Raw genomic sequence first — 57,671 nt, 5'->3', positions numbered from 1 at the left:
GAAGCCGATTGCCCCCTTCGCGGGCGAAGGCGATGGCGATGGACTCCATGGTTTGTTTGCTCAGGGCATAGATGTCCTGTAACGAAGGGAGGGTTTGTTTTTTCAGAAGTCGGTCCACTTCGCGGGTGGAACCAAGGATGAGCCAGGGCCTGGGCGTGGCGCGAGCGGCCCGATCGAGCAGGTTGGCCGAACCCTGGATGTTGGCGTTCATGGCGGGAACCGGGGCGCGGCATGCGTCGCCTGCCCGACTGACTCCGGCCAGATGGATGATGCCGTCCAGGTTGCCAGGGAGGTCCGGACAGGTCTCTTCCCGGGCCAGGTCGGCCTGGACGAAACAGACCGGTTCGGGAAGGGATGGGTGTCGGATACGGTCGATGCCATGCACTTCATCACCTCGGGCGAGGAGCGCCCGGGCGAGAACGCGACCGATGAAACCGCCGATACCGGTGATCAGGATCCTGGCCATGGGACATTTTGACTCAAAAGGAGAGAATCGATCCAATGACCCAATCGACCTGGTCATCGGTCATTTCGGGAAAGACCGGCAGCGAAAGCACTTCGGAACTGATGCGTTCGGTGACCGGCAGGGAGGCTTTCAGATGGAGTCCTTCCCAGTGGTGCATGGGCGGTGACCAGTGGGCGAAGGTTTCGATTCCCCGTTCCGCCAGGTGACGCTTGAGGTCGTCCCGTTTGCTCAAGCGCAGGACGAAACCGCTGACGATGTCCTGATGGGAATCGCCGGGAAGACCGAAATGGGGTGGCAGTTTGATCTTGTCGTGGTTGGCAAGGCCCGTATGGTATTTTTGCGCGATCGACCGTCGCTGGGCGAGGGTCGTTTCCAGTTTCCGCAGGCGGTACAGCAGAATGGCGGCCTGAAGATTGTCGAGACGGCTGTTGAAGCCGAAATGGACGATTTCGGTCTTGTTGCGTTGTCCGTGATGGCGCAGACGTCGGGCGTGTTCCGCCATGGCGGCATCCCGGACCGTGAGAAGACCGCCATCGCCGCAGCAGGAAAGGACTTTCATGGGATGAAAGCTGAAGGCGGCGGCGATTCCGAAGGCCCCGGCATGTATTCCGTTCAAGGTGGCGCCAAAGGCCTGGGCCGCATCCTCGATGACCAGGAGTCCATGGCGCTGGGCGACATCGAGGATTCGTGGCATGTCGCAGCAGCGGCCATTCATGTGGACGGGAATGATTGCCCGCGTCCGACGGGTGATCGCCCGTTCGAGAAGGTCGGGATTCATGAGAAAATCTTCCCCGATGTCCACCAGGACCGGGGTGGCGCCACAATGAACGATACTGGCGACCGTCGCGACAAAGGTATGGGCGACGGTGATGACCTCGTCTCCTGCCCCGATCCCCGCAATCCTTAATCCCAGGGTGATGGCGTCGGTGCCGTTGCCGACGCCGACGGCATGGGGAACATCGAGGAAAGAAGCGCTTCGTTGTTCCAGTTCCTCGACCTCCTGCCTCAAGATGAAACGGGCATCTCCGGCCACTTCGTCCATGATGCCCAGCAGGTCTTCCCGTTCCCGGGCCCAGGTCGCCCGGAGATCGATGAAAGGAACCTTCCATTGGGGCAGTGGCGGGGATGGCTTGGGTGTGGCGGTCATGGAAAATCTTCCTGTCGTTCGCGGGTTAAGGAGAGCAGTCAAATCAAAACCCTTGGGGTTGTTTCCTGGTCGCATCTCTTGGCGTGAAAATAATAATTAATATCAATACATAATATTCTTTGACACCTTGGCGGTCACGTAGGGATCGGTGATTGATGTTTGTTTTCGATGATGCTTGCGTCCCGATGCAATAAACGATGCCGCATGCCGACGAATCCACTGACGGCAACCGAGGCGGATAATGCGTTTCGTTCCAGGGATTCAATGATCTTCCAAAGGATGTCATGTTTTATAAGATTATGAAATAAAAAAATATTTTCGTTATGGTAAGGTCCCTGGAGCGGGGCAAAATTCAGATTGATGCCCCAGTGTTGCGCCAGATCGATGGCCTGATCCATCTCCTCGAAGTTGGATTTCATGACCACATAGTTCCAGGTCACCAGATCCTTGCGTCCGAGGGTCCGTTGCAGGTGGGCGAGGGTTTCGAGGGCGGTCATGACCCGGGCATGGTTGGTGGTTCGGCGGATCTGGCGATACCGTTCCTCGCTGACCGCATCCATGGAGATCAGGAAGAAGGGAGGACGTTCCACATGGACGAGGCGTTCGAGAAGTTTGTCGCCAAGGAAAGAGCCATTGCTGATGACCGAGCGGCGGCAATGGGGATGGGTTGGGTCGTCGAAGCGTTCCAGGAAGCCGATGAATTCCTTGCGAATGAAGGATTCGCCTCCCTGCCAGCGAAAGAAAAGGGCGGTAGCCCGGTAGGGAAAGAGCGATTCCATGAGTTCCACCGGAAGGTGCATGTCGTCGTGGTGGGGTTGTTGACACATGAAGCAGTCGGAGTTGCAGCGGACGGTGGTCTGCAGGTCGATGAAGAGTGGTCGGCAGTCCAGGGATTCCTGTCGTTGCCGATAGGCGGTTTCGACCTCCTTGAAGTTTCGTGAACAGGGGGAATTGTCTTCGGGATCGATGAGCGGGGGATTGATCAACTCCGCCACCGGTGGCGTTTGCACCGGCCCCTGGAAGGATCCGCGCAGAAACGGGCATTCACGGTCGCACCCCGCTTCCTGATAGTTTCCCGATCCGATGAGCTGGCGCACCCTGCGGGCGGGGTCCGAATTCCACAGCGTCTCCAAGGGGGTCTGGCGTATGTTTCCCCAGCGCATTCGGTTCTGGGGACAACAGGAGACCCATCCTGCCGCATTGATCCAGACATCGCACCAGGGATGCAGGCAGGGGGAAGCGGGGGCATCGGTGACCAGGTGGTGCAATTCCCTGGGGGCTTCCAATGGCACTTGTAATGAACCATCCGACCGTTTCATGGACCTTCCCTTTCCGGATGATCGCGATGCACGGCCAGTTCTTCCGGGGCTCCCTTGAGAACCAGCAGATAGGGAGGAAACACCAGGGCATCCATGATTCCTTCCCGGACCGCCTCGACAACGTCTTCTTCAGAACTGAGAATGGCCTCTTCATGGCGGTTGAACGATGTGTTGAGGAGTGCCGGAATGTCGCTTTTGCGATGCCACGCCAGCAGAAGTTCGTGGAAGAAGGGGTTGTCCGTTTGTCGCACCACCTGGGGTCGGACGCTTTGATCCACATGGACGACCGCCGGGGCCTTCATGGCCATTTCCGGGGTCGCGAGGAAACTCAAGGTCATGTGCCGCGCCGAAAGGCAATCGGGGGTGTAGCCGACGAGACACTTCGGGGCGAGTTCCTCGGCGATCGAGGGGGCAAAGGGCATGAATTCACTGCGGCTCAATCGTTCATTGATTTCCGTGCATTTGTCGGGATGGCGCGGGGAACAGATCATGCTGCGATTGCCCAAGGCTCGGGGTCCGAACTCACCGCCTCCCTGAGCAAGTCCAACCACCTTTTCCGCATCGAGCAGGCTACAGAGATCCGCGATCAAATGGGCGGGGCGTACCGGATGAAACTGTTGCTGTCGGAGGAGGGTGAAAAGACGGTCCGGATCGATTCGGGGGCCCAGATAAAGACTGGGAAAGGTGGCATGGGGGGGACGATCATTTTTGAACATCCAATCGTAGACCGCCCCGGCGCAGATTCCCCCGTCGGTCATGTTGGGATAGATGAAAACTTCATGACATCCGGGGAGTTGGCGAATCTTCTGGTTGAGCTTGACGTTGGAAAAAACACCCCCCGCCATACATACGTGCCCGATCCCCGTTTCCGCGATATGACGCGACAACAACCCGAGGATGATCGATTCCAGGTGGACTTGCACCGCAGCGGAAAGATCTTCCCTGGAAAAACGGGACGCCTCTTCGATCAGGGTATCGGAAAAATTGGTGAAGAAGGGACGGTAGAACGGGCCGGGATGGCTTTTGATCCGCCCCTGGGAATCGAGATCGATCATGCGGCGCATCAGGGGGCGGGCCGGTTCGGGATTGCCGACCGCCGAAAGGCCCATGACCTTGCCTTCGTGACGGTTGGGGGTAAACCGGCACAGACCGGTGACCCGTCCATAGAGATAACCCAGGCTTTCCCAGCTGTAGGCGCGGTAGAGGAGTTGGGAGCGATTGGGGTTGCGTGTCATCCTGGCGAGGGTCAGCGACAGGAAATCTCCCCGCCCGTCGGCGGTGATGACCAGGGCGTCGTCGAAGGGAGACGGAAAAAACGCGGCGGCCCGATGGGTTTCATGATGGCTGCAATGGTGAATGGGGATGGCATGAGGGAATTTCTTTCGTGTCTGGGAAAAAAATTCCGCGCGCGCTTCGGTATCGACCCGGTCTTCGATGACCAGACGTTCGGTGATGATTTGCATGGCCAGGGGATCATCGCCATATCCCTCGACGGCGCGCGCCACAAGTCCGCTCAGGGTTTCTCCTGGAACGAAGCCCTGACTGAACCCATAGCAGATGCGATCGATCTTTTCCGGAGACAGCCCTGCCGTCCGCAGACACCAGTCGATGGCTTTATGAGGATAGCCACCATCAAGTTTTTTTCGTGACAGGCGTTCCTCGTTGACCGCAGCCACGGGAAGATCATCGACAAAAAGGGCAGCGCCGCTTTCCGCGCTTGAGGTAATTCCGAGAACGTTCATCGTGATACACCACTTCCCCAACGTTGCAGAATGGTTTCAAGGGATTGTAGACGACAAGATCCAAGATCCGGACTTTCGGAATTTCCATTTGTTGGTGTTGCGATTTCAGGATTCGGGCTTGCGGCGATGTTCATTGGTCCGTCGCCGGGGGGTGCGTAATAGGAAAAGGCATCGAACCGCCGGATCAGGCGGCACAGGGTCAGCAGACGGCAGGCCCGCTCCAAATCATCGTGCAGATCCAGGAGGAATGCGACCGCTTCTTCAAGTTTGCGGGCCACGCGACGGGCTTGGGGTGTGTCGAGGGGAAGCGTGAATTGATCGACGGGAAGGACGCAAGGGAGCGGGATGGCGCGGGTATTGGTGGAAACGTCCGGGCCATCCGGTGACCGGGTGAAAAGAACGCGAAAATTTTCGTCCCTGTCGGAAAAATCCCAGGCGAAGCGGTCCTCCTCGGTACGGATGGTTCCTCCAAGAAGGGGGGCGCTTCGCTCGAAGGCATCGGGATGAAATGCGCCCCAGACTGGAGTGAACAGGTCATCCAGCATGTTGCCGAGAAAGCCGTGATCGTTTTCCAGGGGAAACTGGATGGAATAGGCCTTTTCCATCAGAGCGGGTGTCAGCGAGGTGGCGACGCGGCGCAGATGGGCCATCAGCCAGCGGCTCCATGTCCCGGAACGGTAGAGGCGCAAAAACAGCGCTCCATTGGGTTCGAGACGGTTCATTGCCTCGTCGAGCATGGCCGCGGGGTTGGCCAGGTGATGATAGACGCCGAGGAGAAAAATCAGGTCGAACCGTCCTTCCACGCCCCAGTCGCCGCAAAGATCCGCCGGACGGGAATGCAGATTGCCGATTCCCAGACGTACCGTTTCCCGTGACAGCCAATCCACCTGGGCAGGGCTGAGATCGCGATGCACGACCTCTCCTGCCCCCAGTTCGATGAATCGGAGGGCCTGCCAACCGGTGCCGACATCGAGGATTCTCTTGCCGATGAGCCGTTCCGGTTGCCACCCCATCCAGGCCAGTTCCCGGTCGATCCTTCGACGGTAGCGTTCACGGGTCGCATCGTTTTCGGCATTGATTCGATTGTGAACGGTGGTGGCGTAGAAATCATTCATGGCAGCCATTGTTCGTGCCGGCAAGATATTCCAGGGTCGCCATCGTCATGTCCGGTATTTTTTTTCGCAGGTTTCATGTTCCCGACGGCGGACTGGGTGTTCACAATTGTCCAAGATCGGCCAGGATTCTGGCGGCGCGATGGTCCCAGGTATGATGGGCACGGATTTCCCGCGCCGCCTGCCAGGCCATTTGTCTTCGTTTTTCAGGGTGATGCATGATTTCCGCGAACTCTATGGAAAAATTTTCGGCGGTGGCCGAAACAAAATGGACTCCAGGGGAAAAAAGTGTATTGATCCCACCCGGCTGGTCGTCATCTTCCGATGCGAGATACATCAGGATTCCACCCGAGGACATGCAATCCATGGACCTAAAGTGAATGCCGACCCCCTCGTGAAGATTGACCCGTGAATCCTGATAGAGACGGCGGACATCGTCCGGGTTTTCCAGATGTCCCCGGAAGAAGGGTTGATATTCTGGCCATGCTTGCCACCCTCCGGTGCCGTGGAAGACGGGTTCGGCGCCTGTGGCGAGGGCAAGATTCAGGAGACGCTGGCGGTTGCGCATCCGAATGACCCGACAGCCGATGTCATAGCACAGTACCTTGTCGAGTTGCGGGCGAATTCCCAAACGTTGTGTCATCACCTTCAGGCCCAGGCGGACATAATCATCGTTGTCGAATCCACGTTGCCTGGTTTTTTGCAAAGCAGACTCGTACTCGGGCAGAAAATCATCAAAGCGGGTGATCCGATTGGTTTCGGTTGTCAGGGGACGTTGCAACTCTTCGTGGGTCCAGGGAAAGGAAATGTGTCCGACAAAGGAGCAGGAGTGGACGCCCTCATGCCATTCCTCGAAATGGTAGGTCCGTTGGCAACTTCCCGGAGGAAGCCAATCGACCATGGTCGCTCCGGTTCGTGGATGACGGGAAAACCAGTTGTGGCCGAAAAAATAGAGCAGGTCGCTTCCCCCCAATCGTTCCATCGGTCGTCCCAGGGTATCGACGATCCACGAGATGTGACGGACCGATGGTGGCAGCGCGGGAATTTCCCAGCGGCACCGATTCATTTCGAAGATGGCGTCGGGCTGGAACGAACGGCAAAAGGTGATGAGTTCCTCTTCCCCAGGCAAGGTGGTATCGCCGCGAACCGACAGCCCGAGGCGGGTGAAGGCGGTTGTCAGTTGTTGCAGCAGGGTTTTATAGAAAGGCGTGGGGGCGGGGAGAAAAATAGCCAGTTTTTTCATGGTTGATCGTCGTATCTTGCCGTTTTTGGGTCGAAGGAATGGTGGAAGTCCGGGGATGGCTCAGGGAGAGGCGCGAGTCAGCTCCTGGTTGATGACGTCGAGAATGTTTCGCGCCAGGGAGTTGTAGCCGAAGGTTTGGCAGGCCTTGTGGTATCCTTTCGTGGCGATCTCTTGGCGCAATGATTCGTGTTCGAGGAAATAGCGGGTTTTATCCAGGAGGTCGGCCTCATCTTCGAAGAACACGAAGTCTTCATTTTCCGTGAAGTGGTCGAGAATGCTTGCGGTATCGTATTTCTTGGGAATTCTCCGGGTGAGAAGAAAATTTCCGGAACCGAGAATTTCCAGGGCCCGCATGTGGAGCGAGGTCCCGGCGCTGTTGTTGATGCAGATGCGGGATCGGTTCATCAGCCGATTCAGTTCCTGACCATTGTTGGCGGGTCCCTTGAGTCTGGGACCGAGTTGCGAAAACCGCTCCCAGTTTTTTCCGTAGATATGAACGTCGATTCCGTGTTCTTGAAGGTGAATCATCGGGATGGCCTTGATCAGGGAGAGCACCTCCATGCAAATGGGGGATTCGATGCCGGACAGAAAGGAAGGGGGAACAAGATGGGGGGCAATTCCATTCGCCTGAAAAATGTTGCGCCCGAGTTCCTGGAGCAATTCCGGACGGACGACGTGGTGGCATAATTGCTGGTAGGAAAAAGAATCAAGGGCGGCGATAAGACTGAAATAAATATTTTTCAAGGTCGTTGCATCAAGTTCAAGGTCGCCGATTTTTGGTTCCTTTCCGATCAGGCCCGGGTCCCAGGAGGGATTGCGGAAGGGGAGAAGGGTTCGGATGGGATTGACCAGATGCGTTACGAAAAGAACATCGATATCCTTGCTGATCTCCGGTTCCGGATGAAAAACGTTCGTATTGATGCCGACCGGAAGAAAGTGGATTTTTTTCCCCCGGTAGATGGGACGGTCGAAGGTTCCATCCCGGAGCCACAGGTCGGAGAAACAAAACACAAAATCCCTGTCGGTCAATGTGATATCGGTGCGGTCGGTCACGATGTTTTCCAGGGCATCCTGGATCCAGGTGACCACGGGAACCCGATCCATGAAGCGGAAATCGTGTTCCCAGCGGAAATGATCCATCATGAAAATCATGTCGGGCTTGAATTCGGAGAATGCCTTGAATGTGGAAAGGGTGTTGATGCGATGGGTACCGTGGCTTTCGATGACAATTTTCGTCTCATGTCCGAGTTGTTTGAATCCGTCGAGCATGTCTCGGGTGGCATACTGGAGAAACGTCGTGAAACGGGAGGTCAGTCCCAGAATGCGCAGAGGGCGGTCCGGGTTATGTCGGTAGATCCTTGACCAATGGTTGTCTTGAAGTGACCGGTAATATGATTGGACCTGCTCGATATGTCGGCGAATATTTTCCTTGCGGAATTCAAGGCATTTCCTGATAAGATCGTTGATCATCCTGGCCAGATTTTCATCGTTTTTGGCGCAGATGAATGTGTTTGGCAGCATGACGTCCGGATGAATCAGATATTCGGCGAACTCTTTCAAGGCGTTTGTTCCCACGAAGAAGAAAAAACGCCCTTCCTGAAAGATGGAACACAGGTCGAACATGCACAGGATGACGAGAAGGCGTTCGATGACCGGCTCGACGACGTAGACGGGCCGTTCGATCTTCAAATCCCGTGAAATGCTGTCGGTCAACCGGGTGAAATCGTTCAGGACCAGAAATTCGTAACCCGATTCGACGCCGAAGATGAGAGGTACGGTTTGTTTGATGTCCATTTGGGAAACCCGTTCCTCGATGCCCTCCCTCATGTTTGGGTTCATCATTTCGAAGGATTGATAGTTTCCCAGATTCAATATCAGGCTGGTCATTTTTCCATCGACCATGACGACGCGAAGGTCCAGACGGGTCGTTTTCTTTTTGGCGCGCAGTTTCTTCGCCAGGTCCGGGTTGTTTTTATCCAGACAGTCGAGGTTTGTTCCCAGAGTGTGGAACAACTCTTTTTCAAGCAAACGGTAACGGGGGTCGTTTGGAGAAAGAATGTGTTCAGCGGGCATGGCGACTCCGGCAGGGAAAACAATAGGGTATCCGAATCTTGGGCGTGGATTGAATGACGCGATCGGAATCATTGATGGAAAGTTTATGCAAGTATCGTGCAAGTAATGGATAGACGGCATGCAAACATGAGTCCCCTGCAAAAAATCGGCGGCGAGGGTTTGCGAAAGCGGGGCAAAACGGCCATGGAGACTGTTGCCTGGGTCTGCGAAAATTTTTGGATGGATCGCGGAAAATAAAACTCCGCTACTTGAAATGATTCGCGGGATCGGAGAGAAAAATGTGACGGTTACCGGATCGGTTTCTGCTCTTGAGGAACCGTCAAACCAGACTGCCGAAGAAACGTTTCAATGATTTCCGCATCGGATCGGCCCGACTGCCGCATCCGATCCAAAGCCTTGTATTGGTTCCTTCCATCCCATGTTGGAATGAAGGTAATATAGAAGGTTTCCTTGGGCAAGCGACACGAATCATCTTTTTTTATCCCATGAAGGGCGTCGCCCTGCGGAAACTTTCTTGGGGATACAGAAGAGAATCGTTGCCTGTTTCGGACGCCACTGTTGGACGATGCCGGAAGGAAAAAGTTGGATTTCGTCTTCAAGATATTGGTAAAAAATGAATTTTTCCGGTCGATAAGAAGAATCTTTCCATTATTGATTCTTGGCATGAATATTGTAGATCTTGAATTTTAAATCTTATTAAGATGTCCATTCCCGCGAGACCAATCTGGTGAATACGATGAAGACCGACCCGCCTCCATCCGTTTCGACGTTGGAACAGTTGATCACCCAGAGAACCGGACGACGTCAGGTGCTCAAGGGAGTGGCTGCGGGAGGGGCGCTGGCGCTGGTGCCGTTTCGAACCATGGCGACACCTGCCGGGGATCTTTCAACCCTTGATTTTTCTCCTCTGGCACAAACGATCGAAGATGATCACCGGGTGGCGGATGGTTATTCGACCCAGGTCGTGATCCGCTGGGGTGATCCGGTCCTTCCGGGGGCGCCGCCGTTTGCCCCCCTGAACCAGAGCGCCCGTGCCCAGGGGATGCAGTTCGGCTACAACAATGATTTTATCGCCTTCCGGCCCCTTCCCCGAGGTTCCAACAACAGCGATCATGGCCTGTTGTGCGTCAATCATGAGTTCACCAACGCCGAACTCATGTTTCCCGGCCTGGTCCAGGAAGAACGCGCCTGCCGCATCAGTCAGGAACAGGCCGACATCGAAATGGCGGCCCATGGTCATTCGATCATTGAAATCAGGAGGGGCGCGGATGGTCGCTGGTCGGTTGTCGCCGATAGCCCCTTCAACCGCCGGATCACTGCCCGGGATACCCTTTTTCGTCTGGCCGGCCCCGCTGCCGGGAATTCGCGAATGAGGACCCGTCAGGATCCAACCGGTCTTCATGTCACCGGCAGCCTCAACAATTGCGCCGGAGGGGTCACCCCCTGGGGCACGCTGCTTCTCGCCGAGGAAAATTTTGACAAATATTTCGGCGGCGATCCCACGGGACTCGACGAGGAGGAAAACCTGCGTATCCATGGCATCAAGGGTCGCCCCGCCCATGGTTGGCATCGATATTATGATCGCTTCGATTGCACCAGGGAACCCAACGAAGCCAATCGATTCGGTTGGGTTGTGGAACTGGACCCTTACGACCCTGGCATGGTTCCGGTCAAACATACCGCCCTGGGCCGGTTCAAACACGAAGCGGCCACGGTCTGGACGCTGCCGGACGGGCGCGTCGTGGTGTACAGTGGCGATGATGAACGTTTCGAATGCCTCTACCGCTTTGTCAGTGCCCGCTCCATGGACCCCACGGATCCGCAAGGGAATCGTACTCTGCTTGACGATGGCCAGTTGAGCGTTGCCCGGTTCCTCGCCGACGGACGTCTCGAATGGCTTCCCCTGATCTGGGGCGAGGGGCCCTTGACTCCAGAAAACGGTTTTTCCGGTCCCGCCGACGTGCTGATCGAAACGCGCCGTGCCGCCAGGCTTCTGGGGGCCACCCCCATGGACCGCCCCGAGGATGTCGAACCGAGCCCGGTCACCGGCAAGGTCTACGTCGCCTTGAGCAACAACAGCAAACGAAAACCTAAGGGGCGCGACGCCGCCAACCCCAGGGGACCCAACACCTACGGCCACATCCTCGAACTGATCCCCCCCGGAGAACAGAACCGTTTGCGCCATGACGCCCCTGTCTTCAACTGGGAAATTTTCCTTCTGGCCGGGCCATTCACCGATGCCAAGGCGCGATACCATCCCGATACCCCGGTTCAAGGCAGTTGGCTCGGCGCTCCGGACAATCTTTGTTTTGACCGCAAGGGAAGAATGTGGATTTCCACCGATCAGGGCGAAATGCAACGGGTCAGTGGCGTTCCCGACGGCCTTTACGCCTGCGATCTGGAAGGACCGGGACGGGCCCTGACCCGTTTTTTCTTTGCCTGCCCCCGCGATGCCGAAATGAGCGGTCCCTGTTTCACCCCCGACGATACCACGCTTTTCGTCTCGGTCCAGCATCCAGGCGATTTTCCCCTCTCCACCTTCGATTGGCCCAGCACCCGCTGGCCCGATTTCGACGATGCCCTCCCTCCCAGGCCCGCGGTCGTCGCCATCACCCGCAAAGGAGGAGGCCCCATCGGCGGATAGAACGCGATTCGCGCCGGATTCACGCTTCGGATGACCCGCGGAACGTCGGTATTCGCTATTTCACACCAGGCAATCCGGAAATGATCCCTTGCCGCGGGATCCCATGAAGCCGATGATGTGGCACAGGCAAAGCAATGAACCGTCCGACGCGACAAGGAGTCCTGCCGTGAATTCGACAACAATAAATAATAACAATAATAAGAAAGATCAATCGATGGACTATTGGCGGTACGATCAGCTGATCCAGTCGCGACAACGAGAAACGCCATTGCATACAGCCATCGTTCATCCGACCGATCAGGAGCTGCTCAAGGATATCGTGAATGCGGCGCACATGAACCTGATCCAACCCATTCTCATCGGCCCGATCGCCCGGATCCAACGGGTCGCCCGGGAGGCGGACATCGACATCGGCCCCATCCGCATCATCGACGCCTTGCACAGCCATCACGCCGCGGAGATCGGGGTTGCCATGGCCCTTGCGGGCGATGTCAAGGCACTGATGAAAGGAAGTCTGCATACCGACGAAATCATGGGCGAGGTCGTCAAGAAAAACGGCGGACTGCGTACCGATCGCCGCATCAGTCATGTGTTCATCATGGATATTCCCGATTTTCCACGACCGTTGTTGATCACCGACGCGGCCATCAACATTGCCCCGAACCTGGCTACCAAGGTCGATATTTGCCAAAACGCGATCGATCTGGCGCATGCCCTGGGTATTCCCAACCCCAAGGTGGCCGTTCTGTCGGCGGTGGAGACGGTCAATCCCGACATGCAATCGACCCTGGACGCCGCCGCCCTGTCCAAGATGACCGAACGGGGTCAGATCGTTGGCGGCATCGTCGATGGTCCTCTGGCCTACGACAACGCCGTCAGTCTCGAAGCGGCGCAAACCAAGGGCATATCGAGTCCGGTCGCGGGCTTTGCCGACATTCTCCTCGCCCCCGATCTTGAGGCGGGAAACATGCTGGCCAAACAACTGACGTGGCAGGCCAGGGCGGATGGGGCTGGGATTGTTCTGGGCGCCAAGGTGCCCATCATTCTGACCAGCCGTTCCGATCACACCCGGACCCGTCTGGCCTCCATGGCCGTCGCGGCCCGTCTGGTCGATTCCCGGACGGAGGGAGCATCCAGGAAAGCCGTCTTCTGAAAACAAGCAAAAAGATCGGACAGGCTTGCCCATCTCTTCGGAAAACATCGATCCTCATCGCTCATGTCCATCGAAAACCTCGACGCATTGCTCAAACCCGAATCGGTGGCGGTCATCGGCGCCTCCACGAGGCCGGGATCCATCGGCGCCCTGGTGTGCAGAAATCTGCTCCAGGGTGGGTTTTCCGGTCCGATCATGCCGGTCAACCCAAAATATCGCGCCGTTGCCGGTGTATTGGCCTATCCCGACGTTGCCCATCTGCCGATCATCCCGGACCTGGCGGTCCTCTGCACCCCCGCAAACGTCATCCCCGAACTGATCGCGGCACTGATTCAAAGGGGAACCCGCGCCGCGATCATCATGAGCTCGGGACTGAAACGGGAGCGACACACCGATGGACGGACACTGCTCGAAGTGGTTTGTGAACAGGCACACGCTGTCGGCATGCGCCTCATGGGTCCCAACAGCCTGGGAATGCTGGTCTCGGGACTTGGCCTCAATGCCAGTTTTTTTCACGTCCCGGGCCGTCCGGGACGGATCGCCTTTGTCTCCCAGTCGGGGGCGATGTGTACGGCGGTCCTTGATTGGGCCTGCTCCAAGGGGATTGGTTTTTCCCATTTCATTTCCCTGGGGGACATGGCCGATGTCGATTTTGGTGACATGATCGATTATCTTGGCATGGAACGTGATGTCCAGGCGATTCTGCTTTACATCGAATCGATTCATCAACGACGCAACTTCATGTCCGCGGCCCGGGCCACGGCGCGCAACAAACCCATTCTGGTCATCAAGTCGGGACAGGAACCGGTCGAAATCCCTTCCGACCATCTTCCCGCGAGTCCTCTGGTCGAATCGGATGCCGTTTATGCCGCCGCCATCAGCCGTGCCGGGATGTTGCGGGTGTATGACACCCACGAACTTTTCGCCGCAGTGGAAACCCTGGCCCGGGCCCGCCCCCTGGATGGAGAACGGTTGTGCATCATCGCCAACGGTGTCGGCATCGGGGTGATGGCGGAAGACAGCCTGATCCGGATGGAAGGACGGATGGCGTCTTTGTCCGCCACATCCATCGCTGCCCTGGATCGGGTTCTGCCCAATACCTGGTCCCGCACCAATCCCGTGGACATCAATCGGGACGCTTCGGGTTCCCGATACAGCAACGTCATTGAAATTCTGGCCTCGGCCCGGGAAATCGATGCCATCCTGGTCCTGCACGCCCCGACCGCCACTGCCGACAGTACCGAAGCGGCCCGCGCCGTCATCGACGCTGCCAGAAACACCACAACCAACATCCTGACCGCGTGGCTGGGAGAGGGCGCCGTCGCCGAGGCCCGGGGACTGTTTCATCTGGCCGGAATTCCGACCTACGATTCCCCCGAACTGGCGGTCACCGCGTTCATGCACATGGTGCGCTACCGTCGCAACCAGGAAATGCTCATCGAGACACCAAACGCCATCCTTCAGGATTTTTCCCCGGCCACTGCCACCGCCAAACTGATCATCGAAAACACCCTCGCCTCGGGCCATACCGTCCTCAATGAAGCCGAGGTCCTGGCGGTTCTTTCCGCCTATGGCATTCCCACCGTTGTCACCCACATCGCCCAGAACCCGGAAGAGGCGGAAACCATGGCGCTGCACATGCGTTTTCCCATCGCCTTGAAAATCCTCTCTCCCGATCTGTCCCACAAAAGCGATGTCGGCGGCGTCGATCTGTTTCTCAACAGCCCGAAAATGGTCTTGTCGGCGGCGAGGAAAATGCTCCGAACGATCGCCGGCAAAAAACCGGAAGCGCGAATTCATGGTTTTACGCTTCAGGAGATGGTGGTCAGTCCCGGGGCCCATGAACTTCGGATCGGAGTCGAAACCGATCCGGTGTTTGGTCCGGTGCTGCTGTTCGGACAGGGGGGGACCATCGCCGATGTCCTGGCCGATACCGCGGTCGCCCTTCCGCCCCTCAACGTGACCCTGGCCCGGGAATTGATTTCCCGGACCCAGGTCTCCCGACTGCTCAACGGCTATCGCGACCGCAAACCGATCGACATGGAGACTTTATGCGCCACCCTGCTCAAGGTATCGCAGATGATCGTGGACCTTCCCCAGTTGGCACGGCTCAACATCGATCCTCTGTTTGCCGACGACAAGGGCGTCATCGCGGTGGGGGCGCGGATGACCGTCTTTCGTCCCTGCGACATTGCCGATGAATCGACCCGACTCGCCATCAGTCCCTATCCCAACGATCTGGAGGAACATTGGCGCATGCCCGACGGACGGGACATCCTCCTGCGTCCCATCCGTCCCGAGGATGAACCGGAACATCATGAATTCATCGGCAGACTTACGGAGGAAGACATTCAGTTCCGCTTTCTATCGGTCCGCAAATTCCTTCCCCATCCCGAGATGGCACGCCTGACACAAATCGACTACAACCGGGAGATGGCCTTCATCGCCTCGGCGGTCAACCCCCAGACCGCAAAACGGGAAACCCTGGGAGCCAACCGCATCTTCACCGATCCAACGCGCAATTCCTGCGAATTCGCCATTGTCATCCGCTCCGACCTGAAAGGGCAGGGATTGGGACGGAAAATGATGGAAAAGATGATTGACTATTGCCGATCGAGAAAAATTCATTCCATGGTCGGATGGGTTTCCCCCGATAATGGCAGAATGGTCCGCTTTGTCGAAAGTTTCGGCTTTTCCCTGAGGCTTCTCCAGTCCGAAGGGTTGCTCCAGGCAACCCGAATCATCGAAGATCTTTCCGGGGAGGCGTTCAAGGAGGGGTGAAATGATGACCGCCAACTTGAAAACCTTGGAGCCGCAACCCGGGGACGGCATACGTTCCAGGAATCATGGCGTCATTGAAGTGTTTTCGTGGAATCTCCTTCCACCGCGAGGCGACCAGTCGTTTCATGCGGACATCTTCAGGGGGTTGATCACGGTCAGATCCGTGATCCAGAGAAAATCATCGGCATTCGCGGTTGCCAGTGTCTGCCGCTGTTCCAATGCGGTCGCGGCGATCAGGGCATCCCCCAACGAGATTTTGCGTTGCTGGCGCAGGCGAATGGCCTTTTCGAAGGTTTCCACCGTGGGGTAGAAAATATCCATGTGGTTCAGCACAGCTTCGATTGATTGGTGACCCGCCTCGGATAAACGGTGGTATCCAAGGGCTTCCACCCGACTGATTACGGAGCAGCCAGGTTTTTGCCCGACCAGCCATCGACGCAGATGGGGATTGTTGGGATGCACGGCGTAGATGATCAAATTGGTGTCGATCAGCATGAGTGATCTTCCCGGCCCAACAAGGGGCGATCCTGGCGGATGGCGCGTTGCCAGTCCATGGGGTTGGAAATTTCCTGGAACGGATTCAAACGGGATGCGGCTTCCAGGGATTCCGCCAAAAAACGTTGCTGTTCCTCGGGGTGCTTGATGGTTTGACCGGGTTTGGCAATTCGTTGTTCAAGGAACAAGGCATAATGCAACAACTCGATTTGCAATGTTTCCGGCAAACGGGCAACATGGCTGTTAATCATTTCAAGAGTGGTCATGGCAATCCCTCCTTGAAAGAGGTTCAACGGGGTCATGGACGCGGATTTTTCCGGTTCCCTGGTCCCAATGATTTTCTGGATGTCTGCACGATCCATGACGTGAACTGTAAAAAAAAGAGGCTTGCCTTTACTTTGTCACATTCATTCGTGCGGGTCGATCGAATAAATGGTCCCCGGACAGTTCTTTTTTCGGGCCGGTCGCATTCAGCCCGTCTTGTTTTGGCCACTTCTCCACGTTGCGCAATCCCTGGGGAACAGGGACGCCCGCATTGCGAAGCGTGGTCATCACCGGGGTTCTGAGTCGGGCCAACGCAAGCAGGGCGGCATCGGACAGAATGCTGGTCGCTTCGCCCTGGGCCGCCACGCATCCCTTGACGAAAATGGCGACATCATCGGCCCAGTCGTAGGCCAGATCCACATCATGGGTGGAAAAGACGATGGTCGCCCCCGCTGCGTTAAGCCGGGAAAGGCATGACAGCAGGTGTTTTTGACCGGGATGGTCGAGACCGGCGGTCGGTTCGTCCAGCACCAGCACCGGAGGTCGCACGGCCACGATGCCGGCAATGGCGGCCCGTTTGCGTTGACCGTGGGACAGCAGATGAGGTGGACGGGCGGCGAGAGAAGAAATTCCCAAGGCTTCCATGGCGTCGGCAACGCGGCTCATGGTTTCATCCACCGGCAGACCCAGGTTGAGCGGACCGAACGACACGTCCTCGGCCACGGTGGCGGCGAACAATTGATCGTCCGGTTCCTGGAGCACCAGCCCGACGGTTCGCCGCCAGGCGACAAGACCGGCGGCATCGTAACGTCCGGGCTGTCCGTCGAGCAGCACCACGCCTTCGCGAGGGCGCAGGGTGCCATTCAAGTGCAACAACAACGTGGTCTTGCCCGAACCATTTCCCCCAAGGAGCGCCAGTTTGCGACCGGCCACGACGTGCAGATTCATGCCGTCGAGCGTGTTTTCCTTCGATGTCGGGTAACGATATGTCAGGTTTCTGGCTTCGACGATCAGTTCCCCCATTTCAGTCCCCATCCGGCGAGCATCAGGAGCGACGGCAACCCCAGCGCCATGATCCATTCCGACATGGAAGTGCGTGGTCTGCCCGGCAGGACGGGAAGGCTTCCCCGATAGCCGCGGGCGGCCAGGCCGGTTTCCATCCGCCGGGCGCGGGTGAGGGCGATGGTCAGCAGACCGGAGATCAACAGGGAAAGAGAGCGCATCGAGCGCCGCCAGCCGTGGTAACCCAGGCGAAAGGATTGGGCGCGGTATCCCGTGGCGGCGGTATCGCCTACCAGAAACAACAGACGATAGACCAGCATGGCCAGATCCGCCACCACCCCGGACAGTCCGGTCCGGGGCAGAAGCCCGATCAAGCGGCCCGGAGGCGTGGTGAGAATCAGCAAGGCCATGGCCGACACCGCGGCCAGGGAACGCATTCCCAGCTTCAGTGCCGTCAAGGTGGCATCCGACGACCATGACAACACGGGACCGCCATTCCAGGAGACCGTCACCGCCAGCACTGGCAATCCCGTGGCGAGGAATCCGGCGGAGGTCATCAGCACCCCCAGAAACGCCGCAGGAGGAACCCGTGCCGATCCCAGGGCCAACAGTGCCGCGGATCCCAGGGCCAACGGCGCGGTGTAAGGTTCCGGGCCGCCGATGGCGGCAAGGATCAATCCAAGACACAAGGTTGCCTTGCCGCCATCTCCCCGGTCGCGCCAGTCACTGGAATGCGCGATGGCGTCAAACACGCGCATTGGTGCGTTCCGACCGTTCCCGCCGTCCGCGCCGCAGACCGAAATAGTAGGCGACCACCCCACTGCCGATGGCTGCCTGCAACGCGAAGAGCAGGCTGCCGATTTCGCCGCTGGGTGGTTCCCACAAGGGTTCGAACCACGGAGTGTAGCCGGGGCGCAATTCCAGAATCACATTGCCGGCCTGATCATCGGCGCCGCCGAACGCGGCATTCTGGGTGGAGGGGAGGGGTACCACCAGGGGCAACAGCACGATCAGCACGGCGAGACCCAGGACGATCCGGTTGTCACGCAGCATGGGGAACCTCCTTGTCATTCACGACGGCAAGCAGACGCAGCTCGTCCGAACTGTTGCGTTCGAGCCAGTTGAACACGGCCACGGTCAGGAGTGCCTCGACCATTGCCAGAGGTATCTGGGTCAGGGCAAACACCGACAGGAACTTCAGGGACGCCCCCATGACGCCGGAGACCGGATCGGGAAAGGCCACGGCCAATTGCAGGGAGGTGGTCACATAAGTGGCCAGATCTCCCAACCCCGCGGCCACCAGGATTGCCGCGGGTACCGGCAGTCCGATGTGGCGTCCGCCCCGATAGATGACCCAGGCCACCCATGGCCCGACCACGCCCATGGAAAAAATATTGGCCCCCAGGGTGGTGATGCCGCCGTGGGCCAACAGCAGGGCTTGAAACACCAGGACGATGGTGGACATGAGCGCCATCACCGACGGGCCGAACAGGACTGCGCCCAGCCCGGTGCCGGTAGGATGGGAACAGCTCCCGGTGACGCTGGGCAGCTTCAAGGCCGACAATACGAACGAAAAAGCCCCGGCGGCCCCCAGCAACAGACGGATCTCGGGCTTTTCCTTCATCAGTCGTTTCACCTTCACGGCCCCCATGACAACGAACGGCAGCGAGGCGGCGATCCACCCCGCCGCATGCAACGGTGGCAGAAAGCCTTCCATGATATGCATGGCATGTCTCCATGAAGTCGGGTTTGCATCGTTGGTTTGGTGGTGTTTCATCGATGACGACCACCGGAAATGGACGAGACATTGTATCAGGAGTGGAATGACATGGTTTTCCTCCTCGTTGGTCGGGGGTACGAGGCCGGAACATGCGGACAGGGAAAACCGGAAGCGCAGGACGAGCATCAGGGATGATGCGGGGGATGATGCGGGATGAGACGGGAACAGCGTGGAAGCCTGAAACGTCGCACCGGGCGCACCATCCCGGCGCTCGCCCATGCCGCCCGCCGCGACATGTTCAGGCCTGTTGCCTCGGGCCGGTCTCAGGGCTTGCGCGTTGGGGCTTTCACAAAAAGCCCCGCGTTCCTCCATCGCTTGAGGCCCGGAGGCCGAAAGATCGATGGTGGGACATGACGCGCCCACCGTTGCGGGGGCAGCACCGGGTTGGCCGCGGAGCGGTTGACCGGATTTCCCGTTTAAGCGCGGGGAGTCAACTCCTCGCATCACCCGGGCAGGGATGGGAGGGAAGTTTAGGAACGAGCGGAGAGAATGTCAAGAAAAAACATCCCGCGGCCACAGGGCAATTTTCTTGCAAAAGGAGGTCAGGCATGCATTATATACTGCCACTGAATTTCCGGAGATAATGATTCCTCCCGTGACCTCCGCAATATTTTTTCTTATCAAAATATTCTGAAGCGAGGCGGTACTCATGAATACCCTGATTCACGAAAACGAAAGGGAAATGGAAAATCGTGAATGGCGCGAATCCCTGGAACAAGTATTTCGCACTCAAGGGGCCAATCGGGTCGTCGAACTGCTCCATCTGCTCCAGGACCAGGCCCAGGTACTTGGGGTTGGGGTTCCATTCTCGGCCAACACCTCCTACACCAACACCATTTCCCCGGAAGAACAACCACTTTTTCCCGGAAATCCAGATATTGAACGACGTATCGAAAGCCTGATTCGCTGGAACGCCATGGCCATGGTCGTTCGCGCCAACCAGGAAGAATCGGGTATTGGGGGGCACATTTCCACCTACGCTTCGGCAGCGACCTTGTTCGAAGTCGGGTTCAATCATTTTTTCCGTGGCCCGGACCATCCGTGTGGCGGGGACATGGTGTTCGTCCAGGCGCACGCTTCGCCAGGAATCTATGCCAGGGCATTCCTGGAAGGACGGCTGGATGAAGTGGACCTGGCCAATTATCGCCGTGAATTGCGCGAGGGGGGCGGACTGCCCTCCTATCCCCATCCTCGCCTGATGCCCCACTTCTGGCAGGTCCCTACCGCTTCCATGGGGCTGGGTCCCATTCTGGCGATCTATCTGGCCCGTTTTCGCCGTTATCTGGAAGACCGGGGTCTCAAGGAACGCAACGATGCCAAAATCTGGTCCTTCATCGGCGATGGCGAAACGGACGAACCCGAGGCCCTTGGAGCCATCTCCCTGGCAGCGCGGGAAGGATTGGACAACCTTGTTTTCGTCATCAATTGCAATCTGCAACGGCTGGATGGCCCGGTCCGGGGCAATGGTCGCATCATCCAGGAACTCGAAGCCAATTTTCGCGGAGTGGGTTGGAATGTCATCAAGGTACTCTGGGGCTCCGATTGGGATCCCCTCTTCGACCGCGATCGGGAGGGGGTGTTGCGGCAACGGCTGGGGGAACTGGTCGATGGCGAATATCAAAGACTCGCCATCGAATCGGGAGACTATGTTCGGCGAAAGGTGTTCGGTGGCGATGAACGCCTGGAAAAACTGGCGGCACGGCTGTCGGATGACGAGGTGCGCCGACTCAGCCGTGGCGGTCATGACCGCAAAAAGATATTCGCCGCCTACCAGGCCGCCATGGCCCATGCCGGGCGCCCGACGGTGATCCTGGCAAAGACCGTCAAGGGATATGGCATGGGCCCCGCGGGCGAGGCGATGAACATCACCCACACGCAAAAACAACTTTCCGTTGCGGACGTGCAACGATTCCGCGCCCGCTTCGATCTTCCCTTCTCCGACGAAGAGGCGGCACGCATGCCCTTTTTCCGACCTGCCGAAAACAGCGAGGAAATGCGTTATCTGAGACAGCAACGTCAACAACTGGGTGGCAGTCTGCCCTTGCGCCGCACCCCCGCCGCTCCCATCGTCATGCCTGATCCCGCGGTGTTTTCCGAGTACCGCAAGGGAACGGGCGAACATGCCATCTCCACCACCATGGCCTTTGTCCGCCTGTTGGGAAAACTGTTGCGCGAGCCAGGGGTGGGTACACGGATTGTCCCCATTGTTTCCGATGAGGCGCGAACTTTTGGAATGGAGGCGTTATTTCGGCAATGCGGTATCTATGCCCATGCCGGACAACTCTACGAACCGGTCGATTCCAAGACCCTTCTCTACTACAAGGAGGCCCGCGACGGGCAAATTCTTGAAGAGGGGATTACCGAGGCCGGCGCCATGGGATCTTTCATTGCCGCCGGGACCTCGTTTGCCAACTTTGGCGTTACCATGGCTCCCTTTTTCATTTATTATTCGATGTTCGGTTTTCAGAGGGTGGGTGATCTGATCTGGGCCGGGACCGACATGGGCGCCCGGGGATTTCTCATCGGCGCCACGGCCGGACGCACCACCCTCGCCGGAGAAGGATTGCAACATCAGGATGGAGCCAGCCATCTTTTGGCGCTGTCGGTTCCGACCTGCCGGGCCTACGATCCCGCATTCGCCTTCGAACTGGAGGTCATCATCCAGGAAGGGATGCGACAAATGTTCGTGGAACGCGCCGATTGCTTCTACTATGTCACTGTCATGAACGAGAACTATCCGCAACCACCGATGCCCGAAGGGGTACGGGAAGGAATTCTGCAAGGGATGTATCTTTTCCGCGCTCCGACCCTCCCTGAAGGGACCCCACGGGTCCATTTGTTTGGCAGTGGCGCCATACTCAATGAAGCACTCGCCGCCCAGGAACTGCTGGCCACGTTCGGGATCGGAGGATGGGTCTGGTCGGTCACCAGCTACAAGGAATTACGTCGCGAAGCCCTGGAGGTGGAACGTCTCAATCGATTGAACCCAAAAGAAAAACCGCGGATTCCCTTCCTCACCCGTTGCCTCGAAAACAAACCCGGACCGGTGGTCGCCGCCACCGATTACATCACCGCCCTGCCCGACTCCGTCGCCCGATGGGTGCGTGATGGCTGGACCAGTCTGGGCACCGATGGTTTCGGTCGCAGCGACAGCCGGACCGCGCTGCGCACGTTTTTCGAGGTCGATCGACGCTTCATTGCCCTGGCAGCCCTCGAACAACTCCTGGAACGGGGCGAAACGACCATGGAAACGGTTGTCAGTGCCTGCGACAATCTTGGGATTGATCCCGAAAAACCAAACCCCATCACCGTTCCCGGGGACTATTGGCGCGATCGGAGAAAGAAAAATGGGCGATAACAATAAAAAGTTTTTTCCATGGATGGTTCCCATGATGCAATCATCGGCACTGGATTTGTCATGGCTTTGATCGATTCCTTTGGTCGTTCGATTACCTATCTCAGGGTTTCGGTAACCGATCGGTGCAACATGAAGTGTTTGTACTGCCGTGTCGGTGATGAACGTCAGGGGGTGGAGAGTCATGAATTGTTGAACTTCGAGGAGTTGACACGTCTGATCCGGATTTTTTCGGAGCTTGGAATCGAGAAGATACGTTTTACCGGCGGCGAGCCATTATTACGGAAAAATCTGGTCGCTCTGGTCGATGCGGTCAGTCATCTTCCGGGCATTGGTGAGGTGTCTCTATCGACCAATGCGTTGTTGCTGGAGCGATTTGCCTCAGAGTTGAAGGTTGCCGGATTGCGCCGGGTCAACATATCGCTTGACTCGTTGAATGCGGAAACCTTTTCCAGGGTGACGCGCGGGGGACGGTTGGATGTGGTTTTACGGGGGATTCGCGCTGCCGTCACTACGGGTTTGAGTCCGGTCAAGGTGAACATGGTGGTCATGCGGGGGGTGAACGATGATGAAATCCCGGCGATGGTCGCCTTTGCCCGCCAGGAAGGGTTGATCCTGCGTTTCATTGAAACCATGCCAATCGGCGAGGCAGGAATGCGTATGGAGCAAACGTTCATGCCGGCATCGGAGATTTTGCACCGGGTGCGGGAGAGTCTGGGAACGGAAGAGGTTTCAACGGAAGGACCCAATCCCAGTGGCAACGGCCCGGCAAACTATTTTTTTCATACCGGGAGTAATACCACGATCGGAATCATATCGGCCAAGTCGCGTAATTTCTGCGAAACATGCAATCGCATGCGGTTGACTTCCCGGGGAGCGTTGGTTTTTTGTCTTGGACGGACAGGACGCATGGACTTGAAAGATCCTTTGCGGAAGGGTGACAGCGATTCCAGGATCCGGGAACTCGTTCTTCAGGCGGTTCGGGACAAGCCCGAGGGGCATGGGTTTGCCGATGAGTTGCATGGAAATTCGCCCCACGCCATGTCGCGACTGGGGGGATAGCAACATTTGAAAAATCTGCGTCCATCCGCGAAATCCGCGGATTCACGACATACCCGCGATCCGCGGATTTCGCAGATTCGCGCAGATTCAAGACGAAGGATTCTATGCGGCGTCACACAGTTTACAACATGAGCGATACAATGATTTCAGTCGTGGCGTTCGATAATTTCCCGCCAAAGAGCGGTGATGGCCAGGTTTTCCTCGGAGTCGGGGGCATAAATTGCCAGGGGTGAGCGTTTGATTCCCATGGCTTCGATGGTGTTGGAGTGGGGGATGGTCTGTTTGGCAAAGATGGGGTGACGATCACGGACATTGTTTGCGACAATCCTGTGAATGGAATTGTTGCGGTTGACCATATTGAAAAAGGGAACCACCTTCATCTTCCATTTTTTCTTTTTCGAAAGGTAATGGACCAGTTTGTTGTAGGAACGCAGCGATAACGGGGTTGGGATCAGAGGAATCAACAGGACATCGGTGACCCGCAGAATGTTTTCCGTCAGCAGGGAAAGCCCTGGAGGGCAGTCCAGAAACAGGAGATCATGGGATCCACGAAGCGGTTTGATCAGTTTTTTCAGGCATCCGTCAGGTTTGTCGGCTTCGTGAAAAAACTGATCAAAATATCGGTAGGATGCATCGGAAGGAAGGAGGTCGAGATTGGGGTATCCGGTGGAACGGATCAATTCGTGCATGGGAACCTTTCGTTCGAGCAGTCCTTTGACTCCTCCTTGAACTCCGATTTTGTGACAAAGATAAAAGCTCGTGGCCCCCTGGGGGTCGAGGTCCCAGATCAGGGTAGAGGTTCCATGGGATGCGGAGGTATAGGCCAGATTGACCGTGGATGTGGTCTTGCCAACCCCACCCTTGATATTGTAAATGGAATAGATTTTCATCGGCCTTGCCACTGTTGCCATGGTTGTTGCGGCCCCCTTGCCGCGATCGAATCGTGTCGCACGCAAGGTTCGAGGAAGGGTACGGTCCAGGGACGCCAGATTGCAAGGTGTGGTGATTTCAAGAGTATGGCTTTCTCTCGGAATGATACAATCCGAATACAAAAAGGAGTTGTCATGGCGGTCCATTTGATCTCCGAGGAGGATTTGCAGCGAAACCGGTTGGCCTTTGCCAAAAGGAGGAAGGTCGCCATTGCCCGGGAAACGCAACGGCTGGAGGAGCTGATCGATCGGGAAGTTTCCAGCCGAATGCATAAGGGGATGATCCTTCCGTATGTGGTGTCCTTTGCCATCCCCGAAGCAATCATGTCCAAGAAAGACCAAAGTGATTTCCTGGACGCGGATGATTATTTCATGGCCATTGTCACCGAGTTGCGGGAGTTGTATCGCAAGGCGGGATGGGCTTCCAAAGTCAAACGTACCGACGATCAGGTGCATCTGACACTGGACCGTCCCCGTCAGGCAAAGGAGGTCCTTCCCTCTGATGCCGACCACGCCTGATCCATCTTTATCGATGGCATTTCGTCTTTTCTTTCTCGGCATCGCGACGTTCCTGGCCTTGCACCAAAAAGAGGGGTTGCCACGGAATACCTGTCTGATTTAGAATGCGGCCTTTCGATGTTATGGGGGCCGTTAGCTCAGTCGGTAGAGCAACAGACTTTTAATCTGTGGGTCGTTGGTTCGACTCCAACACGGCTCACCAATAATAAACCTCGCCCTACACGAAGGGAGAGGGGCTGGACGTACACTGTTGGTGTCAAGAAATCTCAAATGCGCTTGCCCTGTGTCTCGCACCAGGCAGTCTCGACTTCACGAACCAAGGTTGCCCATGGTGGCGGGTGTCTCCTTGGGTCAGAAAACAGTCCCCAGAAAATAGTTTCCAGAAAATAATTCTGGTTGCCTTGAGATTTCGGTATCTTCCCATGTCATCCTTGAAAAAGGCCCTTCCAATACTCATTGTCGTGGTCCTGGTGTCGCTTCAGGCAATAGGTCCCCTTCATGAGTTGGACATGGAAGCACATGAACCAGGGCATCCTTGTGGACTTTGTTTTGTCCTTGGGCACCTTGATCATGGTGTTTGCGAGGAAAACGAGTTCGTTCCTCCTGTGTTCCCCGCTGCCGTCGCCGTCCTTCCTGCCGCGGAGACCGTGGACATGGTGGTTTTTTCTTCCCACCGTCCACGGGCGCCGCCATCGCTCCAATCGTTGCCGATGATTTGAATCGGCCCATGATGCTTCATCACGTTGGGCCGATGGTCCTGCCGTCGGGCAGGAACGGTTCTGTCGATTGTCACCGAGGAGTGTCTTAATGAACACACTGAAATCCATTTCTGGTTTTTGTGTCTTGTTATTGTTGCTGTGTCAACCACGTACCGGGATCGCCCAGGAACAGCGGCAGCACGATGCCCATGTCCATGGCATCGGACAGTTGCACATCGCCATCGATGGCCAAACCCTGTCCATCGAACTGGAAACACCGGCGGCCAATGTGGTCGGTTTTGAACAGGCACCAAAAACCGCCGAGGAAAAGGATCAGGTACAAAAAGTTGCCGATCGGCTGTCCCGGGGAGCGGATCTGTTTGTCCCCACCGCCGAAGCCCATTGCCGGTTGGTCGAAGGCAAGGTCGTCTCGGAACAGCTTGAGGAGAAGGGACATGACCATGGTCACGATGGGGATGGACGGCACAGCGAATTTCATGTCGTCTATTCCTTCCAATGTACCGATCCCGCGGCGTTGACCCATTTGGATGTCCTGATCTTTCGACTTTTCCCGGGGACCGAACGGCTGGAGACCCGGTTTGTCTCATCCAAGGGACAGGGATTGGCACATCTGACCGAGGAGGCGTTTCGGGTGACATTTTGAGTGAACTCCATCCTTATGATCAGGGCGTGGATTGAATGAATCTCTTCCGGGGAAAATCATGGAACAGGATGAAGAGGTCGTTGCCATCTCCGATGTCGTGTTTCGCTGGAAGACCGCGACCCCGGTGGTTCTCGACATTCCCTCCTTTGTGGTCCATCGGGGGGAGCGTTTGTTCGTCAAGGGGGCCAGCGGCAGTGGCAAGAGCACGTTGCTCGGGCTTTTGGGAGGGGTCCTTGTTCCGCAACAGGGGACGGTTCGGATTCTCGGGCAGGCACTGGGAGGGTTGGGCAGTGCTGCCCGGGACCGTTTCCGTGCCGATCATCTGGGGTTCGTGTTTCAAATATTCAATCTTCTGCCTTATCTCTCCCCGATCGAAAACGTGTTGTTGCCGTGTCGGTTTTCGCCGCTCAGAAGGTCCCGGGCCGAACAGGGGGGGCAGGGGTTGGAAAGCGAGGCCAGACGCCTGCTGGCCCATCTGGGTTTGCAGGATGAAACCCTCCTCGTCCGCAAGTCCACCGATCTGAGCGTCGGTCAACAGCAGCGGGTCGCCGTGGCGCGAGCGTTGATCGGGGCCCCGGAATTGCTGATCGCCGACGAGCCGACTTCGGCCCTCGACTGGGATCGACGGCTTGATTTCCTCGAACTTCTGGAACGCGAATGCCGCAACCAGAAAACGACCCTGGTCTTCGTCAGTCACGATGCTTCGCTGGAATCCTTGTTCGACCGCAGTGTCGCCATGACCGAAATCAACCGGGCGGTGGTCGTGAACGGATCCTGGGGGGGGGTATCATGACAATCCTTCACCTCACCCTCAAAAGTCTGAACAATCGTCGCGGTACCGCCATGTTGACCTTGTTTTCCATCGCCCTGAGCACGGCACTGTTGCTGGGGGTCGAACGGATACGCTCCGAGGCGAGAAACAGTTTCGCCAACACCATCTCCGCCACCGATCTTGTGGTCGGCGCCCGCGGCGGCGCCATGCAGTTGCTGCTCTATTCGGTCTTCCACATCGGCAACGCCACCAACAACATTTCCTGGAAAAGCTATCAGGAGATCATCCGTCATCCCAAGGTGTCCTGGACCGTCCCACTGGCCCTGGGCGATTCCCATCACGGATTCAGGGTCCTGGGGACGACCTCGGCCTTTTTCGAACATTATCGCTATTCCGGCGGACGTTCTCTTGAGTTTCATTCCGGACATTCGTTCAGCGATCTCTATGATGCCGTCATCGGTGCGGATGTGGCGGAAAAACTGGGATACCGGTTGGGGCAGGGCATGGTGGTGGCGCATGGCGCCGGAAAAATCAGCATCGTGCAACACGCCGACAAACCGTTTCGCGTGGTGGGCATCCTGCAACGGACCGGAACTCCGGTCGATCGAACGGTGCTGGTTTCACTGGAGGCCATCGAAGCGATCCATATCGACTGGCAGGGCGGAATGCCATCGCCGGGTGTGCAAATAACGGCTGAAAAAACCAGGGAAATGAATCTGACACCCCGTTCGATCACTGCGGCCCTGGTGGGGTTGAAATCAAGGGTCGCGGTGTTCCAGGTGCAGAGATTCGTCAATGATTACAATGAAGAAGCCCTGTCCGCCATCATGCCCGGCGTCGCCTTGCAGGAATTGTGGGACCTGATGGGCATCGCCGAAAATGCCTTGAGGATCATTTCCTGGGCGGTGGTGCTGGTGGGAGTGACGGGAATGCTCAATGCCATCCTGTCCGGACTCAACGAACGACGACGGGAGTTGGCCATCCTTCGTTCGGTCGGGGCGCGTCCATGGCAGATTTCAATTCTGCTTGCCGGAGAGGCGGGGACTTTGTCCCTGGTTGGAGCGGTATCGGGAATGGGGCTCCTTCATGCGGCCATGTTCCTGCTTGCCCCCATGGTGGCGAGCCGATTCGGTCTTTCCCTGGGTGACGGCCTGCCGACAACGGATGAATGGCAGCTCCTGGGCCTGGTGGTTGTGGCCGGCGTGTTGGTGGGAATCATACCCGCCTGGCGGGCCTATCGCCTTTCCCTGGCCGATGGCATGACGATCAGAATATGAGCGGATGCAAATAAACGATCATGGGTATCGCCGGGGCCGGGATGGAGCGCCTGGTTCCGACGGGGTTTGGGACAACGCGCCAGCATTTTATTGATAACTGTCATCAGTTTCGGGAATTTTTTGTTATGAAAAAAGTATTTATCGTCGTTTTGCTGCTGGTTGGTACGTTGTATTTCATGTTTTCCGCAATGGGCTGGTTTGGGCCAGGTCCGGTTGTCGATTCCATTTCTGTCCCAATGCCTTCCGGGGACAAGGACCCGAAATCCGCGACAGCGTCTTCGCCAGGTTCCGAGACCATCCCGGCCACGGCAACCGCCGCGACTCAAGACAGGGGAACTCAGGAAGCACCTTTGGATAAACAGGTGGAAATTCGGACGTTGCAATGGAATGAATTGGTTCCGGAGGATTTTCATCCGGAAAAATTGTTGGATTATGACAAACTGTCTCTTCTTGACGATTCCGACCCCAAGGCAAAAAAGATGATGGATGCCTATCGGGCAGAAATGGAACGGGCGCCGACCGTTGCGGCATTAAACGGGCAGAGGGTGAAGATTCCCGGATATATCGTTCCCCTGGAAATGGATGGGGCGGTCACCCGCGAATTTCTCCTTGTTCCCTATTTTGGCGCCTGCATCCATGTCCCACCACCGCCCGCCAACCAGGTGATCCATGTCCGCGCCGTGGGAGAAGGGACGGTGGCGGCCCGATCCTGGTACGATACCGTCTGGATCATCGGGCGGATGTCCGTCGAACGATTGGAAAACGCGATGAGCGACGCCGGTTATGCCATCGATGCCGAACGGATCGAGCCTTATCAGGAATGATCTCCGGCCATAAGTGTCGTCGCATTATAAAATATTAGAGTTTTTTTACTGTGATGCCTACCGTCGGGAGTTGTGAATGTCATTGCCGGAAGCGCTTTCCTTCAAGGCCAAACTGGTGGTGGTGTTTTTGCTCATCGGGATCCTTCCCCTTTTTGTGCTGGGTTGGTTGACTGTGAACCAGGCCCATCATGTCCTGAGGGAAAAGGCAGGGGAGGAGTTGTCACGTACCTTGTTGTTCAAGAAGATGCAGGTGGAACAGTACCTGGACATGACGGGAAGACAGTTGAAGGAACTTTCGCTGCGCGATGGTTTCGCGGAGTGGATGACGGGGATGAAAGCCGCATTTCACCGGGTTTCGATTCCAGCCAACACGCAAACCTTGCGTGAACGGCTCAAGGCCCGTTTTGACCTGTCGTTCGTTCCGGAGTACCGGAAACATCAGGGAAACCGAACCCCACCGGATACCTATATCGCCTTGCTGGATGACAAGGCCCTCTTCTGGCAGGAACGGATGTTTGTCCACGATGACCGTGTCCAGGGGAGCGATTCCCTGGAGATGGGTGATTCCGTGGAACAATTCATCCGCTTTCGCGACCAGTTTGACCCGATGATGCGGCAGCAATTGGCCAGTTATGATTATTATGATCTGTTTCTGGTGGACAACCAGTCGGGTCATGTGGTCTACGCGGTGCAAAACGAAATCGATCTGGCAACCAGCCTGAAATCGGGTCCGTTTGCCCAGACCGGCCTGGGCGATGCGTACCGTCGGGTCCTGGCCGGAAACAAGGGTGAAACCGCTCCCGTCATGGTCGATTTTTCCCCCTATTTTCCCTCCTACGATGCACCATCTGCCTTCATGGCGGTTCCGGTTCTCCGGTCGGGCGACATGGTCGGGATTCTCATGACCCAGATTCATTTTCAATCGATCGACAAAATCCTGAATGATCGCAAGGGGCGGGGCAAGAGTGTCAAGATCACCTTTCTCGATCGCCATGGGATGGATGTCATGGGGAAAACGTCGGGCGATGAACGACGTGGCGAAAAAAAGGACGGTGGAGGGGGCGATGAGGCGGTCACGGAAACGATGACGACCGAAAACTCGGGGAATGATGGATTTCATTCCAGTCGGGATTATCTTTGGGCGCGGATCGCGTTGGACATGTATGGGTTGTCGGGAAGCCTGGAGGGAAGAAGCGCTTTGAAAGAGGTGATGGCGCCGATCGATACCTTGGACCGGACGTTGACGATGACGGTTTGGATGACCTTGTTGCTGGTTTCCCTGCTGGCCGTGGCCACGGGAAAAATATTGCTGGCGCCGCTCGTCCGCTTTTCGGCGACGGCGGGGCGTATCGCTTCGGGGGATTGGTCGGCGCGGGTACCGGTTGGCGCCCGTGATGAATTGGGCATGATGGGGTTGGCTTTCAACAGCATGGCCCAGAGGGTACAGGAAGAGTATTGGATCAAGGAAAACATGGCGCGGTTGGGCCGGCTGTTTCCTTCGATCCGCGGGGTCGAACCCTTTGCCGAAACCTTGTTGCGGGAACTCCTGAATCTGTTGGTCGCGGTGCAGGGAGCTTTTTTCCTGCAAGATCGCGGGACAGGCCGTTATGCGCTGGTGGCGGGCGATGGCATGCATCCCCGGAGGGAAGAAACGGCTTCATTCGCTCCGGGAGAAGGGATCGTTGGCCGTTGTGCCGTGGAACGGCGGATTCTGATTTTCGATGAGTGGCCGGAAGGGACCTGGACATTGACGACCGGACTCGGGTCGGTGCGTCCGTTCACCCTACTGGCGCTGCCACTGAACTATCAGGAACAGACACGCGCCGTGGCGGTGTTCGCGGCGAATCATCCATTTTCTCCAGTGCAACGGCACTTGCTCGAAGAAATTTCTCTTCTGGGTGGCCTCGCCTTGGACAATCTGGCGCGGGTCGGCCATATCGAGGAATTGCTCGAAGAGACCCGGGCCCAGGCAGCCGAACTGGAAATGGGGCAGCAGGAACTGGAACAGATGAACCTGGAGTTGGAAAAGAACAGTCAGGATCTGCGGCTGTCGGAAGAATTGCTGCGCAATCAGAATGAGGAATTGGAGGCCGGCAACAAGATTCTGGAAGAACAATCGCAACTGTTGCAGGGACGCAATGAGCAGTTGGCCAACGCCCATGCCGATCTGGAACGGGCGAGCCGCTACAAATCGGAATTTCTCGCCAGCATGTCCCATGAATTGCGGACACCGCTCAACAGCATCCTCATTCTTGCCCATGCGCTCGTGAAAAATGTCGATGGCACGCTGACCGACGCCCAGGTCGAGGATGCGGAGGTCATTCATCAGAGCGGTCGTGAGTTGCTGGAGATGATCAACGAAATCCTCGATCTTTCACGCATCGAGGCGGGCCGGATGGAACTTCATCCCGAAGAGACCCAGCCGTTGGGACTGGCCGAGGAGATTCGCCGGCAGTTCGAGCCGTTGGCAAGAAAAAAGGGATTGCGGTGGCAGGTGACGGTCGATGAGCGCCTGCCCGCCTCCTTCTGGGTTGACCAGGAGAAAATTCGCCGAATCGTCAAAAATCTGGTCGCCAATGCCTTCAAGTTCACGGATGAAGGGGCGATTGTGTTGCGGATGGGACGGGAAGAGGCGGAGCAAGGTCGCGGACCATTCTGGGTCATTTCGGTCACGGATACGGGGTGCGGCATCGATTCCGCGGTGCAGGAACAGGTGTTTGAGGCCTTTCGTCAAGTCGGATCCAGAAAGGGCGGAACACGGGGTGGCGTCGGGCTCGGTCTGGCGATTGCCCGGAAACTGGCGGGGTTGATCTCCGGTACGATCCGCCTGCACAGCGAACCGGGACGGGGAAGTACTTTTTCTTTATGGATTCCCTGGGACATTCTCCCCCCTGGGACATCGGTTGGCGCCGAACCGGTTTGTGCGCCACCATCGAAGACGACGGAACCGGACGGAATTCCCGACGAGTGGCTGTCCGAGGTTGTTTGGCCGATGGGGACAACACCCGAGGGTGACCGAAATGTTCGCGGTCTCCTTGTCATCGAGGATGACCCCATCTTCGCGAATAGTGTTCGGCAACTTGCCGAACACCGTAAGTTCCAGGTATGGATCGGAGGAACGGGACGTGAAGGTTTGGCCTTGGCGGTTCGCATGCGACCGGAAGGGATTCTGCTCGATCTGGGCCTGCCCGACATGCCGGGAGAGGAGGTGCTCCGGCGTTTGCGTGGCGATTCCCGTACCCGGGGAATTGCGGTACACATCGTTTCCGGTCGAGAGGATCCTGGGGAGGAAGCCCGGCAGGGAAGTCTGGGATTCCTGTCCAAGCCGGTTGCCGACGCGGAGGTTCTCAAGATATTGAATCGAATGATGCCGACACACGCGGGAAAAAGGGGGCGTTTGCTGTTGGTGGAGGATCATTCGGAAATGCGTCGTTCGATCATCGAACTGATCGGCAACACGCAGGTCGAGGTCGTGGAGGCGGCACGCGGTGATGAAGCCCTGGAGCGATTGGCGGAAGGTTCGTTCGATTGCATGGTATTGGATCTTGGTTTGCCCGACATGGAAGGGACGGAATTGTTGGAACGGATGACAGCCCTGGGTCGTCTGCCCCCGGTGATCATCCATTCGGCTCGGGATTTGACTCGCAAACAGCATGACCTGCTGTTGCGTTATACCGACAGCATCATCGTCAAGGGACCTAATCTTGAAACCCGGTTGCGCGATGAAATCATATTGTTCCTGAACCGTGTCATTCGTGATCATCCGGAGGTGGTTCCGACGACGGTTTCTTCCGTTGTCCACCGCGAGGAACTCTTCGCGGGAAAAAATGTCCTGCTGGTGGACGATGATGCGCGCAACGTTTTTTCGATGACTCGAAGCCTGGAAAGGAAAGGGTTGAAGGTGCGCATGGCGGGCAACGGCGCCGAGGCCTTGGAACATTTGCGCCAGGGATCACCGGTGGACCTTGTCCTCATGGACATCATGATGCCGGTGATGGATGGCTACGAGGCGATGCGGCAGCTTCGGTCTCTGGAGTCCTGTCAGACTCTTCCCGTACTGGCCCTGACGGCCAAGGCGATGCCCGAGGACCAGAAAAAATGTCTGGAAGCGGGGGCCAACGATTATTTGACCAAGCCGGTGGACATGGACCGGTTGTTCGAAATGATGCGCATCTGGTTCGAAGACAGAAAATCATGTCACGGCCAATGACCCGGCACGATGTTCATTCGGGGAACTCATCCTGGACGAATGACCTTCGATTTCAATCATGGAGCGGGTTGGCCGGCGTGGGTCCCGGATTTTGACGGGATCACACACCATGGTCAATCATTGGGAGACATGATAGATTGGCCTCGGGCGGTTTGCCGGTGCGGACGCTTCGGAGGGGACCGGAAGGGGCGGACCATGTTTGCTTCGTAATCCAAAGGACGATCCGATGGAAAACAGAAAAAAATTGTACGAAGGCAAGGCCAAGGTGTTGTTCGCGACGGATGATCCCGAGGTCCTTGTCCAATATTTCAAGGATGATGCCACCGCCTTCAACGGGGTCAAAAAAGGATCGATTCACGACAAGGGGGTGATCAACAACATGATCACCGAACGGTTGATGACCATCCTCGGGGTGGTCGGGATCCCGGTCCACTTTCTGCAACGGATCGGTCCACGGGAACAGAAGGTCCGTCGGGTCGAAATCGTCCCGGTGGAACTGGTCGTCCGCAATCGTGTGGCGGGTTCCATGGCCAAACGCCTGGGGCGGACGGAGGGTGAGCTTCTTCCGCGTCCGGTCGTCGAATTCTACTATAAATCCGACCCTCTGGATGATCCGTTGATCACCCTGGACCATATCGAGGTTTTCGGTTGGGCCTCCCTGGCGGAGATGGCCTGGATCCAACAAACGGCGCTGCGCATCAACGATGTTCTTCTGGGCTATTTTGCCAGTATCGGGATTCATCTTGTCGATTACAAACTTGAATTCGGTCGTCTCGGCGCACACCCGGAAACGTTGGTGCTTGCGGACGAGATTTCTCCCGATACCTGTCGCCTTTGGGACATGAAAACAGGGAAAAAATTGGACAAGGACCGTTTTCGTCGTGATCTGGGCGATGTGGCCGAGGCCTATCACGAAGTCGCATTCCGCATGGGGTTGATGCAACCTCCAGGAGCATGAACGGTGGCAGCCTTGATTCTTCCGGGAGGGGGGGTACTGACACCGTTCCAGGGGCAACGTCTGTTGGCACGGATCGGTGGCGGGTGTCGCTTGGTTCATTCCCGCCATCTGTTCCTTGCCGATCTGACCGCACCCCTCGACACGGACGAAAAGGAGCGGTTGCATGCCTTGCTGGAGGTTTCCGATGGCGGGACGCCGGAAGGATTCTTTCGCGAGGGGGATTTTCTGATTGTGCCGCGCCGCGGGACCATTTCCCCCTGGTCTACAAAAGCCACGGAAATCGTCAACAACATTGGATTGGAAAAGGTCCGTCGCATCGAACGTGGGATCCGCTATCGCCTGGAAGGGGATGGAGCGGGCTGGAGGCCCGAGGCCCATGTCCCGGGGGTGCTGCATGACCGCATGACCCAGGAGGTCTTCACGAGCCTGGAGGAGCTTCGGTCCCTGTTCGCCCTCCCTTCGCCCCGTCCGTTGTCCCGGGTGGGGATCATGAAGGGGGGCGTGGCGGCCTTGATCGAGGCCGATCGGCAACTGGGGCTGGCCCTGTCCCGCGAGGAGATGGACTATCTGGTGACCGCATTCACTCATCTGGGCCGCGACCCTTCCGATGCGGAACTCATGATGTTCGCCCAGGCCAACTCGGAACACTGCCGTCACAAGATATTTAACGCCTCCTGGTGCATCGACGGCACCCTTCGCGGCGAGACGCTCTTCGGGATGATCCGGAACACCGAGGCGGTTTCGCCTCGGGGAACCTTGAGCGCCTACAAGGACAATGCCGCCATCATGGAAGGGGGACCGGGGATGGCCTTCTTCCCCGATGCCGCAACCCGTTCCTACGGATTCCATGCCGAGGAAATCGACATTCTCATGAAGGTCGAGACCCACAATCATCCCACCGCCATTTCCCCGTTTTCCGGCGCCGCCACCGGTTCCGGCGGGGAACTCCGCGATGAGGGGGCTACCGGCATCGGCGGTCTGCCCAAGGGGGGACTGACCGGATTTTGTGTCTCCAATCTGCTTCTTCCGGAGGCGCGGCAACCCTGGGAGATCGACAGCGGTCGTCCGGAGCGGATCGCTTCCGCGTTGGACATCATGCTCGACGGCCCATTGGGTGCCGCTGCCTTCAACAATGAATTTGGCCGCCCCGCCCTGGGTGGATATTTCCGAACCTTCGAACTACCCTTCGCCGGTGAGATCCGCGGATATCATAAACCCATCATGATCGCCGGCGGACTCGGCACGGTCTTTCGCCGACATGGGGAGAAAAAGGCGATTCCTCCAGGGTCCCTGATTCTTCAGCTCGGTGGCCCCGCCATGCTCATCGGCCTGGGTGGGGGGGCTGCGTCCTCCCAGACGAGCGGTACGGGGCGGGCCGATCTTGATTTTGCCTCGGTGCAGCGGGAAAATCCCGAAATGCAGCGGCGCTGCCAGGAAGTCATCAATCAGTGCCGCCAGTTGGGTGTACTCAATCCCATCCTCTCCATTCACGATGTCGGGGCGGGAGGTCTGTCCAATGCCGTGGCTGAAATCATCCATGGCGCCGATCGGGGTGGACGACTGGAATTGACCCGGATTCCCAACGACGATCCCGGCATGTCTCCCATGGAAATCTGGTGCAACGAGGCCCAGGAACGTTATGTCCTGGCCATCGCCGCGACCGATCATGACCGGTTTCTGGACATCTGTCGCAGGGAACGCTGCCCGTGCGCCCTTCTCGGTCACATGACCCAGGAAAAAAATCTTGTCCTTGAAGATGCGCGCGGCGGGCCACCACCCATCGATGTGCCCATGGAACTTCTTTTCGGCAAGCCGCCCCGCATGCATCGGGATGTGTCCCGTCGCGTCCCGGATGTGGCCGTTTTTCGTCCGCGATTGACCCTTGCCGAAGCGATCGAACGGGTGTTGCGTCTTCCGGCGGTCGCCGACAAGGGGTTTTTGATCACCATCGGCGATCGTTCCGTGACCGGTCTGGTCTGTCGCGATCAGATGGTGTCGCCCTGGCAGGTTCCGGTCGCCGATGTCGCGGTGCTGGCCCGGGGGCATGAAGGGGTGGTGGGAGAGGCGATGGCGATGGGGGAACGACCGGTGGTCGCTCTGGTCGATGCCGCGGCCTCGGCCCGCCTCGCCGTGGCCGAGGCGATCACCAATCTGGCGGCGGCGTCCATCGATTCCCTCGACCGGGTCAAGCTGTCGGCAAACTGGATGGCGGCGGCAGGTCATCCGGGGGAAGATGCCCATCTGTTCGACGCGGTGGCGGCCATCGGCCTTGAACTCTGCCCCGGTCTGGGGGTTGGCATTCCGGTCGGCAAGGATTCCCTGTCGTTGAAAACGGTGTGGCGCGACCAGGGGGTGGAACGGTCGGTGACCGCTCCCGTCTCACTGGTGGTTTCGGCCTTCGCCCCCGTGACCGATGTCCGGCGGACCCGGACGCCACAGTTGCACTCCCTGGATCGCGATACCGATCTGATTCTCGTCGATCTGGGACGGGGCCGGAACCGGCTGGGGGGCTCCGCTCTGGCCCAGGTCCATGGCGAGGTCGGCGCCGTTCCTGCCGATCTGGATCACCCGGAAGACCTGAAACGCTTTTTCGATGCGATTCAAACCCTCGATCGGGAAGGACTTCTCCTGGCCTATCACGATATTGGCGATGGCGGACTCTTCGTCACCCTCCTGGAAATGGCTTTCGCCGGTCATTGCGGTTGGCGGATCGACCTTCATCCCCTGAAGGACGATCCCAGGGCGGTCCTGTTCAACGAGGAACCGGGGGCGGTGTTGCAGTCTTTCAGGGAGGATCGGGAACGGGTGTTGAATCGGTTGGCGGGGGTGGGACAGGTGACCGTTCTCGGCGCGCCTCATCCAGGAGATGAAATCAACATCCTTGATGATGGACGGGAATTATATGCCGCGACCCGAACCGCGTTGCACCGGATCTGGTCCGAAACGAGTTGGCGCATGCGCCGGTTGCGTGATAATCCCGCCTGTGCCGATGAGGAATACGAAGGGTTGCTCGATACCGACAATCCCGGAATGACCGTCCAATGGACGTTTGATCCCAGGAGCACTGCCCGTTGTGGGACGAGACGATTTTTTCGTCCCCGGGTCGCCATTCTCCGGGAACAAGGGGTCAATGGGCATGTCGAAATGGCTGCGGCCTTTCACCGCGCCGGGTTCGACGCGGTCGATTGCACCATGACCGACCTTCTGGCCGATCCCACATCCCTGGCCAGTTTTTCGGGCCTTGCCGCTTGTGGCGGCTTTTCTTATGGGGATGTCTTGGGGGCAGGGTCGGGATGGGCGCGTACCATTCTGTTTCATCCGCGCCTGCGGGCTGCGTTTTCCCGGTTTTTTCAGGATCCGGGAACGTTTACCCTCGGGGTGTGCAATGGTTGCCAGATGTTGAGCCATCTGGCCGAACTCATTCCCGGAGCCGAACATTGGCCCCGGTTCAACCATAATCAGAGCGCCCGGTTCGAATCCCGTTTCGTCTCCCTGATGATTCCCCGGAATCGTTCGATCCTTTTTGCCGGAATGGAAGGTTCGGTATTGCCGATTCCGGTCGCGCACGGCGAAGGACGGGCTGTTTTCCGACCTTCCCTGGGGGCCGGGGAATGCCTGGAACAGGAACTTGTGGTGGCTCGCTATGCCGATGGGCGTGGGCTTCCTACCGAACGTTATCCCAATAATCCAAACGGCTCACCTTTGGGAATCGCGGGGGTGACCAGCCGTGATGGCCGGGCAACCATCCTGATGCCGCATCCGGAACGGGTGGTGCGTCGTGTGACCAACAGTTGGAGTCCGTCATCCTGGGGAGAGGATGGTCCGTGGTTGCGTTTGTTCGTCAATGCCGCCGACTGGCTTGCCGGACGGCAGGGGTGAAAACGGTATATGTGATTTTTCCACATTGGGATCAAGGGAGCCTTTTATCCACGGGCGATCCGCAAGTTCGAAAGGAGTCTGGTTGGTTTTATCCTGGAATTTCGTCACGCCCGGATATACCGTGGGTACATGTCGGTATTCATGATGGAGTCTCTTGCAGCATGCCGCAACGTCGGTTGATCAGCTTCGACTGGGCCCTGAAACGCCTGCTACGCAGCAAGGCCAACTTTGGAATCCTCGAAGGATTCCTGAGCGTGCTGTTTGGCGAAGAGGTCCGCATTGTGGAAATCCTGGAAAGCGAAAGCAACCAAGAAAACGAGTTCGACAAACACAATAAAGTGGATCTGAAAGCCAGGAACGCAAGGGACGAGCTGGTTCTCATCGAAATCCAGTATGAACGTGAACATGATTATTTGCAGCGTCTCTTGTACGGAACCTCCAAGGCGGTTACCGAGCATGTTCAGCAGGGCGAACCTTATGCAAGAGTTCTAAAGGTCATTTCCGTCAGCATTCTGTATTTTGATTTGGGGTCTGGCCAGGATTATGTCTATCATGGAGCCACCTTGTTTCGGGGACTGCATATCCACGACGAACTGTGTCTCAGCGAAGGCCAGAAAAAATTGTTTCGCCGCGATTCGATTTCCGGACTCTTCCCGGAGTATTACTTGCTCAAGGTGAATCGCTTCAACGACGTGGCGCGGGACACTCTGGACGAGTGGGTCTATTTTCTCAAGAACGGGGAAATTCCAGACAATTTTACTGCCCAGGGGCTTGACAAAGCCAAGGAGCAATTGGACATCCTGAAGCTTACCCAAGCCGAGCGGCAGGCTTATGAGCGGTACCAGGAAGATCTCCACTACCAGGCCAGCATGGTGGAATCCACCTATGGCCTCGGCAAGTTGGAAGGAATCGAGATCGGCGAGATGAAAGGCAAGGCCGATATGCTGCTTGACCAGATCGCAGAACGGTTTGGTTCCATCCCGGATTGGGCCCGTTCCAAACTTTCCGCAGCCGATCTGGACACTCTGAAGAGATGGAGCAAGAGAATCTTCGGCGCGGAAAAAATCGAGCATATTTTCCAGTAGCCAGACCAGGAATCCCATCCGGACGCGGATTTTCCCATGGATTGATTCCACCGGTTCCGTAATGGTTGCGGTTGAATGACATTGAAAGAAAAAAGGGGGCGAGGGTTGCCTCGTGTCTTTTTTTTTAGTGTTTTTGGTATCGACTCGTTAATTATCATTAATTCGCTCCATTGGGAGTCGGGAAGCGGCGGAGGTGACCGTGGCGCGCAACGATGAAACGGAACACGACGATTCCTCGGAAGAAGGGGCGCTGGCTCCATCCGATCGCGGGCGGGCGCGTCGAAAAAAGGTGCTCGTGATCGTCCTGATGATCATCGTCGTGGAAGTGGCTTCCTTTGCCCTGTATAAAGTGTTTTTCGGTACGAAGAGCGATCCGGTGGCGGAACGTCAATTGGCCGAGCAGGTCCGGGAGCGGGAACAACAGGCGCGTAAAACGGTGCTGCGCGGACAGTGGATTGCCCGGAATATTCCTGATCTTCCCCCGGTTTCCGTCAAGACGATGGCCGTTGCCGCCCAGGGAAATGGAAAGAGGAGTCTGGGGCGGGAGCAGGAAACGGAGATGGATGAGGATTCCGGGAAGCCGGAATCGGAACGGTCCGGATCCTCTTCCGAGGAGGACTCGATCGAACGGACGACCGATGGCGACATCATTTTTTCGACGGGTGAAACCCGGTGGCTGGGTCCCAGGGGGGAAGGGGAGGGGGATGGGGTGGTTGTCATCGACCGGTTGCGCGTCGGGGTCGATCTGTTCGGCAACAGGGTGATTCGCGGACGGGTTGCCAATCAAGGCCATCAAAGTCTGGCGCATGTCGAAGTGACGGTCGAGTTTACCGAGCCCGGCGGGACGATCCTTCAATCCAGAAGGGTCAATCCCCTGGTCATTTCGGGAGGCCTGTTCGGCGATCGCGTGCAGACCTTGAAACCGGGGGGGAGTCGCATCTTCCAGGTGGATGCCACCGATTTGCCGACCTCCTGGAGCGGATCGGTGGCAACCCGGGTCGAAATACATCATTTTGTCCCATGATCGCCCCTTCGATCATTCTGGCCTCCACTTCGGTATACCGTCGCCAGTTGCTTGAGCGGTTCGGGCTTCCCTTCGAGGTGATCGGCCCCAAGGTGTCGGAGGCGCCGCTGCCGGGAGAGGATCCGCGCTCTCTGGTGCGCCGACTGGCCGAGGCAAAGGCGCGGTCGGTGGCTCTGGATCATCCCGGGGCACTCGTGATCGGCTCGGACCAGGTGGCTGTTTTGGATGGAGAAATCATCGGCAAACCGGGCACGATGGGGCGGGCGATCGGTCAGTTGCGCGCCTTTTCGCGACGGACGGTGGACTTTCCGACCGGAATTTGCTGTTTGCGTCGGGACGCGGAGTGCCAGGTCGATGTCGTCATGACCCGTGTCCATTTTCGCACGCTGGATGAGGATCGAATCACCCGCTATGTCGAACGCGACACCCCTTTGGATTGCGCCGGATCGTTCAAGTCGGAAGGGTTGGGCATCACACTGTTCGAAAGGATCGAGGGGGACGATCCCACTGCCCTCATGGGGCTGCCTCTGATTCGTCTGGGGCGCATGTTGGAACAGGCGGGGGTGTCCCTGTATTGACCTGACTGGCTGGTTCAGGGCATCCTTCTCCAAACAATCCCTCTTCCCGACGAGGCATGGCCCCATCGATGATCCAGACATTCCTTGACCGGTATGATCGAAGCGTGTCATTGGGATGGAAGGCCGTCCTGGTGACGATGCTCATGGGATCCCTTTTGTGGTTTGTCATTGATTTTCATCATCTCAAACGCAGCGAGTCGGTGTTTCGCGATGTGCTTGTCAGGGAGTTGCGGCATCGATCGACCGCCCATTGGCAGGCATTGGCGGAGCGGATTCATTCCCAGAGACGGATCGCACGGTTGTTGGTCCAACGGCAATCCTTTCTGGAGCATGTCTCCCTCGAATGGAATGGGTTGGTGGAAGATGCGTCCGCACCATGGCCGGTGCGTCATCGGAAAATTCCCCCCTGGTTGCCGAAGAAGGGGATTTTGCGGGATCTGATCGATGCCCCCTTTCTTTTTTTGTACGATGTCCATGGACGACTGCGAGAATCCTATGCGGCGGCGGAGCGGCCATTGCCCGGAGGGTTCGTGGCGGAATTTTCCGAGGGGTTGGATCGGGTCGAGAGCGATGACGCCATCCGCATGGTCGATGGCGCGGCCTATCTTCTGACCCGGGTCAAAGGGGTCGATTCTGTTGAAAGGGGTCGTGGCGCCCTGGTATTGGTGACCCCCTTGGACAATCATTTTCTTGTCTCGATACTGCAAGCCTCCGACTCCGATGCCATTCTGGCGCTGCTGAGCCGGGACGGGTACGACATTGCCGCCACGTCGCGGCCCGACAAGGTTGCGGTCGGCGCTTCGGTGGATGCGTTGCGGCAGCGTTACCTGATCCAGTCACGGCCCCTGCTCGATGATGGAATAACCTCCGATCATCTGCTTCAGGTAGCGACCTTGATGTCCCTTTCGGAGGTTTCGGAATCTCAGCGACGGGTGGAACAGGCCGACCGCGGTTTCCGGACGGTCGGTTTTGGCATTCTGGCGCTGCTGTTCATCATGATGATTCATTGGCTTGGAAGAAGAATTCGTTCGCTCTCGCTGGCGGCGCGGTCGTTTTCAAAACAATATTTGGGTTCGGAGTTGCCGCTTTCCCCGGGAGGGGATCAACTGGCGGCGTTGGAAAAACAATTCGCGGCAATGATGGCCTCGATCATCGAGATACAGAACCATTTGGAAGAACGGGAAAGAGAATTGACCGTGGCCAACAAGTCCCTGTGGGAATCGCTGGTGATGGTCAAACGGACCCAGGCAAAATTGTTGGAAACGGAAAAAATGGCCTATCTGGGAGGATTGGTGGCCGGCGTGGCCCATGAAATCAACACGCCGGTCGGAATCGGCATCACGGCGGCCTCGTTCCTCGAAAAAAAATGCCATGACGTTCAGAATCTGATGGAAAAGGGAGGCTTGAGAAAAACCGATCTGGTGGCGTTCATCGCCGATGCGGTGGAATCTTCGGAAATGGTCCTGAACAACCTGATGCGGGCCGCCGAATTGATTCGCAGCTTCAAGCAGGTTGCCGTGGACCAGAGCAGCGAGGAAAAAAGACGGTTCAAGGTCGGCCAATACATTCAGCAGATTCTCAGAAGCCTTCAACCCCGCCTCAAGAAAACCCGGATCACTATTTTCACTGAATGTCCCGATGATCTCGAATATAATGGCTTTCCTGGCGTCGTTTCCCAGATTGTCACCAACCTTGTGGAAAATTCGCTCCAGCACGGTTTCGATCCCGAGGCCGTGGGGGAAATTCGTTTGCAGGTCGAACGGGCAGGCGACAACATCCGCATGACCTACACCGATTCGGGACGGGGAATGACGGAAGAGGTCAAGGAGCATATATTCGAACCTTTTTTCACGACTGCCCGCAACAGGGGGGGGAGCGGTCTGGGGTTGCACATTGTCTTCAATCTTGTGACCCAGACCTTGGGGGGAAGCATCCATTGCGAGAGCAGCCCAGGCAAGGGGGTGCTCTTTTCCCTTATTTTCCCGGGTTCGACGGAGGAGTTCCATGGATAGTACACTGTTTGGGAATTCCGATTCGGATGTGCCGCTGTTTTTTGCCGAAGAGCCTTCGGGAACATCGGCGCGGCGGACACGAGGGACCTGGAAAATCGTCGTTGTCGATGATGATCGGGGGGTGCATGAGATTACCTCGATGATCCTGCGCCGGTTCCAGTTCGAGGAGCGGGGCATCGAACTGATTTCAGGATATTCCGGGGCCGAGGCCCGGTCCCTGATGCGCCAACATCCCGATACGGCGGTTTTGTTGCTGGATGTGGTCATGGAACGCGAGGATGCGGGGCTTGATGTCGTCCGTTACGTGCGCGAGGACCTCGACAACAGGAAGGTCCGCATCATCCTGCGCACCGGACAGCCGGGACAGGCCCCGGAAGTGGATGTGATCTCCAACTACGACATCAATGACTATCGGGAAAAGACGGAACTGACCCAGGAAAAATTGTTGACCGCCATCATTACCTCGCTGCGTTCGTTTCGCGATCTGGATTCGGTCGAACGCAGGCGGATGGGATGGGCTCGGGTGGCAGAGGCGACCGGGGGGTTGTTCGGTCCCCGTTCCGAAAAAAAACTGTTGCTGGAGGTATTGAAGCGTCTGCACGAAATTCTTGGCGTTGATGGCATGGGTGGCGAGGGACCATGTTCGGGATTTGCCGCCCGGGAGGAGGAGGGGGTATGGCGGATCCATGGCGGTACGGGGATTTATGAATCCATGGAGGGGTGCGATCTTTCCGATGGGGCGGCCAATCCGGTGGTGATGGTGATCCAGGCGGCCATCGCGTCGGGGCGGGGCCATTTCGAGGGGGATCGGTATGCCGTTCCCTTTCCAGGATACAATCAGGAGAAAAATATCCTTTTTTTCCAGGCGAACAGGGATTTTACCGATCTTGACGGCAATCTGCTGCATATTTTCATGTCCAATGTGGGGATGGCCTTTCAGAACATGCATCTGCACCACGAAGTGATCGAAACCCAACGCGACATTACCGCAACTTTGGGCGAACTGATCGAGGCCCGGTCCAGCGAATTCGGCAGTCATGTCCAGAGGGTGGCGGAGAGTTCCCGATTGTTGGGACAGGGAATCGGTCTGCCGGAGGAGGAGATCGAGGCGTTGTGGCTGGCGGCGGCGCTGCACGATCTGGGAAAGGTGGTGTTGGAGGATCGGTTGTTGCGGAAAACAGGGCCACTGGAGCCGGAGGAACTTGCACGGATTCGCCGCCATGCCACCCTTGGCTTTGAAATTCTCAAGGGGAGCAGGCGGAAGCTGATGCGTCTCGGGGCGACGGTTGCCCATCAACATCATGAACGGTGGGATGGCCGGGGTTATCCCCAGGGACTGCGGGGCGAGGAGATTCATCTTTATGCCCGGATTGTCGCGCTGGTGGATGTTTTCGATGCCATGATCCATGATCGCGTCTACAGAAAAGGGTGTTCAAGGGATGAAGCGGTTTCCTTCATCGGAAAATCGCGGGGGACATTGTTCGATCCGGCCCTGGTCGAGGTCTTTCTGAAAAATCTTCCCGATTTCCTGGATATTCAGGACCGGATTCCCGACAAAGGGGTCTTCCATCTGTCATTGGACATCATGGGTCGGGCGACGGCGGAGGGAACCTGGCGGGAGGTGCGGACCGGTGTCCGACCAACCGATGTCTTGTTATCGCAACTTAAATAAATAAACATGGATCTTTATGAATGCCACGAAAGGTGAACGGTTCAAGGATCGGGAATCGATGGGGTTTGTCGAGGCCGAATGGTTGGAATCGACGCTCAGGGATCCGGATCTGTGCATCGTCCAGTTGGATGGGGAAAAATATTATCATCAGTTTCACATTCCCGGGGCGGTTCAGTTGTCGTATGGGAAACTGGTGACCAAGCGCGACGATGTTCCAGGAATGTTGGCCGATCCGGCTGAATTGGCCAGGGAATTCGGTCGCATGGGGATTGGTGTCCGGACTCCGGTCGTGGCCTACGATTTGACGGGAGGATTGGATGCGGCCCGATTGTTGTGGACTCTGGCGACGGCAGGGCATACGGGGTTCAAGGGGGTATTGGATGGCGGGCTTGCCGATTGGTATTCCCGGGACCGTCCGATGGAATCGGGGACGGTCCGGGTGCGGGAAACCAGTTTTGATTGGCGGCTGGAAAGGCGATGGCTGGCGGAAAGCGAGGAGGTACTGGCCGTTTCCGAGGGGCGGCGGGATGGATTGCTTGTGGATACCCGGTCGGCCAAGGAATATCAGGGGCTGACGATCCGTTCGCCGCGCGGGCATATTCGTGGTGCGGTCCTTTATGAATGGACCGACAGCCTTCGTGGGCCAAGGGATTTTCTGTTGAAGGATCGGGGGGAGATCGAGCGGCAGTTGGCCCGGATTGGCGTTACCGACCGGGAAAAGGAATTGATCGTGTATTGCGAGACGGCTCATCGGGCTGCGCATACCTGGTTGTTGCTGACGTACCTGGGCTATGAAAAAGTGCGTCTCTATGATGGCTCGATCGCCCAATGGCGGGTGTTGGGTTTGCCGGTGACGGTGGATTGAGGCGGGTGTTTCTTTGGGTTTTAAAATTCTCATTGAGGAACCGGCATGTTCGATACCCTTTCGGATCGTTTGGATCATGTCTTCAAGACCCTGAAGGGGCAGGGGGCGTTGAATGAGAAAAACATGGAAGATGCCCTGCGCGAAGTGCGTCGGGCCTTGCTGGAGGCGGATGTTCACCTGACGGTCGTCAAGGAATTCATCAATCAGGTCCGGACGGAGGCGACGGGCCAGAAGGTGATCAACGCGCTGACTCCGGGACAGCAGGTCATCAAGGTGGTCCATGATGCCCTGGTGGCGATCATGGGGACACGCAATGAACAACTCGATCTGGCGGCACAACCGCCGGTGGTGGTGATGATGGTGGGCCTGCAAGGGTCAGGGAAGACGACCACCACGGGCAAACTGGCCAAACGCATGCTGGAGCGGCATCAAAAACGGTCTTTGCTGGCCTCGCTTGACGTGTACCGTCCGGCGGCGATGGATCAATTGGCGACGGTGGGGCGGGGGGCAGGGGTGGATGTGGTTCCCGGGCGGCGCGATGCCGATCCTCGGGAGTTGGCGCGGCAGGCCCTGGAGGCGGCGCAACGGGGTGGATATGACCTGTTGTTTTTGGATACGGCGGGTCGTCTGCACATCGATGACGACCTGATGACGGAACTGGAGGAAATTCGCAATCTGGTCAATCCCCTGGAAATCCTTCTGGTGGCGGATGCGATGACGGGGCAGGATGCGGTGGGGGTGGCCCGGGGGTTCGACGAACGGTTGAACATAACCGGGGTGATCCTTTCCAAGACCGACGGCGATGCGCGGGGTGGGGCGGCCCTTTCGATTCGACATGTCACGGGCAAGCCGATCAAGTTTCTCGGGACGGGCGAAACCTTGGCGGGTCTCGAACCTTTTCATCCCGACAGGATCGCCTCGCGCATTCTGGGAATGGGGGATGTGGTCAGTCTGGTCGAGACGGCCATGGAAAAGGTGGATCTGCTGGAAACGGCCAAATTGCAGGAGAAAATTCTTTCTTCATCATTCACGCTGGAAGATTTTCTGGTCCAGTTGCAACAGATCAAGAAAATGGGACCTTTGGGCGATCTGATGGCCATGATTCCGGGCCTCAAGCAGGCGATGAAGGGAAAGGAGGTCTCCGGGGGCGAGGGTGAGCTGAAACGAATCGAGGCGATCATCCTGTCGATGACCCGCCAGGAGCGGAGGAAACATCAGATGCTCAATGCCTCGCGCAAACGTCGGATCGCCATGGGTTCCGGAACGAGTGTGCAGGAGATCAACCGTTTGCTCAAGCAGTTTGTCGAAATGCAGAAAATGATGAAAATGTTTGGCAAGATGGGCGGCAAGGGGGGGCTGGGACGGCTCGGGTTGCCCAAGGGGATGAATCTGGGGGCACTGGGGGGGATGAAATTTCCGGGGATGGGGCCGAAGAGATAAACTTGACATCGAGGTACTTCCGCAACATAATTCGTGGTTTTTGTATCCTGACATGCGTGGAATCGATGTGTTCCAGGCGGGTGTTTCAAGGTTTGAAGGTCGATGAATCGTGACGGCAACCACGGTTTCCATGGCGGAACCGGTATTATCGAGAGGATGATTGATCACATGGCGGTTCGTATACGGATGCAGCGCCGGGGTTCCAAGAAGAAGCCCTTTTACGCGGTGGTGGCGGCCGATTCCCGTATGCCGAGGGATGGCCGGTTCCTGGAAAAATTGGGAACCTACGATCCCCGTCTGGAATCGGATGGGCTCAAGCTGGACATGGAACGGGTCAACCATTGGCTCGGTGCGGGTGCGCAACCTTCGGACCCCATTGCCAAATTGCTGAAAGGCAAGGAAGCGGCCTCCTGACGCCGGTCCAGGGGGATGATGCGGATCGGCATTGTCACCCTGTTCCCGGAGATGTTTGCCGGGGTGCTCGGCCATTCCATTCTTGGACGGGCGATCGTGAACCGGCATCTGGAAATCTCCCTGGTCGCCTTGCGTGATTTTGCCCGGGATCGGCATCGGACGGTGGATGACGCCCCCTTCGGCGGTGGCCCGGGGATGGTGATCAAGGCGGATGTCCTGGAGCGGGCGCTCTGCTCCATGGAGGGGTGGGACGCGGCGCATGTCGTCTGTCTTTCGCCCCAGGGGGGGCGGTTTTGCCAGGCCGATGCAATACGCCTGAGCGGGGTGAATCATCTGATCCTTCTGTGTGGCCATTATGAAGGGATCGATGAACGTTTTGTCACGCGGTATGTCGATGAAGAGGTGTCCCTGGGAGATTTCGTCCTGACAGGGGGCGAAATCGCGGCGATGGCGGTGGTGGATGCGGTGGCACGTCTGGTCCCCGGGGTCCTTGGTGATGCGGAAAGTTTTCGCAACGATTCATTTTTTACGGGAATGCTGGATCACCCCCATTATACCCGACCGGCGGCATGGCATGTGGCAGGCGGGGATGAGGTTGTCCGGGTTCCGGAGGTGCTGCTTTCGGGTAATCATGGTGCCATCGAGGGGTGGCGCCGGCGGCAGGCGTGGTTGCGAACCTGGTTGCGGCGGCCCGATTTGTTGACGGAGGCCCGGTTGACCCGGGAGGAACGACGTCTGCTGCTGGCCCTGAAGGAAGATATGGACCGTGCCAGCCCGGAAGACGAGACGACCTGAAAGGTAATGGAAAAAATATTGAAAGAAAAAAGGGGTCTGGAGGATTGCCCCCAGGGTTTTGCTTTTGACTTTATATCCGTAGTGATGCGGACGGGATCAACGACCGGTAGTGGCGGGATGGGAAATCATGAATGAATTGTTGAAGTTTGAGCAGGCCCAGACCAGAAACAGCGCGCCCCCTTTTCGTGCGGGGGATACCTTGCGGGTGCATGTGAAGGTTGCCGAAGGGGGTCGGGAACGGATTCAAATCTTTGAAGGGGTGTGTATCGGGCGCCACAACGCCGGATTCAGTTCGACCTTCACGGTACGCAAGGTCTCCTTTGGCGAGGGGGTGGAACGGGTGTTTCCACTCCATTCGCCCAGGCTTGCCAAGATTGAGAAGGTTCGTCAGGGCGACGTGCGCCGTGCCAAGTTGTATTATCTGCGCGATCGTACCGGAAAGGCGACCCGTATTCGCGAAAAGCGTGACTGGTAGTCCTCCGCGTACACGTCCCGACCTTTCGATCGAGAAGGGACTCTGGGCGGATGGATTGATTCATGTGTGCGGCCTGGATGAGGCGGGCCGGGGACCATTGGCGGGTCCGGTCGTGGCGGCGGCGGTGATTTTGCCGCACACGCTTTCACTGGAATCGGATCTGCCGGGTCTGGACGACTCCAAGCGGCTCACCGCGAAAGAGCGGCAGGGGTTGGAGCTGAAAATAAATCATGTCGCCCTGGCCGTCGGGGTCGGAGCGGCGGATGTCACGGAAATCGACTGCCTCAACATTCGTCGTGCGAGCCTGCTCGCCATGAAACGGGCAGTCCTTGCCCTCTCCGTGGTCCCCGCGTTCTTGCTGATCGATGGCCGTGATCTGTTGGAAGAGGTTTCCATTTCGTCCCAGGCAGTGACGGGGGGGGATCGGAGATCCGCCAGCATTGCCGCCGCTTCGGTGGTGGCCAAGGAAGCCCGCGACCGCATCATGCGTTCCCTGGCGCGGAACCATCCCGGTTACGGCTGGGAACATAATATGGGTTATCCGACCCGGGAACATCGTCACGCCCTGCACCATCTGGGGATCACCCCCCACCATCGCCGCACCTTCGCCCCGGTGGCGCAGTGCCTTCGCCAACAGGAATGAACGTTCCTGGATGCCAGGTGTCCATAGTGGACGTTATGGTGTTTTGTGGGGTAGAATCTTCCGAAAAAGAAGGAGGAGCGGTCGTGGAAAACACGGGAGATGAACCATGAGTGCCGCCATTCCATTCGATACGCTGGCCTTTGTGAAGGAACAGGTGAAAAGCCGTCTGGATGGTCTGGCCACCAGGCAAGAGTTGGGTATCAAAATCGAGGAACTGGATGTCCGTCTGGCTGCCGTGGAAGCCAACCTCAAGAGGGATCTCAAAGAACTTGAGCTTCGCATGGTGATCAAAACGGGTGCCATGATCATTGGGGGAATTGGCCTTCTGTTCGGACTGATGCGAGCATGGCCAATTCCCGTGCAATACGTACCGCCCGCCTCTGCCGCTCAGGAGGTGCGCCTGCCTGCCACGCTACCCGCACCCTCCGTGGTCTCTCCATCCTCCCGTTGAAGAGATGAAGGTAATCAGTCGATCAATTCGTCCGGCTGATAGTTGCGATGCGCCGGGGTTCCGAGAAGGTTCCAATAATCCATTGGTGAACGACCGCCGCCGGGACGTTTGATGGCCAGATTGTCGGTGGAGAAGAGGGTTCCCCTGGTGATGGCCGTGGCGGCGACAAGGCTTTTCCGGGCCACTCGGGCATTGTCCCGTTCACTGGCGCGGGGATGCTTTGCGCCATCGCCGAGGGCCTTTTCGATGTCGCGAATTCCTTTGACCAGGGCGGTCAATTCGTCGGGTTCGATGGAGGCGCGATGATCGGGGCCTTCCAGGGTCCGGTCCAGGGTGAAATGTTTTTCGATGACGGTCGCTCCCAGGGCCGCAGCGGCCAGGGCGATGGTGATCCCCTGTGTATGGTCCGAATAGCCGACTTCGAGTCCAAACTGTTTTTTCATCGTCGCCATCGCCAGAAGATTGACCTCTTCCATGGGGGTGGGATAGGCAGTGGTACAATGCAGCAGGATTGCCTTGCCCGTCAGATGATCATGGTTCGTCGGACGGAAAAACGAAAAGGAAAGGGTCAACGGATCCTCTCCGGAGACTCCTTTGGCAATCACCCTCAGGGCCATTTCGATTTCCTCGGTGTTGGCCATCCCCGTGGAAAGAATCATCGGAATTCTCATCTTCGCCGCCTCGAACAACAGAGGACCGTTGGTCAACTCTCCCGAAGGAATCTTGATCCGGCGGACCAAGCCATTTTCCACCAGAAAACGCAGACTGGGCGGGTCGAAGGGGGTGGATAGAAATTCAATGTTCTGGTCACGGCATCGTTGGGCCAGAATGAAATGGTCCCGTTCACTCAGTTCCAATTTTTTCAACATGTCCAGTTGCGAACCCGGACCGGTCGTCCGTTCCTGATAGGCTGCCTTGCGTCCTGCCGCGGTCACCAGATGTTCTGCCTTGAACGTCTGGAACTTGACCGCATCGGCGCCGGAGAGGGCGGCGCTGTCCACCATGGCGATCGCCCGGTGAAGATCGCCATTGTGATTGACGCCCGCCTCAGCAATGATGAATATTTTTTTCATGGTCCGGTTTCCATGGATGATTGTAAAATTTTTTTATCAGAAGATGGTCCAGGGGATATGATTTCAATATGTTCATGATTCGTTCCGCCGCATGTCCATCGCCAAAGGGGTGGGTTGTCCGGGGGAGCGATGCCTGGAACCGTGGCGAGATGGCCTGATCGATGGTGTCGGCGATGGCATGGCGTTCCTCGATGCAGTCCAGAACGCTGGAGGCCCGCAGCCGTCCTTGTTGTCGCATGCCAATATTGACGGTGGCAACCTTCAGGGCCGGGGCTTCGAGGATGCCGCTGGAGGAGTTGCCAACGACGGCTGCGCAATGGTTCATGGCGGAAAGGTAACGTCTTTGGCCAAGGGATGGGATGAGTATGGCCCGTTGCGGATTGTCGCGGCAATAGTCGCGGATCGCCGTGGCGAGGGCCGCGTGTCCCGGATCGGCGTTGACCCCGGTAAAAAGAAGGGTATGCCGTGGAAACAAGTCCAGTGCCGCCAATAATTCCTCGATGGCGGTGGCAGCCGTGGTCCGGTTGCATGCCGGCGGGGAGGTCAGGGTTACCGGATGAAAGGTTACGAGGAAAAAACGCTCCCCCAGGGAAAAGTCGATCGATTCCTCCAGTTCGGCTTTGCTCATCCAAGCGTTCGCGGCGATCGCGTCCAGTCCCAGGGCGCCGACATTCCATACCCGCGATGGCTCTTCTCCCATCTGGATGACGCGGGCACGATAGGGTTCGGCAGCGGTGAAATGAAGATGCGACAGTTTGGTGACGGCGTGACGGATCGCTTCATCCATGGCCCCCTCGCTCGCCTCGCCACCATGGATGTGGGCGATGGGAATGTTCATGACCATGGCCGCCTGGGCGGCGCATAATATTTCGTACCGGTCTCCCAGAAGGATGACGAGTTTCGGTCGAGTGCGTTCCAGGGCCGCCGCGAGCCGTGGCAGTCCTGTCCCCATGGAACGGGCGACCGCCATCGGGGAATCGTCGTCCAGGAGCATTTCCACCTGTTCTTGAACCGAAAATCCATCTTCCAGGATTGCCTGTACCGTCAGACCGAAGCGTGGATCAAGGTGCATGCCCGTGACAATGACCTGAAGATGGATTGCCGGGTCATCGCGCAACCGGGTCATCAGGGGACGGAGGAGACCATATTCGGCGCGTGATCCGGTGATGATGGCGATGGTTCGTCGGGTGTCGGGTTCCATGGACGTGTTTCAGAAAAACCATTGATTCAGGGAGTGCCCAGGATTCTTCATTTTATTTTTTGCCCATCGGGAATCATGTTGTGGCCTGTCGATTTTTCATGAGGAGTTCGCACAAGTTGAAATCAATCTCGGTGTCGATGTCGATGGCATCCCGTGGTTCCATGAGGTAGGCAACCGTTTTTTCATCGACAAAGCGTTTTCCTTCAAGCAACCAGGGAATCCGACACGCATAGATCGCCCCGTTGAGAACGTAGGCTTTCGGAAGGTCTTGACGGCCTCCGGAGGGGGGACGATTCTCCAGGACGGGACGCAGGGTGCCATCCTCGTTGAGCCGGTACATCCAGTCGGGAGGTTTGGCGGCGGGAGAAACGGAGGTGCAACTGTCATGGCTGCCACGGAGCAGAAGGTCCAGCGCTCGCTCGATGTCGGTCGTCTGTCGCAGCGGTGAGGTCGGCTGCAACCAGACCAGAATGTGATAGGTTTCTCCCAAGGTTTCCAGGGCATGAAGGGCGACATCGATGGCCTTTGCCTGATCGTCCGCCAGTGCCGCGGGTCGTATGAACGGAACGTCGCACCCATGATCGCGGGCAATGGCGATGATTTCCGGATCATCGCTGGACAGAATCGACCGGTCGATGGCACGACACCCATGGGCCGCCTCGATGGTCCAGACCAAAAGGGGTTTTCCGGCCAGGTTCCGGATATTCTTCATCGGAACCCCCTTGGAACCACCGCGGGCAGGAATGATGGCCAGTACCCGTGAATCCTTCGACATGGAGCACGTCTCTTGGGAACGAATTGAAGCGCCAACAATAAGGTTGGGCCATGGATTGGATGAACGTGGAAGATGCAGGTAATGGACCAGAAATGTCGTCTGTTTGACGAAACTGAAGGGGATCGAGACGGCGATCACCCATCAATGGTTTGGCAACCGTCGGTCCCATTCGATCCCATGATGGGAAGTTTCGTTATAGTTCCACGGTCGAAAGATACGTTTCAAGACGCTTCCGGGCAAGATCCCGAGCCATTTTCAGACGGTTCACCGCGCCGACCTTTTCTTCCATGGCGCTTTCCATCGCATCCATTTTCGACATCATGCGGTTGTGGAAAGCGGTCCCGGAAGGGATTGCCCCCAGGTTGTTCCGAATCCGATTCTGTTCCTCGCCATCGGCGCGAAGTTCTCGGGTCAGATCATCAAGTTTGCGATCAAGTTCCTCCACGTCTCCTTGGAGGCGGGAGGCGTGTTCCAGGGTCTGTTTCAACGGCTCGGAAAAGCCTTCCTCGGAAGCATAAGAGAAGATGACCGAGGAAAGATTGTTGACCAGATGAATCTCCTGCGTCCGAATCATTTCCTCTACTACCGGAATTTTCATTTCCGCCAACGGGGCCAGTTCCATGCGAAAACGATAGAAGTCCGAGGTCATTTCGCAGGGATGATCCGGTTTGACAAGATTCCATCGATGGGTGCGCGGGTGTTCGATCAGGAGGACCCGGGATTCACGGGCGTTGTTCTTGAATAAATATTCATGACGGGAAAGGTTGCGTCGTGTCAGTTTCAGGATTCCCTTGGCGATCCGTCCGGAGGTCAGACGACCGGAGGTGGAACGCGGTGCGACCAGTACCTGGATCTCATGATCGAGGGCATAAGTCAACAATCCCTTTTGTCCCGGGGAAAGATCGTCGAGCAGGGCGTCGCCGGCATACCGTTCCCCTTCAAACAGGGTGACCGGACCTGCCGGAAGATGTCGTGGGCTGACGTTTTCCAGGAGAAGACCACGAAATGGACGGGTGGCATGGTGGCGGGCATTGAAAAGGCTGATTCGTTCCATGGGGATGGAATGGGAAAAAAAGGGGATCATGGCCCCGCGACGGCGCGGAAGGTTGACCTTCTCAACCTCGAAGCGGACCGAAACGTTTTCCCGGACATCGCTCAATGAGGCCAGAAGCGTTTCCTTTCCGGAAAAAGTGCCCGTTTCATCGGTGTTCGATGCGAGGACCGCTTCACGAGGTGGTTGCGCGGTTGCGCCGAGTGCCTCCGGTGCGGGCGCGGCATTGGCCATACGGTTGACGGTTTTTTCCTGGACCGATGAAAAGGAGATTCCAGATTCATGACGGACTGGCGCCAGTTCGTCATCTTCCCGTGGGTGTACCCGTGGACGATTGGCGTATCGCGGGGAATACAACTCCTGAATGAAGGAAATGGGACGACCACTGACCAGGGACAGACGAATGTCCGACCAGTCGTTGTCGGTCTGGTTTTCCACAATGGCCCATCCCTGGAGGGATGCCTGGGACGAGGGGGCCGATGCCACGGAAAGTTGGAGACGATACCCGCTTTTCCAAAGGGAGGTCTCGACGATATAGCCGACTTCGACCCGACGTTTTCCCGATCCGGGAAAGGAGAGTTGCAGATTTTTCCGTTCATGCCCCCCCGCCTGTTCCATGGCGTCGAGTGCCTTGGACAGATCGCCAAGTGTTTCTCCACGGATCAGGCGTATTTCTTCCAGATCACGAACCGCGATGGCCTTGACGCCATCATGGGTGGCAAGATTGAGAAACCAATCGATCGTTGCCTCGTTTTCCTTTCCTGTCAGACCCACGGGGCGTTGTTCCATTCCCAGGATTCGACCCTGGATTTCCTTGCCCTGATGAACGGTCCGGATCGGTGTTCCACGAAGTTGTATCAGGATTTCCGCCAGGGAAGGGTGGCCGGAAAGATCGACCAGAAATCCTTTGAGCAGTCGATCCAGCGGTTGCTGTGACGGAAACACGACAAATCCGGTTGGCTCGTTGTCCGGTGTTTCAAGGACCAGGGATTTCAGGACATCGTTGATTTCTTCCTCCTTGAAGGGAAGAGAGACCGTGACTGGACCCTCGATGTCGCCGGCATGGCGAAAATAACCGACGCCGCTGGAGTAGAGAGATACCTCAACGACCGGCAGCTCCGCCTGTGTCTGTTTTTCTTCCGCCGGACTGGCGCTCAAGGGCAACAGAACGGCCAATACCGGGAACAGGAGACCGACAGCCCTTTTCCATGGGGCTCCCGGTGGCGACAAGAAAAGCGAATCATCCGGCAGTTTCGGTTTCATGGGATCGTTTCCGTCGGGTGAAAGGTGTGTTCAGGCGACATGATTCCGCCTCCATGATTATTTCGCGTGGATCAGGGGGTGTCGTCAAGGAATTCCCGATGGTTGGGCATGCGGGTCAGCCATTCACGGAGGTGTCCCGGTGGGGGGGCGGTGACATCGATGGCGGGGCGGTTGGGATGGAGTGGAACAATGATTTGTCGTGCGTGCAGGTGCAAGGGGATTCCCGAATCCCTCCCATAACGAAAATCTCCAATGATGGAACAACCAAGATACGCACAATGCACCCTCAGTTGATGGGTCCGGCCCGTGATGGGCATCAGTTCCAGCCAGGATACCCGATCCACCCGATCCAACAGTCGGTATCGGGTGATGGCGGGCTGTCCTCCCGGATCGACCACCATGGTTGGACCGGTACGTGATTTTTCAACCTCGCGCAGCGGTTCATCGATGATTCCCTGATCGTTTGGCGGCTTTCCGTGAACCATGGCCCAATACCGTTTTTCGATCCGATGTTCGGAGAACAACCGGTTCAAGCGACGTGTCGCCTTGGGGTGCCGCCCCAGTATCAGGCAGCCACTGGTGCCCCGGTCCAGGCGATGGACCAACGCGGGGGACCGGGGAAGGCCAAACCGAAGGGTGGTCAACAATGGTTCCAGGTTTTTTCCTCCCGCACCCGCGCCGTAAACGACCCACCCCCCCGGTTTGTCGATGATGAGCATCAAACCGTCACGATACAACAGTCGTTCCAACAGATTCATGGGCAACCTTCCTGCCATGGTCCATCGCCGCAAACGATCATGAATCCTTCCGTCCCTTGGTCCATACACCCCGGACGGTTTTGCCGTTGGTCAACAGTTCTTTTCCTTTGCCATGACGTTGTCCGTCCTGCCATTCCCCTTCGAAACGGTGTCCATTGGCATATTGGTAACTTCCACGGCCATGCTTGAGATCCAGGGACCAACCTCCGAAATAATAGGCCCCATGGGCGTACAGGTACAGCCCTTGTCCTTCCTTGAGGCTATTGTTCCACGAACCGATGTAGACATCGCCATTGTCGAAAAGCCAGGTTCCCTTGCCGAGGACGCAGTCGCCATCGAGACATCCCGACCGATCTTTCGATCGTTCGACGTTCCGTGCCTGGTCGAGATACCACTTCTCCGTGTTTCTTTCCATGGCCGGCGATTCCTTGACCGCATCCACCGGCGCTCGGATCGCGCTTTGGTCCGAGGAGGCGAGTCGCGCCAGAAACCGGGCATTGGTCGTCTCCAGAGCCTTGATCCGGTTCAACAGGAGTTCCTTTTCCTCCCGCCATTCCTTTTCCTTGGCGGTCATTTGTGAAGCGAGCTCTTTTTTCGAATGGATCAGGTTGTTGATGATCATTCCTGTCCCGGCCTCCTTCTTCTTCAGGGTTTCCAGGATGCTGTCGGTCTGGGTCAGTCGATGCTTGAACTCTTCGGAGGCGTGTGTCGCCTCGATCAGTTTCTTCTGGGAGTCGGTTCGTCCCTGGAGAATCTGGTCCATTTTTCTGTTTTGCATCTGGTACGTGATTCCGAAGGTGATGCCGGCGGCAAGCGCCATATTGACCACAACCCAGAGGGTACCGATGCCACTGGACCTGGATGATGGTTTGCCTCCCCGTTCCGTGCGTCTGGAATCTTCCCAGACTGTCGCGGTGGGACGATTGGAGCGTAACGAAATCGCGGCCATGATCGGTGCTCCTCCACGTTTTTCAGTTCATGTTGCCTGGTGTTTCCTCGAATGTCCGTGGGGGGTTCCGAATCGGATAAACCCACCAGATTCTTGAGGCTTATTATGCACCATGAAGCGAAAAGATTCAGAATTCATTGGTCACGCTTCTTTTTTCAGTGTCGCAAAGAATCACAAGAATGCGTGTGATGGTGATTCGATGGGGATTTGTTGCGAAGGTTATGTTCCGTTGCAATTATTTTCAAATTGTTTGGCGTGGTCGAGAAATACACGCACGGGCCTATGGTTCGGATGTCGCGGCATCTCATTGCCGTTTTCTCTATCCGGTCAAATCTTGGACGCGATTGGCGTCAATGTTGATAAATTCCCGTGGACTGGAAGAACGAAATCCAGGACAATTCTCTGGCTGCTCGGATCTGGACAGGGAATGAGGGGAGAATCGGTTGGAAACAAAAGATGAAAAGCGTCCAAACGATGAGTTTGATACCCCATGGAAGGAAATCCTGAGGTTGTATTTCAAGGATTTTCTGGCCTTCTTCCTGCCACGAGCACACGATGGTATCGATTGGGAGCGAGGGTTCGAATTTCTGGACAAGGAATTGGCCCGGATTACACGTGAGGCGGTAATTGGTGATCGGCGCGTGGATGAGCTGGTCAAAGTATGGCAACTGCGATTGTGACGTTGGCACATCAACATGCCAAGAGAACCAAACACCGGACGGAGGATCGCTACCAGGCAAAGTGGAGGCTGATCCGGGATCTGTATCAAAGTGGTTTTG

The 57,671-nt window shown here is 57.2% G+C and carries 46 protein-coding genes, 1 tRNA gene and 1 riboswitch (1 of these 48 only partly in view); of the genes, 27 read left to right on the top strand and 20 right to left on the bottom strand.

Features of this window, described 5'->3' with window-relative positions; all coding sequences use genetic code 11:
- The 7 genes from HQL76_02815 to HQL76_02785 all read right to left on the bottom strand — a co-directional run.
- Positions 1-466: the 5' portion of an NAD(P)-dependent oxidoreductase gene (locus HQL76_02815; protein ID MBF0108095.1), read on the bottom strand. Its footprint begins 428 nt before the window's first position; 466 of the gene's 894 nt are visible here — the first part of the coding sequence; it begins with the start codon at positions 464-466; its stop codon lies beyond the left edge, outside the window.
- A 13-nt stretch (positions 467-479) separates the two neighbouring features.
- The gene (locus HQL76_02810; protein ID MBF0108094.1) at positions 480-1,613 is read right to left on the bottom strand and encodes a DegT/DnrJ/EryC1/StrS family aminotransferase; all 1,134 of its coding nucleotides are present in this window, start codon (positions 1,611-1,613) and stop codon (positions 480-482) included.
- Positions 1,614-1,747: 134 nt separating this feature from the next.
- Complete coding sequence (locus HQL76_02805; protein ID MBF0108093.1) at positions 1,748-2,932, bottom strand: radical SAM protein; 1,185 nt, start codon at positions 2,930-2,932, stop codon at positions 1,748-1,750.
- Complete coding sequence (locus tag HQL76_02800) at positions 2,929-4,674, bottom strand: carbamoyl transferase (GenBank protein MBF0108092.1); 1,746 nt, start codon at positions 4,672-4,674, stop codon at positions 2,929-2,931. Before HQL76_02800 ends, HQL76_02805 begins: the two co-directional genes overlap by 4 nt.
- Positions 4,671-5,789 (bottom strand): class I SAM-dependent methyltransferase, encoded by a 1,119-nt coding sequence (locus HQL76_02795; protein ID MBF0108091.1) that lies wholly within the window; start codon positions 5,787-5,789, stop codon positions 4,671-4,673. Before HQL76_02795 ends, HQL76_02800 begins: the two co-directional genes overlap by 4 nt.
- A 100-nt stretch (positions 5,790-5,889) precedes the next feature.
- Positions 5,890-7,029 carry a glycosyltransferase family 1 protein gene (locus HQL76_02790; protein MBF0108090.1) on the bottom strand — a complete coding sequence of 380 codons (1,140 nt, stop codon included), beginning with the start codon at positions 7,027-7,029 and terminating at the stop codon, positions 5,890-5,892.
- Between the two features lie 60 nt (positions 7,030-7,089).
- The gene (locus tag HQL76_02785) at positions 7,090-9,102 is read right to left on the bottom strand and encodes a glycosyltransferase (GenBank protein MBF0108089.1); all 2,013 of its coding nucleotides are present in this window, start codon (positions 9,100-9,102) and stop codon (positions 7,090-7,092) included.
- 736 nt (positions 9,103-9,838) lie between these two features.
- Here HQL76_02785 and HQL76_02780 point away from each other — a divergent pair.
- From HQL76_02780 to HQL76_02770, 3 genes are all read left to right on the top strand, one after another.
- A complete protein-coding gene (locus HQL76_02780) occupies positions 9,839-11,746 on the top strand; it encodes a PhoX family phosphatase (GenBank protein MBF0108088.1) in 1,908 nt (635 codons plus the stop codon).
- Positions 11,747-11,849: 103 nt separating this feature from the next.
- Entirely contained in the window at positions 11,850-12,899 is a 1,050-nt protein-coding gene (locus HQL76_02775; protein ID MBF0108087.1) for a bifunctional enoyl-CoA hydratase/phosphate acetyltransferase, read from the top strand.
- Positions 12,900-12,962: 63 nt separating this feature from the next.
- On the top strand, positions 12,963-15,680 hold the full coding sequence (locus HQL76_02770; protein MBF0108086.1) for a GNAT family N-acetyltransferase: 2,718 nt from the start codon (positions 12,963-12,965) through the stop codon (positions 15,678-15,680).
- A gap of 123 nt (positions 15,681-15,803) precedes the next feature.
- On the opposite strand, the gene HQL76_02765 is transcribed toward HQL76_02770, so the two are convergent.
- The 6 genes from HQL76_02765 to HQL76_02740 form a co-directional block, all read right to left on the bottom strand.
- Complete coding sequence (locus HQL76_02765; protein MBF0108085.1) at positions 15,804-16,175, bottom strand: type II toxin-antitoxin system VapC family toxin; 372 nt, start codon at positions 16,173-16,175, stop codon at positions 15,804-15,806.
- Positions 16,169-16,441, bottom strand: coding sequence for a hypothetical protein (locus HQL76_02760; protein MBF0108084.1), 273 nt, complete (start codon positions 16,439-16,441; stop codon positions 16,169-16,171). Before HQL76_02760 ends, HQL76_02765 begins: the two co-directional genes overlap by 7 nt.
- Before the next feature lie 127 nt (positions 16,442-16,568).
- Positions 16,569-17,462: an ATP-binding cassette domain-containing protein gene (locus tag HQL76_02755; protein MBF0108083.1), complete on the bottom strand. Its 894-nt coding sequence runs from the start codon at positions 17,460-17,462 to the stop codon at positions 16,569-16,571.
- The gene (locus tag HQL76_02750; protein ID MBF0108082.1) at positions 17,450-18,199 is read right to left on the bottom strand and encodes a cobalt ECF transporter T component CbiQ; all 750 of its coding nucleotides are present in this window, start codon (positions 18,197-18,199) and stop codon (positions 17,450-17,452) included. The genes HQL76_02755 and HQL76_02750 overlap by 13 nt, the downstream gene beginning before the upstream one ends.
- On the bottom strand, positions 18,186-18,494 hold the full coding sequence (locus tag HQL76_02745; GenBank protein ID MBF0108081.1) for an energy-coupling factor ABC transporter substrate-binding protein: 309 nt from the start codon (positions 18,492-18,494) through the stop codon (positions 18,186-18,188). Before HQL76_02745 ends, HQL76_02750 begins: the two co-directional genes overlap by 14 nt.
- Positions 18,484-19,167: an energy-coupling factor ABC transporter permease gene (locus tag HQL76_02740; protein ID MBF0108080.1), complete on the bottom strand. Its 684-nt coding sequence runs from the start codon at positions 19,165-19,167 to the stop codon at positions 18,484-18,486. The genes HQL76_02745 and HQL76_02740 overlap by 11 nt, the downstream gene beginning before the upstream one ends.
- Before the next feature lie 291 nt (positions 19,168-19,458).
- Positions 19,459-19,687: riboswitch (cobalamin riboswitch) on the bottom strand.
- A 183-nt stretch (positions 19,688-19,870) separates the two neighbouring features.
- On the opposite strand from HQL76_02740, the gene aceE reads away from it, so the two are divergent.
- Both aceE and moaA read left to right on the top strand, forming a co-directional pair.
- Positions 19,871-22,579, top strand: coding sequence for a pyruvate dehydrogenase (acetyl-transferring), homodimeric type (gene aceE, locus HQL76_02735; GenBank protein MBF0108079.1), 2,709 nt, complete (start codon positions 19,871-19,873; stop codon positions 22,577-22,579).
- Between the two features lie 60 nt (positions 22,580-22,639).
- Positions 22,640-23,638 carry a GTP 3',8-cyclase MoaA gene (moaA, locus tag HQL76_02730; protein ID MBF0108078.1) on the top strand — a complete coding sequence of 333 codons (999 nt, stop codon included), beginning with the start codon at positions 22,640-22,642 and terminating at the stop codon, positions 23,636-23,638.
- 146 nt (positions 23,639-23,784) lie between these two features.
- Here the strand turns inward: moaA and HQL76_02725 are convergent, their stop codons facing one another.
- Positions 23,785-24,714 (bottom strand): ParA family protein, encoded by a 930-nt coding sequence (locus HQL76_02725; GenBank protein ID MBF0108077.1) that lies wholly within the window; start codon positions 24,712-24,714, stop codon positions 23,785-23,787.
- Here HQL76_02725 and HQL76_02720 point away from each other — a divergent pair.
- From HQL76_02720 to HQL76_02620, 21 genes are all read left to right on the top strand, one after another.
- A complete protein-coding gene (locus HQL76_02720) occupies positions 24,703-25,086 on the top strand; it encodes a hypothetical protein (GenBank protein ID MBF0108076.1) in 384 nt (127 codons plus the stop codon). The genes HQL76_02725 and HQL76_02720 overlap by 12 nt on opposite strands.
- A 126-nt stretch (positions 25,087-25,212) precedes the next feature.
- A tRNA-Lys gene (locus tag HQL76_02715) sits at positions 25,213-25,288 on the top strand.
- Between the two features lie 605 nt (positions 25,289-25,893).
- Positions 25,894-26,448, top strand: coding sequence for a DUF2796 domain-containing protein (locus HQL76_02710; protein MBF0108075.1), 555 nt, complete (start codon positions 25,894-25,896; stop codon positions 26,446-26,448).
- A 58-nt stretch (positions 26,449-26,506) separates the two neighbouring features.
- On the top strand, positions 26,507-27,241 hold the full coding sequence (locus HQL76_02705; protein MBF0108074.1) for an ATP-binding cassette domain-containing protein: 735 nt from the start codon (positions 26,507-26,509) through the stop codon (positions 27,239-27,241).
- On the top strand, positions 27,238-28,497 hold the full coding sequence (locus HQL76_02700) for an ABC transporter permease (GenBank protein ID MBF0108073.1): 1,260 nt from the start codon (positions 27,238-27,240) through the stop codon (positions 28,495-28,497). The genes HQL76_02705 and HQL76_02700 overlap by 4 nt, the downstream gene beginning before the upstream one ends.
- Before the next feature lie 362 nt (positions 28,498-28,859).
- The gene (locus HQL76_02695) at positions 28,860-29,321 is read left to right on the top strand and encodes a DUF3299 domain-containing protein (protein ID MBF0108072.1); all 462 of its coding nucleotides are present in this window, start codon (positions 28,860-28,862) and stop codon (positions 29,319-29,321) included.
- A gap of 76 nt (positions 29,322-29,397) precedes the next feature.
- On the top strand, positions 29,398-33,531 hold the full coding sequence (locus tag HQL76_02690) for a response regulator (GenBank protein MBF0108071.1): 4,134 nt from the start codon (positions 29,398-29,400) through the stop codon (positions 33,529-33,531).
- A gap of 226 nt (positions 33,532-33,757) precedes the next feature.
- Entirely contained in the window at positions 33,758-34,489 is a 732-nt protein-coding gene (locus HQL76_02685) for a phosphoribosylaminoimidazolesuccinocarboxamide synthase (GenBank protein MBF0108070.1), read from the top strand.
- 12 nt (positions 34,490-34,501) lie between these two features.
- Positions 34,502-38,368, top strand: coding sequence for a phosphoribosylformylglycinamidine synthase (purL, locus tag HQL76_02680; protein ID MBF0108069.1), 3,867 nt, complete (start codon positions 34,502-34,504; stop codon positions 38,366-38,368).
- Positions 38,369-38,529: 161 nt separating this feature from the next.
- Positions 38,530-39,453: a PD-(D/E)XK nuclease family transposase gene (locus tag HQL76_02675; GenBank protein MBF0108068.1), complete on the top strand. Its 924-nt coding sequence runs from the start codon at positions 38,530-38,532 to the stop codon at positions 39,451-39,453.
- A gap of 199 nt (positions 39,454-39,652) precedes the next feature.
- The gene (locus HQL76_02670) at positions 39,653-40,477 is read left to right on the top strand and encodes a hypothetical protein (protein ID MBF0108067.1); all 825 of its coding nucleotides are present in this window, start codon (positions 39,653-39,655) and stop codon (positions 40,475-40,477) included.
- On the top strand, positions 40,474-41,055 hold the full coding sequence (maf, locus tag HQL76_02665) for a septum formation inhibitor Maf (protein MBF0108066.1): 582 nt from the start codon (positions 40,474-40,476) through the stop codon (positions 41,053-41,055). The genes HQL76_02670 and maf overlap by 4 nt, the downstream gene beginning before the upstream one ends.
- 68 nt (positions 41,056-41,123) lie before the next feature.
- On the top strand, positions 41,124-43,067 hold the full coding sequence (locus HQL76_02660) for a HAMP domain-containing histidine kinase (protein ID MBF0108065.1): 1,944 nt from the start codon (positions 41,124-41,126) through the stop codon (positions 43,065-43,067).
- Positions 43,060-44,739, top strand: a complete 1,680-nt coding sequence (locus tag HQL76_02655) for a DUF3369 domain-containing protein (GenBank protein ID MBF0108064.1) — start codon at positions 43,060-43,062, stop codon at positions 44,737-44,739. The genes HQL76_02660 and HQL76_02655 overlap by 8 nt, the downstream gene beginning before the upstream one ends.
- Before the next feature lie 16 nt (positions 44,740-44,755).
- Positions 44,756-45,604: a sulfurtransferase gene (locus HQL76_02650; GenBank protein ID MBF0108063.1), complete on the top strand. Its 849-nt coding sequence runs from the start codon at positions 44,756-44,758 to the stop codon at positions 45,602-45,604.
- 45 nt (positions 45,605-45,649) lie between these two features.
- Entirely contained in the window at positions 45,650-47,044 is a 1,395-nt protein-coding gene (ffh, locus tag HQL76_02645; GenBank protein MBF0108062.1) for a signal recognition particle protein, read from the top strand.
- 168 nt (positions 47,045-47,212) lie between these two features.
- Complete coding sequence (gene rpsP, locus HQL76_02640; protein MBF0108061.1) at positions 47,213-47,458, top strand: 30S ribosomal protein S16; 246 nt, start codon at positions 47,213-47,215, stop codon at positions 47,456-47,458.
- 18 nt (positions 47,459-47,476) lie between these two features.
- The gene (gene trmD, locus HQL76_02635; GenBank protein ID MBF0108060.1) at positions 47,477-48,253 is read left to right on the top strand and encodes a tRNA (guanosine(37)-N1)-methyltransferase TrmD; all 777 of its coding nucleotides are present in this window, start codon (positions 47,477-47,479) and stop codon (positions 48,251-48,253) included.
- 127 nt (positions 48,254-48,380) lie between these two features.
- Positions 48,381-48,728 (top strand): 50S ribosomal protein L19, encoded by a 348-nt coding sequence (rplS, locus tag HQL76_02630; protein ID MBF0108059.1) that lies wholly within the window; start codon positions 48,381-48,383, stop codon positions 48,726-48,728.
- On the top strand, positions 48,718-49,371 hold the full coding sequence (locus HQL76_02625) for a ribonuclease HII (protein MBF0108058.1): 654 nt from the start codon (positions 48,718-48,720) through the stop codon (positions 49,369-49,371). The genes rplS and HQL76_02625 overlap by 11 nt, the downstream gene beginning before the upstream one ends.
- A gap of 106 nt (positions 49,372-49,477) precedes the next feature.
- Positions 49,478-49,822, top strand: a complete 345-nt coding sequence (locus HQL76_02620) for a hypothetical protein (GenBank protein MBF0108057.1) — start codon at positions 49,478-49,480, stop codon at positions 49,820-49,822.
- Positions 49,823-49,836: 14 nt separating this feature from the next.
- Here HQL76_02620 and neuB read toward each other — a convergent pair whose 3' ends face one another.
- The 6 genes from neuB to HQL76_02590 all read right to left on the bottom strand — a co-directional run bounded on the left by neuB (position 49,837) and on the right by HQL76_02590 (position 56,892).
- Complete coding sequence (gene neuB, locus HQL76_02615; protein ID MBF0108056.1) at positions 49,837-50,895, bottom strand: N-acetylneuraminate synthase; 1,059 nt, start codon at positions 50,893-50,895, stop codon at positions 49,837-49,839.
- Positions 50,870-52,096 carry a UDP-N-acetylglucosamine 2-epimerase (hydrolyzing) gene (gene neuC, locus HQL76_02610; protein MBF0108055.1) on the bottom strand — a complete coding sequence of 409 codons (1,227 nt, stop codon included), beginning with the start codon at positions 52,094-52,096 and terminating at the stop codon, positions 50,870-50,872. The genes neuB and neuC overlap by 26 nt, the downstream gene beginning before the upstream one ends.
- Before the next feature lie 73 nt (positions 52,097-52,169).
- Complete coding sequence (locus HQL76_02605) at positions 52,170-52,871, bottom strand: acylneuraminate cytidylyltransferase family protein (protein ID MBF0108054.1); 702 nt, start codon at positions 52,869-52,871, stop codon at positions 52,170-52,172.
- A 193-nt stretch (positions 52,872-53,064) separates the two neighbouring features.
- A complete protein-coding gene (locus HQL76_02600; protein ID MBF0108053.1) occupies positions 53,065-55,185 on the bottom strand; it encodes a hypothetical protein in 2,121 nt (706 codons plus the stop codon).
- Positions 55,186-55,256: 71 nt separating this feature from the next.
- A complete protein-coding gene (locus HQL76_02595) occupies positions 55,257-55,961 on the bottom strand; it encodes an RNA pseudouridine synthase (GenBank protein ID MBF0108052.1) in 705 nt (234 codons plus the stop codon).
- A 19-nt stretch (positions 55,962-55,980) separates the two neighbouring features.
- Positions 55,981-56,892, bottom strand: coding sequence for a hypothetical protein (locus tag HQL76_02590; protein ID MBF0108051.1), 912 nt, complete (start codon positions 56,890-56,892; stop codon positions 55,981-55,983).
- A 443-nt stretch (positions 56,893-57,335) separates the two neighbouring features.
- On the opposite strand from HQL76_02590, the gene HQL76_02585 reads away from it, so the two are divergent.
- Positions 57,336-57,572, top strand: a complete 237-nt coding sequence (locus tag HQL76_02585; protein MBF0108050.1) for a hypothetical protein — start codon at positions 57,336-57,338, stop codon at positions 57,570-57,572.
- Positions 57,573-57,671 lie beyond the last annotated feature (99 nt).

The organism is Magnetococcales bacterium (assembly GCA_015228815.1).
In the GTDB taxonomy this organism is placed as follows: domain Bacteria; phylum Pseudomonadota; class Magnetococcia; order Magnetococcales; family UBA8363; genus UBA8363.
This window is presented reverse-complemented; position numbering and strand designations above follow the sequence as displayed.

Coding starts and splice junctions, on each gene's coding strand:
- HQL76_02810 (MBF0108094.1), bottom strand. CDS start 1,613: ATGACCGCCACACCCAAGCCATCCCCGCCACTGCCCCAATGGAAGGTT.
- HQL76_02805 (MBF0108093.1), bottom strand. CDS start 2,932: ATGAAACGGTCGGATGGTTCATTACAAGTGCCATTGGAAGCCCCCAGG.
- HQL76_02800 (MBF0108092.1), bottom strand. CDS start 4,674: ATGAACGTTCTCGGAATTACCTCAAGCGCGGAAAGCGGCGCTGCCCTT.
- HQL76_02795 (MBF0108091.1), bottom strand. CDS start 5,789: ATGAATGATTTCTACGCCACCACCGTTCACAATCGAATCAATGCCGAA.
- HQL76_02790 (MBF0108090.1), bottom strand. CDS start 7,029: ATGAAAAAACTGGCTATTTTTCTCCCCGCCCCCACGCCTTTCTATAAA.
- HQL76_02785 (MBF0108089.1), bottom strand. CDS start 9,102: ATGCCCGCTGAACACATTCTTTCTCCAAACGACCCCCGTTACCGTTTG.
- HQL76_02780 (MBF0108088.1), top strand. CDS start 9,839: ATGAAGACCGACCCGCCTCCATCCGTTTCGACGTTGGAACAGTTGATC.
- HQL76_02775 (MBF0108087.1), top strand. CDS start 11,850: ATGAAGCCGATGATGTGGCACAGGCAAAGCAATGAACCGTCCGACGCG.
- HQL76_02770 (MBF0108086.1), top strand. CDS start 12,963: ATGTCCATCGAAAACCTCGACGCATTGCTCAAACCCGAATCGGTGGCG.
- HQL76_02765 (MBF0108085.1), bottom strand. CDS start 16,175: ATGCTGATCGACACCAATTTGATCATCTACGCCGTGCATCCCAACAAT.
- HQL76_02760 (MBF0108084.1), bottom strand. CDS start 16,441: ATGACCACTCTTGAAATGATTAACAGCCATGTTGCCCGTTTGCCGGAA.
- HQL76_02755 (MBF0108083.1), bottom strand. CDS start 17,462: ATGGGGGAACTGATCGTCGAAGCCAGAAACCTGACATATCGTTACCCG.
- HQL76_02750 (MBF0108082.1), bottom strand. CDS start 18,199: ATGCGCGTGTTTGACGCCATCGCGCATTCCAGTGACTGGCGCGACCGG.
- HQL76_02745 (MBF0108081.1), bottom strand. CDS start 18,494: ATGCTGCGTGACAACCGGATCGTCCTGGGTCTCGCCGTGCTGATCGTG.
- HQL76_02740 (MBF0108080.1), bottom strand. CDS start 19,167: ATGCATATCATGGAAGGCTTTCTGCCACCGTTGCATGCGGCGGGGTGG.
- aceE (MBF0108079.1), top strand. CDS start 19,871: ATGAATACCCTGATTCACGAAAACGAAAGGGAAATGGAAAATCGTGAA.
- moaA (MBF0108078.1), top strand. CDS start 22,640: ATGGCTTTGATCGATTCCTTTGGTCGTTCGATTACCTATCTCAGGGTT.
- HQL76_02720 (MBF0108076.1), top strand. CDS start 24,703: ATGGCGGTCCATTTGATCTCCGAGGAGGATTTGCAGCGAAACCGGTTG.
- HQL76_02725 (MBF0108077.1), bottom strand. CDS start 24,714: ATGGACCGCCATGACAACTCCTTTTTGTATTCGGATTGTATCATTCCG.
- HQL76_02710 (MBF0108075.1), top strand. CDS start 25,894: ATGAACACACTGAAATCCATTTCTGGTTTTTGTGTCTTGTTATTGTTG.
- HQL76_02705 (MBF0108074.1), top strand. CDS start 26,507: ATGGAACAGGATGAAGAGGTCGTTGCCATCTCCGATGTCGTGTTTCGC.
- HQL76_02700 (MBF0108073.1), top strand. CDS start 27,238: ATGACAATCCTTCACCTCACCCTCAAAAGTCTGAACAATCGTCGCGGT.
- HQL76_02690 (MBF0108071.1), top strand. CDS start 29,398: ATGTCATTGCCGGAAGCGCTTTCCTTCAAGGCCAAACTGGTGGTGGTG.
- HQL76_02685 (MBF0108070.1), top strand. CDS start 33,758: ATGGAAAACAGAAAAAAATTGTACGAAGGCAAGGCCAAGGTGTTGTTC.
- HQL76_02675 (MBF0108068.1), top strand. CDS start 38,530: ATGCCGCAACGTCGGTTGATCAGCTTCGACTGGGCCCTGAAACGCCTG.
- maf (MBF0108066.1), top strand. CDS start 40,474: ATGATCGCCCCTTCGATCATTCTGGCCTCCACTTCGGTATACCGTCGC.
- HQL76_02660 (MBF0108065.1), top strand. CDS start 41,124: ATGATCCAGACATTCCTTGACCGGTATGATCGAAGCGTGTCATTGGGA.
- HQL76_02655 (MBF0108064.1), top strand. CDS start 43,060: ATGGATAGTACACTGTTTGGGAATTCCGATTCGGATGTGCCGCTGTTT.
- HQL76_02650 (MBF0108063.1), top strand. CDS start 44,756: ATGAATGCCACGAAAGGTGAACGGTTCAAGGATCGGGAATCGATGGGG.
- ffh (MBF0108062.1), top strand. CDS start 45,650: ATGTTCGATACCCTTTCGGATCGTTTGGATCATGTCTTCAAGACCCTG.
- rpsP (MBF0108061.1), top strand. CDS start 47,213: ATGGCGGTTCGTATACGGATGCAGCGCCGGGGTTCCAAGAAGAAGCCC.
- trmD (MBF0108060.1), top strand. CDS start 47,477: ATGCGGATCGGCATTGTCACCCTGTTCCCGGAGATGTTTGCCGGGGTG.
- rplS (MBF0108059.1), top strand. CDS start 48,381: ATGAATGAATTGTTGAAGTTTGAGCAGGCCCAGACCAGAAACAGCGCG.
- HQL76_02620 (MBF0108057.1), top strand. CDS start 49,478: ATGAGTGCCGCCATTCCATTCGATACGCTGGCCTTTGTGAAGGAACAG.
- neuB (MBF0108056.1), bottom strand. CDS start 50,895: ATGAAAAAAATATTCATCATTGCTGAGGCGGGCGTCAATCACAATGGC.
- neuC (MBF0108055.1), bottom strand. CDS start 52,096: ATGGAACCCGACACCCGACGAACCATCGCCATCATCACCGGATCACGC.
- HQL76_02605 (MBF0108054.1), bottom strand. CDS start 52,871: ATGTCGAAGGATTCACGGGTACTGGCCATCATTCCTGCCCGCGGTGGT.
- HQL76_02600 (MBF0108053.1), bottom strand. CDS start 55,185: ATGAAACCGAAACTGCCGGATGATTCGCTTTTCTTGTCGCCACCGGGA.
- HQL76_02595 (MBF0108052.1), bottom strand. CDS start 55,961: ATGGCAGGAAGGTTGCCCATGAATCTGTTGGAACGACTGTTGTATCGT.
- HQL76_02590 (MBF0108051.1), bottom strand. CDS start 56,892: ATGGCCGCGATTTCGTTACGCTCCAATCGTCCCACCGCGACAGTCTGG.